The 57,671-nt window shown below is 34.4% G+C and carries 49 protein-coding genes (2 of these 49 running past the window's edge); 12 read left to right on the top strand and 37 right to left on the bottom strand.

The annotated features are described in order from the left end of the window. The 10 genes from moaA to WHC90_RS08825 all read right to left on the bottom strand — a co-directional run. Positions 1–476, bottom strand: partial view of a GTP 3',8-cyclase MoaA gene (gene moaA / locus WHC90_RS08870; RefSeq protein ID WP_188598121.1) — the beginning only. Its footprint begins 517 nt before the window's first position; 476 of the gene's 993 nt are visible here — the first part of the coding sequence; its start codon is at positions 474–476; its stop codon lies off the left edge, out of view. Then, positions 476–886, bottom strand: a complete 411-nt coding sequence (locus tag WHC90_RS08865; protein WP_188598120.1) for a hypothetical protein — start codon at positions 884–886, stop codon at positions 476–478. The genes moaA and WHC90_RS08865 overlap by 1 nt, the downstream gene beginning before the upstream one ends. Then, positions 886–1,299, bottom strand: a complete 414-nt coding sequence (locus tag WHC90_RS08860) for a DUF6691 family protein (protein ID WP_188598119.1) — start codon at positions 1,297–1,299, stop codon at positions 886–888. Before WHC90_RS08860 ends, WHC90_RS08865 begins: the two co-directional genes overlap by 1 nt. Before the next feature lie 2 nt (positions 1,300–1,301). Continuing rightward, positions 1,302–1,859 (bottom strand): YeeE/YedE family protein, encoded by a 558-nt coding sequence (locus WHC90_RS08855; protein WP_188598118.1) that lies wholly within the window; start codon positions 1,857–1,859, stop codon positions 1,302–1,304. A gap of 1 nt (position 1,860) precedes the next feature. Further along, a complete protein-coding gene (locus WHC90_RS08850) occupies positions 1,861–3,102 on the bottom strand; it encodes a 3-deoxy-D-manno-octulosonic acid transferase (RefSeq protein ID WP_188598117.1) in 1,242 nt (413 codons plus the stop codon). Between the two features lie 278 nt (positions 3,103–3,380). After that, positions 3,381–4,103, bottom strand: coding sequence for a LytR/AlgR family response regulator transcription factor (locus tag WHC90_RS08845; protein WP_188598116.1), 723 nt, complete (start codon positions 4,101–4,103; stop codon positions 3,381–3,383). A gap of 79 nt (positions 4,104–4,182) precedes the next feature. Then, entirely contained in the window at positions 4,183–6,120 is a 1,938-nt protein-coding gene (locus WHC90_RS08840; RefSeq protein WP_188598115.1) for a sensor histidine kinase, read from the bottom strand. A 127-nt stretch (positions 6,121–6,247) separates the two neighbouring features. Beyond that, positions 6,248–6,508, bottom strand: coding sequence for a 50S ribosomal protein L27 (gene rpmA / locus WHC90_RS08835; protein ID WP_188598114.1), 261 nt, complete (start codon positions 6,506–6,508; stop codon positions 6,248–6,250). 26 nt (positions 6,509–6,534) lie between these two features. Next, positions 6,535–7,038: a 50S ribosomal protein L21 gene (gene rplU / locus WHC90_RS08830; RefSeq protein WP_188598113.1), complete on the bottom strand. Its 504-nt coding sequence runs from the start codon at positions 7,036–7,038 to the stop codon at positions 6,535–6,537. A gap of 149 nt (positions 7,039–7,187) precedes the next feature. Then, positions 7,188–8,060 (bottom strand): DMT family transporter, encoded by an 873-nt coding sequence (locus WHC90_RS08825; protein WP_188598112.1) that lies wholly within the window; start codon positions 8,058–8,060, stop codon positions 7,188–7,190. A 100-nt stretch (positions 8,061–8,160) separates the two neighbouring features. On the opposite strand from WHC90_RS08825, the gene WHC90_RS08820 reads away from it, so the two are divergent. Further along, on the top strand, positions 8,161–8,529 hold the full coding sequence (locus tag WHC90_RS08820; RefSeq protein ID WP_188598111.1) for a heavy-metal-associated domain-containing protein: 369 nt from the start codon (positions 8,161–8,163) through the stop codon (positions 8,527–8,529). A 13-nt stretch (positions 8,530–8,542) separates the two neighbouring features. After that, entirely contained in the window at positions 8,543–9,586 is a 1,044-nt protein-coding gene (locus tag WHC90_RS08815; protein WP_188598110.1) for a COX15/CtaA family protein, read from the top strand. Here WHC90_RS08815 and WHC90_RS08810 read toward each other — a convergent pair. Genes WHC90_RS08810 through mutY form a run of 3 tightly spaced genes read right to left on the bottom strand, consistent with a single transcriptional unit; the run spans position 9,583 to position 12,454 of the window. Then, positions 9,583–10,923, bottom strand: coding sequence for a gliding motility-associated protein GldE (locus tag WHC90_RS08810; RefSeq protein WP_188598109.1), 1,341 nt, complete (start codon positions 10,921–10,923; stop codon positions 9,583–9,585). The two genes, WHC90_RS08815 and WHC90_RS08810, sit on opposite strands and share 4 nt — an antisense overlap. Positions 10,924–10,941: 18 nt before the next feature. Next, the gene (locus WHC90_RS08805; protein WP_188598108.1) at positions 10,942–11,370 is read right to left on the bottom strand and encodes a single-stranded DNA-binding protein; all 429 of its coding nucleotides are present in this window, start codon (positions 11,368–11,370) and stop codon (positions 10,942–10,944) included. 31 nt (positions 11,371–11,401) lie between these two features. After that, positions 11,402–12,454, bottom strand: coding sequence for an A/G-specific adenine glycosylase (mutY, locus tag WHC90_RS08800; RefSeq protein ID WP_188598107.1), 1,053 nt, complete (start codon positions 12,452–12,454; stop codon positions 11,402–11,404). Positions 12,455–12,583: 129 nt separating this feature from the next. Between mutY and WHC90_RS08795 the strand changes: the two genes are divergently transcribed. Together WHC90_RS08795 and WHC90_RS08790 are read left to right on the top strand one after the other, a co-directional pair. Beyond that, positions 12,584–12,874, top strand: coding sequence for an HU family DNA-binding protein (locus WHC90_RS08795; RefSeq protein ID WP_188598106.1), 291 nt, complete (start codon positions 12,584–12,586; stop codon positions 12,872–12,874). 287 nt (positions 12,875–13,161) lie between these two features. Next, on the top strand, positions 13,162–14,697 hold the full coding sequence (locus WHC90_RS08790) for an Rne/Rng family ribonuclease (protein WP_188598105.1): 1,536 nt from the start codon (positions 13,162–13,164) through the stop codon (positions 14,695–14,697). A 124-nt stretch (positions 14,698–14,821) separates the two neighbouring features. Here WHC90_RS08790 and WHC90_RS08785 read toward each other — a convergent pair whose 3' ends face one another. The 4 genes from WHC90_RS08785 to WHC90_RS08770 form a co-directional block, all read right to left on the bottom strand. Beyond that, positions 14,822–15,175, bottom strand: coding sequence for a toxin-antitoxin system YwqK family antitoxin (locus tag WHC90_RS08785; RefSeq protein WP_188598104.1), 354 nt, complete (start codon positions 15,173–15,175; stop codon positions 14,822–14,824). Positions 15,176–15,264: 89 nt separating this feature from the next. Further along, positions 15,265–17,448: a patatin-like phospholipase family protein gene (locus tag WHC90_RS08780; RefSeq protein WP_188598103.1), complete on the bottom strand. Its 2,184-nt coding sequence runs from the start codon at positions 17,446–17,448 to the stop codon at positions 15,265–15,267. Then, complete coding sequence (gene uvrC / locus WHC90_RS08775; RefSeq protein ID WP_188598102.1) at positions 17,445–19,241, bottom strand: excinuclease ABC subunit UvrC; 1,797 nt, start codon at positions 19,239–19,241, stop codon at positions 17,445–17,447. Before uvrC ends, WHC90_RS08780 begins: the two co-directional genes overlap by 4 nt. 53 nt (positions 19,242–19,294) lie before the next feature. Beyond that, positions 19,295–19,873, bottom strand: coding sequence for a lipoprotein signal peptidase (locus tag WHC90_RS08770; RefSeq protein ID WP_188598101.1), 579 nt, complete (start codon positions 19,871–19,873; stop codon positions 19,295–19,297). A gap of 209 nt (positions 19,874–20,082) precedes the next feature. On the opposite strand from WHC90_RS08770, the gene WHC90_RS08765 reads away from it, so the two are divergent. Together WHC90_RS08765 and WHC90_RS08760 are read left to right on the top strand one after the other, a co-directional pair. Beyond that, positions 20,083–21,381 (top strand): hypothetical protein, encoded by a 1,299-nt coding sequence (locus WHC90_RS08765; protein WP_188598100.1) that lies wholly within the window; start codon positions 20,083–20,085, stop codon positions 21,379–21,381. Between the two features lie 4 nt (positions 21,382–21,385). Then, entirely contained in the window at positions 21,386–21,805 is a 420-nt protein-coding gene (locus WHC90_RS08760; protein WP_188598099.1) for a thiol-disulfide oxidoreductase DCC family protein, read from the top strand. Positions 21,806–21,848: 43 nt separating this feature from the next. Here the strand turns inward: WHC90_RS08760 and WHC90_RS08755 are convergent, their stop codons facing one another. From WHC90_RS08755 to WHC90_RS08745, 3 genes are all read right to left on the bottom strand, one after another. Continuing rightward, complete coding sequence (locus WHC90_RS08755) at positions 21,849–22,226, bottom strand: TraR/DksA family transcriptional regulator (protein ID WP_188598098.1); 378 nt, start codon at positions 22,224–22,226, stop codon at positions 21,849–21,851. A 3-nt stretch (positions 22,227–22,229) separates the two neighbouring features. Then, entirely contained in the window at positions 22,230–25,637 is a 3,408-nt protein-coding gene (gene ileS, locus WHC90_RS08750) for an isoleucine--tRNA ligase (protein ID WP_188598097.1), read from the bottom strand. Positions 25,638–25,818: 181 nt separating this feature from the next. Next, positions 25,819–26,562 carry a TerB family tellurite resistance protein gene (locus WHC90_RS08745; protein ID WP_188598096.1) on the bottom strand — a complete coding sequence of 248 codons (744 nt, stop codon included), beginning with the start codon at positions 26,560–26,562 and terminating at the stop codon, positions 25,819–25,821. Between the two features lie 125 nt (positions 26,563–26,687). Between WHC90_RS08745 and WHC90_RS08740 the strand changes: the two genes are divergently transcribed. Next, a complete protein-coding gene (locus tag WHC90_RS08740) occupies positions 26,688–27,098 on the top strand; it encodes a BrxA/BrxB family bacilliredoxin (RefSeq protein WP_188598095.1) in 411 nt (136 codons plus the stop codon). A gap of 160 nt (positions 27,099–27,258) precedes the next feature. Here the strand turns inward: WHC90_RS08740 and WHC90_RS08735 are convergent, their stop codons facing one another. From WHC90_RS08735 to WHC90_RS08705, 7 genes are all read right to left on the bottom strand, one after another. Next, positions 27,259–29,595, bottom strand: coding sequence for an ABC transporter permease (locus WHC90_RS08735; RefSeq protein WP_188598094.1), 2,337 nt, complete (start codon positions 29,593–29,595; stop codon positions 27,259–27,261). Between the two features lie 85 nt (positions 29,596–29,680). Beyond that, entirely contained in the window at positions 29,681–32,104 is a 2,424-nt protein-coding gene (locus tag WHC90_RS08730) for an ABC transporter permease (RefSeq protein ID WP_188598093.1), read from the bottom strand. Between the two features lie 60 nt (positions 32,105–32,164). Further along, complete coding sequence (locus tag WHC90_RS08725; RefSeq protein ID WP_188598092.1) at positions 32,165–34,558, bottom strand: ABC transporter permease; 2,394 nt, start codon at positions 34,556–34,558, stop codon at positions 32,165–32,167. Between the two features lie 73 nt (positions 34,559–34,631). After that, on the bottom strand, positions 34,632–37,040 hold the full coding sequence (locus tag WHC90_RS08720) for an ABC transporter permease (RefSeq protein WP_188598091.1): 2,409 nt from the start codon (positions 37,038–37,040) through the stop codon (positions 34,632–34,634). 37 nt (positions 37,041–37,077) lie between these two features. Further along, positions 37,078–37,767 (bottom strand): ABC transporter ATP-binding protein, encoded by a 690-nt coding sequence (locus WHC90_RS08715; protein ID WP_188598090.1) that lies wholly within the window; start codon positions 37,765–37,767, stop codon positions 37,078–37,080. Between the two features lie 23 nt (positions 37,768–37,790). Then, a complete protein-coding gene (locus tag WHC90_RS08710) occupies positions 37,791–39,041 on the bottom strand; it encodes an efflux RND transporter periplasmic adaptor subunit (protein WP_188598089.1) in 1,251 nt (416 codons plus the stop codon). Next, positions 39,041–40,372 carry a TolC family protein gene (locus WHC90_RS08705; protein ID WP_188598088.1) on the bottom strand — a complete coding sequence of 444 codons (1,332 nt, stop codon included), beginning with the start codon at positions 40,370–40,372 and terminating at the stop codon, positions 39,041–39,043. Before WHC90_RS08705 ends, WHC90_RS08710 begins: the two co-directional genes overlap by 1 nt. 191 nt (positions 40,373–40,563) lie before the next feature. Here WHC90_RS08705 and WHC90_RS08700 point away from each other — a divergent pair, with 191 nt between their 5' ends. Both WHC90_RS08700 and WHC90_RS08695 read left to right on the top strand, forming a co-directional pair. After that, positions 40,564–41,931, top strand: coding sequence for a sigma-54-dependent transcriptional regulator (locus WHC90_RS08700; protein ID WP_188598087.1), 1,368 nt, complete (start codon positions 40,564–40,566; stop codon positions 41,929–41,931). A gap of 62 nt (positions 41,932–41,993) precedes the next feature. Continuing rightward, entirely contained in the window at positions 41,994–43,265 is a 1,272-nt protein-coding gene (locus WHC90_RS08695) for a sensor histidine kinase (RefSeq protein ID WP_188598086.1), read from the top strand. 4 nt (positions 43,266–43,269) lie between these two features. On the opposite strand, the gene WHC90_RS08690 is transcribed toward WHC90_RS08695, so the two are convergent. Continuing rightward, on the bottom strand, positions 43,270–43,710 hold the full coding sequence (locus WHC90_RS08690; protein ID WP_188598085.1) for a LexA family protein: 441 nt from the start codon (positions 43,708–43,710) through the stop codon (positions 43,270–43,272). Beyond that, positions 43,707–44,966, bottom strand: a complete 1,260-nt coding sequence (locus WHC90_RS08685) for a Y-family DNA polymerase (protein WP_188598084.1) — start codon at positions 44,964–44,966, stop codon at positions 43,707–43,709. Before WHC90_RS08685 ends, WHC90_RS08690 begins: the two co-directional genes overlap by 4 nt. A 65-nt stretch (positions 44,967–45,031) precedes the next feature. Between WHC90_RS08685 and WHC90_RS08680 the strand changes: the two genes are divergently transcribed. Next, complete coding sequence (locus WHC90_RS08680) at positions 45,032–45,691, top strand: HD domain-containing protein (protein WP_188598083.1); 660 nt, start codon at positions 45,032–45,034, stop codon at positions 45,689–45,691. Between the two features lies 1 nt (position 45,692). Here WHC90_RS08680 and WHC90_RS08675 read toward each other — a convergent pair whose 3' ends face one another. The 3 genes from WHC90_RS08675 to WHC90_RS08665 all read right to left on the bottom strand — a co-directional run bounded on the left by WHC90_RS08675 (position 45,693) and on the right by WHC90_RS08665 (position 51,501). Next, positions 45,693–46,475, bottom strand: a complete 783-nt coding sequence (locus WHC90_RS08675; protein WP_188598082.1) for an enoyl-CoA hydratase/isomerase family protein — start codon at positions 46,473–46,475, stop codon at positions 45,693–45,695. Between the two features lie 4 nt (positions 46,476–46,479). Continuing rightward, complete coding sequence (locus tag WHC90_RS08670) at positions 46,480–47,892, bottom strand: sensor histidine kinase (protein ID WP_188598596.1); 1,413 nt, start codon at positions 47,890–47,892, stop codon at positions 46,480–46,482. Positions 47,893–48,063: 171 nt separating this feature from the next. Continuing rightward, complete coding sequence (locus WHC90_RS08665; RefSeq protein ID WP_188598081.1) at positions 48,064–51,501, bottom strand: leucine--tRNA ligase; 3,438 nt, start codon at positions 51,499–51,501, stop codon at positions 48,064–48,066. 143 nt (positions 51,502–51,644) lie between these two features. Here WHC90_RS08665 and WHC90_RS08660 point away from each other — a divergent pair, with 143 nt between their 5' ends. Beyond that, positions 51,645–52,556, top strand: a complete 912-nt coding sequence (locus tag WHC90_RS08660) for a DMT family transporter (protein WP_188598080.1) — start codon at positions 51,645–51,647, stop codon at positions 52,554–52,556. 51 nt (positions 52,557–52,607) lie between these two features. On the opposite strand, the gene WHC90_RS08655 is transcribed toward WHC90_RS08660, so the two are convergent. The 5 genes from WHC90_RS08655 to WHC90_RS08635 all read right to left on the bottom strand — a co-directional run bounded on the left by WHC90_RS08655 (position 52,608) and on the right by WHC90_RS08635 (position 57,022). Further along, complete coding sequence (locus WHC90_RS08655; RefSeq protein WP_188598079.1) at positions 52,608–53,135, bottom strand: DUF2911 domain-containing protein; 528 nt, start codon at positions 53,133–53,135, stop codon at positions 52,608–52,610. 32 nt (positions 53,136–53,167) lie between these two features. Further along, a complete protein-coding gene (locus WHC90_RS08650; RefSeq protein ID WP_188598078.1) occupies positions 53,168–53,698 on the bottom strand; it encodes a DUF2911 domain-containing protein in 531 nt (176 codons plus the stop codon). 223 nt (positions 53,699–53,921) lie between these two features. After that, a complete protein-coding gene (feoB, locus tag WHC90_RS08645) occupies positions 53,922–56,036 on the bottom strand; it encodes a ferrous iron transport protein B (protein ID WP_188598077.1) in 2,115 nt (704 codons plus the stop codon). Continuing rightward, positions 56,037–56,264: a FeoA family protein gene (locus WHC90_RS08640; protein WP_188598076.1), complete on the bottom strand. Its 228-nt coding sequence runs from the start codon at positions 56,262–56,264 to the stop codon at positions 56,037–56,039. A 74-nt stretch (positions 56,265–56,338) separates the two neighbouring features. Next, positions 56,339–57,022, bottom strand: a complete 684-nt coding sequence (locus WHC90_RS08635; protein ID WP_188598075.1) for an SCO family protein — start codon at positions 57,020–57,022, stop codon at positions 56,339–56,341. 171 nt (positions 57,023–57,193) lie between these two features. Here WHC90_RS08635 and rseP point away from each other — a divergent pair, with 171 nt between their 5' ends. After that, positions 57,194–57,671 carry the start of an RIP metalloprotease RseP gene (gene rseP / locus WHC90_RS08630; protein ID WP_188598074.1) on the top strand. It continues 872 nt past the right edge of the window, so the window shows 478 of its 1,350 coding nt (coding positions 1–478); the start codon lies at positions 57,194–57,196; the stop codon falls past the right edge of the window.

Genomic DNA, 57,671 nt, shown 5'->3' with positions numbered 1-57,671 from the left:
AGTTTTAAATTCATGCTGCTCTTTTCTAAAGCCTCCATGGTCTTAAAAACCTCATCAAATACATTTCTGCGTGTTATCTCATTAAATTTATCCGCCTGTAAACTATCAATACTCAAATTGATATTCTTTACTTTTTTAAGCTTTTCTAAGGTTTCTATATGATTGTAAATAAGTGCACCATTTGTAGTGATATTGATATCGTCTAACAAATCATTAAACGATAACATTTCTAAAAAACCGATAAAATCTTTACGCACAAAAGGCTCGCCACCTGTTAAGCGAATCTTATTGACACCCAACTCTGTGAGTACGCGGATTACCCGATACATTTCTTTGTAGCTTAATAACTCTTTACGAGGAACTATCTCTATGCCGTGAGCAGGCATGCAGTATTGGCAACGCAAATTACAGCGATCCGTTACGGCCAAACGCACGTAATTTATTTGTCTTCCAAAACTGTCAATAAGTGTGCTCATCAAAAAGGAACTAGGTCAGGTTCTAAGATTTGTTGCTTGGCAACAGAATCACTAAAAATATTTATAGAATAGTGTGCACTTAAAAGCTCTTTAAAATTGGTTTTGAGTTCTGGAAATTCCTGAAGAAAATCTTTAAAATTGCTTGAATTGGATCGTTCACAATAGCCAGCTACAACTTTAATTGATGCATAGGTTACAGTGAGATTAAATTTGTTTTTTGCCAAATGCTTAACGGCAAAAGCAAGCAATTGACTTTTATACATTTCAAAAGCTTTTTGAACTCCATACTTTGTGATATACATCCAGGCCAATCTCAAATGTGCCTCATGACTAAACCAAAGAGGTTTAAAAGTCCCAAATGTAAATTGGTCCTCAAACTGTGCATCTGATAAAGTCCAATGAGCTTCCATTAATGAGGTAGTTTTTTACTTATCAATCCGTATAAGAAAGCGCCTAAAATAGCCCCTAATAACACCACTAAAATAGGAAGTGAGCCATGACCTAATAAAACAAAGATTGGTCCAGCACAGATTCCAGAAAGCGCCCAGCCCAAACCAAAAATAATCCCGCCTAACAGCGTTCTTACAATTCCTTTTTTCTTTTCTTTTACTGTAATTTGATTTCCATCAACATTCTTTATAGTGCCTTTTTTAAAAAGCTGCATCAAAATAATACTAATAAAAATTGCACTTCCAATAATCCCATACATATGAAACGATTGAAACTTAAACATTTCATAAATTCGATACCAAGAAACCACTTCTGATTTGCTTAATATAATTCCGAAAAGAAGGCCTATGATTAAAAATCTAATGTTTTTCATCGTTAAAAAATTAAAGGAATTAAAAACCAAACCATGAGCAAACCTCCTACAAAAAAACCAATAGTTGCTAACATTGATGGTTTTTGAAAACTACTAATCCCCGTAATCGTATGCCCAGAAGTACAACCTCCAGCATACCGAGAACCAAAACCAACCAAAATTCCTGATACCAATAGAATTAAAAAGCCTTTTACGGTTCCGAGTTGCTCTAGACTAAATATCTCTGCAGGCAAATAGCTTTTCCCTGCCTGTTCAAAACCTAATTGATTTAATTCTTTGATGGTTTCTGGGTTTAAAGCAATAGCCTCTGAAGGCATTAAAAACTGATGAGAAATAAAACCTCCAAGAACAATTCCTGCCACAAAAAACAAACTCCATTTTCGTTCTTTCCAATCGGTTTTAAAGTAGTCAGAAAATTTTCCTGCCCCACCAATTGTACAAAAGGTTTCTAAATTTGTTGACACTCCAAAGTTCTTCCCGTAATAAAATACCAGAAAAAGAATAAATGCAATACTTGGACCCGACACATACCAAGGCCAGGCTTGTGTTATAAACTCCATATTATTTTAATTGTGTATTAATATATTCCATGATCATTTTTGTTGCTCCTAGATTATTTTGGATAAACTCATGATTAGTTTTACCAAGCTGAGACCTATATGTTTCATCTGTCCGCACTTGTGTAAAGGTACTTGAAAAAGTTTCTTTATCAGAAACGACAAGACAACTTTTTAAAGCAACCAAGTCTACTACTTCTTTGTATTTTTCATAAACGGGCCCTATAATTATAGGAATCCCGAATGTGGCTGGTTCTAAAATATTATGAACCCCAGATTTACCGAAACCTCCTCCAACATAAGCAACATCTGCAGCTGAATAGATTTTTGTTAGCAGACCTATCGTATCTATTATTAGAACTTGATAGTCTGCTAAATTTTTTCCTGATTTGGACGAATACAAGACACAGGTTTTTTGTAACGATTTTTTTAAAGCCTCAATGTCTTTAGCGACAATATTATGAGGTGCAATGATAAATTTGGTGTTTTCTGAAGCCTCAGAATTGATATAGTCTACCAATAATTTTTCATCTTCTTTCCAAGTACTTCCAGCAACAACCGTGTAGTGTTTGTTTTTAAAAGCATCGATAAAATCTAAATCGTTTTTTTGATCTAAAATAGCGTGAACCCTATCAAAACGTGTATCGCCAGAAATGGAAGCATTGTTAATATTAAAGGTATTTAAGAGCTCTTTGGATGATTGATCTTGAACAAAAAAGTGATCAAAAGTTTTTAACGCTTTTAGCATAAACCCGCCGTGCTTTTTAAAAAAAATTTGATTGGGTCTAAAAATGCCTGAGATAAGTATGGTAGGAATCTCTCTTAATTTAAGCCCGTTTAAAAAATTTGGCCAAAACTCATACTTAATAAAAATAGCCATTTTAGGCTTCACTAAATCTAAAAATTGCTGGACATTCTTTTCTGAATCTACTGGCAAATAGCAAACGACATCTGCCAGACCATAATCCTTTCTAACTTCATATCCCGAAGGAGAAAAAAAAGTAAGGACAATTTTATATGTTGGATACTGCTCTTTAAAAGCCTCCATCACAGGTCTACCTTGCTCAAACTCTCCCAGTGAAGCAGCGTGAAACCAAATAGTATTTTGAGCATTCTTTACAGCAGTTAGTTTTTCAAAAGTTTGTTTTCTACCAGCTACAAAAAGGTTAATTTTTTTATGAAATAGCGCTACCAACGACAGGAGAATTGTCGTTATAAAAACCAGTGCATTGTAGATATATCTCATACCGTAAAGGTACAAAATTGTAACAAGTAGCATTGTTAAGTTTACTACAAAAAAAAGCCGTCTACCTTAGGCAAACAGCTTTCTTTTCTGAATCTTTCTTTAACAAATTTAAAATAATTATCCCCCAATAACATTTAAACTGTTTAAGACTTTGAAGTAAAGTTAAAAATGTATCTGTTTAAATAATAGAAAATGTTCTAAAACTGCAGTTTTTTGTTCTCAAACGTTTTTTTTAGCTGTTTTATCTGTTTATCAGCCAGTTAAATCTCTTTATTTACTTAAACTAGGTTTATTTTTGTTAAAATATCCTCTCGATACTTCTTCCCAATCGGGATATTCTTATCAGCAACCATCACCACAGTACTACTAATTTGACTTAGGTGATTTGTATTAATTATATAACCCCGATGAACTCTTATAAAATTATCATTTAAGTTATTTAGTATCTCATTTAAACTTGTTCTAACCAATAATTTCTGATTATTCGCCAGGAAGATTTCTACATAAACATGAGAACTTTCTACATATAAAATATCTTCAAACTTCACTTTTTTATAAAAGCCTTTATCCTTTACAAAAAGAGAATCTTTAATGACCAAATTATTGTCTTTAATATCCCCTATTTTTTTAGAGAAATTATGAAGTGCAATCTCAATTGAGGTATACAAATCATCTTTGCTAAATGGCTTAATCAAATAAGCAGGAGGCATCACTTCTTTGGCTAAATTTACAGTTGCAGCATCGGCATTAGACGTTAAAAAGATAAAGGGAAAATTGTATTTCTCTTTGATTGTTTTTGCAAGGTCTATACCTGTCTTAGCACCTGCAAGTTGAACATCTAAAATTGCAATATCAGGTACAGTAGACTCAATAATAGCGATAGCCTCAGTATAATTAATTGCAGGCTCTAAACACTCATATCCTAAATCTTCTAGTGTATCACAGATGTTATCTGCAATAATGATTTCGTCTTCTACTACTAAAATTTTAACTTTTTCCATCTATAAACGAAGATACGTATTAATCAATTTTATTTTATACAAATGCTTTAAAAATCTTAATCAAAAGTTGCAATACTAATTAATCTACTGCATGTCTAATTCTAATATCTTTAAAATGAATGGTAAATTTTGCGCCACCAGAATTGGTCTGCTCAAGAGTTCCTTGAAGCTGCTTTACCAACCTAGAAATTAAACGCAAACCGAGGCTTTTTGATTTTCTTGTTTCAACAGCACTATCAATTCCTGGCCCATTGTCTGATACCGTTAAGGTATAGTCATCATCACCATCCTTTTGTATAGAGATGTCTAGGGTGTTGCTCCTGTCTTTAGAAAAGGCATACTTATAGCTGTTGGTGATAATTTCATTGATGATAAGCCCAAGTGGTATGGCAGTATCAACATCAAAAAACATATGCTTAGATTCAATGTTGGTTTGCACTTCTTTCCCATCTGTATTTAAAGAGGAAAGCTCTTTTACCAAAAGGCGAATGTACTCATCAAAATCGACCAACCCGGTGTTGTTTTGATATAATTTTTGATGAATCAAAGCCATTGATTTGACTCTGTTTTTCCCTTCATTAGCAAGCTCTAAGGCTTTTTTATCTTCGATACCTTTGCTTTGCAGTTCTAATAAACTCGATACTACTTGGAAGTTATTTTTAACGCGATGATGTACCTCTTTAATTAAAAACTCTTTTTCTTTTAAGGCCTTTTTTATAATTCTGTTTTTTTCTGACAATTCTTTAGATTGCTTTCTCATTTTAATAATAACATACAAACTTATCAGTAAAAATAAACCTGCTAAACCTGCAATCACACCATACAGCTTTGTTTTTTCTTTCTCAAAGTCAATTTCTTTTTCTTTAACGGCAACAGCTTGTTCTGTTTTAAAGTTTGCCAAAGAATTGGACAGTTCTTCAGAGTAAATTTTTCTGTTCAGCTCAATAGCTTTGTCTTTATATGCAATAGCCTGTGGATAAAAACCATACACTTCCAATACATTAGAACATTCAGTATACAATCTAAACAAATCGTTTGAATTTAAATTTTTGCCTAAAATATCTAATTTACCAACTAAAGTCGGAATGTCTTTTGCCTCAAATTTTTGTAAAATTTCATTTTTTAATGGAGAGTTCTTTTCGAGTTTGGTAATTAATTTTGCATATAAAATTGAAGTGTACATTGTTGTTTCAAAATCATCATTTAAAATATGAATCAACGAAACTACTCTTTCATTATGACCTCCTTTAAAAATATATGCATCTATTAAATGCTCAACAGTACTGTGGTAGTATGAGCTTACTCTTGGTAATTTCTCTTCTAAAAGAAGACTTTCTTCACTGATTTTTATATACTCATCTAGATTTCTTTCTAAAAGTAAAAAATCTGATAAATGGTATAAAAATCCAATTTCTAACTGTATATCTCCTAGTTGTCTAGCCGTTTCTAAACTCTGTAAGGTAAGTTCTTTTCCTTTTTTTATATCTTTTTGAATCAAATACATCACGATAGGATGTGTGTTCATTTTTATAAGTGTTCTTTGAACATCTTTATCGGATGGATCAAATTTAGACACGTACTGCAATGCCTTCTCTTGTTCTTTAGATGCTTTCTCCAAACTAACATCGTCTCTTAGCTTGGTAATTTGAGTCCATTTAATCTCAACATAATCAAGATTAATTTTTTTTGTGTCTGTAGGTGGTATTAAAAAGCGATTTATAAAATCAGAAACCTTGTCATAATATAAAGAACGTCTATTTCCTAGCCTAGAAACAAAACTGTAAAAATCTTTATATGATATTTGATTCCCTTCAATTAACTCTGTGTAGATCTCTTTATCATAATCGTCTTCTTCTAGTTGTCTTAAATAATAAGAAGCAGAATCAAGTTGACTCTCAATGATAAATTTTTCAATCTTAATTTTAGTCTCTGGTAACTCTGATATTTTTGGCAATACTACTTGAGCAGTTGTATAACTATAAAAAAACAAGAGAAAGAGCCTTAATGTAAATTTCATTTGTAGCTGATTTAGACTTTAAAGTTAACCAAAGATTGTTAGATATAAAACAAAGTTTGCTAGAAAACAAAAACCGCTTAAACAAATAAATGTTTAAGCGGTTTTAATAATTATAAAATCTAGTCTACTAAACCTCAAATGGGTCTACAGAAACATATGATTTATTATCTCTTTTCTTTTGAAATTGTACAACTCCATCAACTTTAGCATGTAAAGTATGGTCTTTCCCCATATATACATTCTCTCCTGGGTTGTGCGTGGTTCCTCTTTGACGAACAATGATATTTCCTGCAATTGCAGCTTGTCCTCCAAAAATTTTAACTCCTAGTCGTTTCGATTCTGATTCTCTACCATTCTTCGAACTACCTACTCCTTTTTTATGTGCCATGATTCTATGGTTTTAAAATTGGTTTCTTATTTAGTTAACGCTTCAATTAATTCTGCTTTCTTTAAAGAAGTATATCCAGAGATACCTTGTTCTTTAGCGGCAGCTTTTAATTCTGCAACAGTCATTGAGCTATAATCAACAGTAGCTGATTCTTTTACCTCAGCTTTAGGAGCTGCTTTTTTAGGAGCTGCTTCTTTTTTTGCTGTTTTTTTAGCACCAGTTGAAGCGATAGATTCAATTTGAATCTCGCTCAAATACTGACGATGTCCGTTTTTCTTTTTGTAACCTTTTCTACGTTTTTTCTTAAAAACGATTACTTTATCACCTTTAAGGTGACCTAAAATCTTAGCCGTTACTGCGGCTCCTTCTATAGCTGGGGCGCCAATAGTTACCGTTCCATTATCTGCTACTAAAAGAACATTATCAAAAGTTACTTTTGATCCTTCTTCTCCTTGTAAACGATGAACGTATACCTTTTGGTCTTTTGCTACTTTAAACTGCTGCCCTGCTATCTCTACGATTGCGTACATACTATTAGTTTTGCGTATTAATACTTTATGAATGCATCTTCTTAATGAAAATGCGGGTGCAAATATACATTTTTATTGTGAATTTACAATTTTTATAAAAAGTAATTTTTTCTGCCTCAAGCTTTTATAAAACTCAGAGAACAAATACCTTACTTAGCGGTATTGCTCAAATACACCCCAAACAATATAATACCTCCTGCTAAGAGCTGAGTCAAACTTAATTGCTCACCATCTAACATGCCCCACATCACAGCGACTATTGGAATAAGATAGGTAACAGAAGAAGCAAAAAGAGGATTGGCTAAGTGCACCATTTTATTGTATATCACCTTTGCGATACCGGTACCAAAAATCGCCAATATGGTAATATACCCTAACGAGTGTAACTGAGGAGTTTTCAATTCAAAGTCTGTAAAAAACCCTGTAGAAGCAAGTACGATTAACGCTGGTATAAATAAGATTAAAAAATTTCCAACCACAATGCTTAATGCACTTAAATCACTCAAATACTTCTTAACAATGTTTACATTAAAAGCATAGCCCACAGAGGCGATTACAATTAAAAAAGCAGAAGCATAATTTTGGTTTGGATGCAAATCAGCGCCGTTTAAAATTAGAAGAACAGTTCCTATCAATCCGATAAACACTCCAATTAATTGCCCCTTTTTAAAATGGAATCCAAAGACCCAAGCACCAAAGAGCAATGTATTAAATGGCGTTAGTGAATTAAGTATTGAAACGATAGAACTATCAATACCTTTAACCGCATAAGCGAATAAAAAAACAGGAAAAAAAGTACCAAATAGCGCAGTGGCAAGAATGTACTTCCAATGTTTTTTTTGAATCTTCTTTAGACTCTTAAATCCGATAAGAAATAAAAAAAGTGCTGCTATTACGATTCGCAAAGCACCTAACTGAATTGGACTTAGGCTTATAAGCGCTTTTTTCATCAAAATAAAAGAGCTACCCCACACCAATGCTAGGATACTTAAATATAACCATTTTTGATAGGCTACTTTCATACTATATGCTATTTAAGACAGTGCAAAAATCGCTCAAAAATACCGTTTTAAAGCAATTTATTAATAACTTTGTACTATCTTAAAATAACTTCTTTCAATTATGAAAATTCACAAACTAGTTTTTGCTGTTTTACTTGCAACTAGCACACTTATTTCTTGTAAATCAGAAACACAAAATACCAACGAAGTCCTTGTTCAAAAAGAACCTAATCCAAAAAAAATAGCTTTAGCTATTTCTGGAATGACCTGTGAAATTGGCTGCGCAAAAACCATCCAATCAAAACTTTCAAAAATGGCGGGAATTACCAATGCTAAAGTAATCTTTACAGACAGTTTAGGTCTTGTAGAATATGATGCAAACCAAATATCTGCCAAAGAAATTGAAACCTTTGTCAATGGAATCGCTGGTGGTGATTTGTACACTGTAAAAGAGGTTAAAGAAGTTCTAGAAGAAACTCCGGGTAAATAAAAATCAGCTGATTTTGAAAAAACGCTTCCCTTTATTTGTTAAGATTGCTCTTATATCAGTCTATGTTATTTTTTTAGCAGGCTCTGTTGTTCGTATGACTGGCTCTGGGATGGGCTGCCCTGATTGGCCAAAGTGTTTTGGCTATTATATTCCACCCACCTCTGAAGATCAGATTACCTGGAAACCAGATGCAGCATACAACAAAGGCATGATTATCATTAAGGATAAGGCACTTTTTGTCGCTCAAAAAAGATTGACTTCTGGTGCCAATTTTAATTTAAATAACTGGGAAAAATACACCAAACACAATTACGCAAGCTTTAACAAATATCACACCTGGACAGAATACATTAACCGATTAACTTCTGTACTTGCTGGGTTTGCTTTTGTTTTTTTACTTATTAGCGCTTGGGCTTACAGAAAAGAAAACAAAGAAATAGTCGCGCTTTCTTTCTTGGCCTTTTTCTTAATGCTCGTGCAAGCATGGCTAGGAAAAACAGTCGTAGATTCGAATCTAAAACCTACCATTATTACCATACACATGGTCGGTGGATTAGTAATTATTGGAATCTTACTGCGTTTGATGTATATCTCCGCAACAACGTTGAGTTCAAAACCTAAAAAAGCACATCCTTACCATTCTTTATTTAATAAATTACTTATTATCTCTGTCGTTTTCTCTTTGATACAGATTGCGTTGGGAACTCAGGTACGTCAATTTATAGATGAGCAGGTTAAATTATTTGGTTTTGAGAATAAAAATTACAGCCTGTTAAATCCAAACTTTAAGTTTTACTTTCACCGATCATTTACCATCGCCATAATAGCAGTAAATCTTGGATTGTTTTATATCAATCAGGTTAAAAATCTAGGCTACTCTTTAGTTAATTGGATTCTAGGCTTACTCTTCTTAGAAACTTTAACTGGGATCTTAATGTATTATGCTTCCTTCCCTTTAGGAACACAAGCAACTCATTTACTAGCAGGAGCTGTTTTATTTGGATTGCAATGTTATTTGTGGCTACAAAGCAGAAAGGCAAAAGAGATTGGCGCCTAAACTTTAGTAGGTGTTCGAGTGACTTTTACCTGCTTGATGCGTTTTCTATCTAGAACCTCTATGGTAAATAAAAAGTTAAGAAAGCTAATTTTCTCTCCCTTTTTAGGGAACCTTCCGTAAACTTCTAAGATAAAACCAGCCAAGGTTTCTGACTCTCCTTTTTCTTCTTCAAAAACAGATTCATCCTTAACATGCATCACCTTACAAAAATCTTTGATGGTGGTTTTCCCTTCAAAAACATAATTGTTTTCATCCAATTTAGAGTACGATAGATCTTCATCATCAAACTCATCGTTAATATCCCCAACAATCTCCTCTATAACATCTTCTAAGGTAACAATTCCACTAGTACCACCATACTCATCAACAACAATTGCTAAGTGATTTTTCTTGTCTTGAAACTCGCTGAGCAAATCATCTAATTTTTTGTTTTCAGGGACAAAAAATGGATCTCTTTGCAGGTCTTGCCATTTAAGTTTTGTTTTATCTAAATGAGCTAACAAATCTTTGGCGTACAAAACCCCTGTAATATTATCAATAGAATTCTTGTATACTGGGTTTCTTGAATACCCATTTTTTAAAATTTTAGCCAAGACTTCTTCATAGGGTTCTTCATCAGAAATGGCAAAAATATCAATCCGAGGCTTCATTATTTGCACCGTTTCTGTATTTCCAAAAGAGACAATTCCTTTTAATATTTTTTGCTCATCTTTACTAGAACCATTGTCTGAGGTAAGCTCTAGTGCCTGTGATAATTTCTCTACAGAAAAATCATGACTTCGATCTCCCAATCTGTTTTCTACAATCTTTGTAAGCCTTATTAGAGGCAAGCTTAAAGGACTTAAAACAACATTAAGTGCCTTAATTGGTTTTGACATTAGTAGCGCAAACTTCAAGGAGTTTCTGGTGGCATAGACCTTTGGCAAGACCTCTCCAAACAAAAGAATTAAAAAGGTAACCAGAACAACTTCTATTAAAAAGCGAACTGAAACCTCAAAGAAATAGAGGTTTAGATTGTAATTAATCTCAGAGAAGAGAATTCCTCCAAGATTTGCAAATAACAAAACAATTAAGATATTAATAAAGTTATTTGTAATTAAAATGGTTGCTAATAGTTTCTTAGGTCTTTGCAACAATCGAATAACAAGACTCTCGCCTTTTGTTTCTTCGGCATGCTTGTCTAAAACAGTTTGTGAAAGAGAGAAAAAAGCAACTTCGGTCCCCGAAATTAAAGCAGAACAAATTAATAAAAGTACCAATCCGATACTGTCAAAAGTTAGCAACCAATCAATGCTAAATGCAATCGTTAAAAATATACTCGCGGGTTCTGGGTCCAATTCTAAAGGTTTTTAAATCTAAAATGGCAGGTCGTCATTTTCTTGGCTATCGGATGGATTGCTAGAAGAATTCGGCTGCTGTTGGTTCTGTGATTCTGGTTTTGTTGTTTCTTTTTTAGTGCTTAAAAAAGTCATATCGACAACATGAATTTCTGTGGTGTATTTTTTCTGGCCATCTTGCTCCCATTGTCTTGTTTTGATCCGGCCTTCACAATAAACTTTATCGCCTTTGCTAAGGTATTTTTCACAAATCTCGGCCAACTTATTTCTAACGACCACATTGTGCCATTCTGTGTTGGTTACTTTTTCTCCAGTTTGTTTGTTAGTAAAACTTTCATTGGTCGCTATTGGAAACCGACCAATCGAATTTCCACCTTCAAAATAGTGCATCTTAACTTCATCTCCTAAATGCCCTATAAGCATCACTTTGTTCAATGTTCCAGCCATAACTTATCTGTTTTTCAACCTATCAAATGTACTAAAAATATCCATTTAAAGTATCCAACTCTTCTAAAAAATTAGCAATCAATACAGGTACAGGATACTTTTGAAGTGTATCCCATGAGATTTCTGCATCCTTATGCTCATCTAATTTTACCAGCCAAAATTTGGTATGCAAATGTTGGTGTGAAAGTTTGTGTACAGTATCTTCTTTGTTAAACAACACAATTTTTGCTTCTTCTTTAATGTATTTTTTAAATTCAGCAGCATAAACCAGCTCTGATTCTTCTACAGAATTCGTAGTTTCTACAAGTGGAAACTCATAGAGTCCTTGCCAAATTCCCTTGCCTTTTCTTTCTGTAAATACGGTCTTATTTTCTTTGGTAAGCAGCACCAAATAATTAAAATAACGCTGCTTAACTTTGGTCTTTTTTTCTTTAACTGGTAACTCTTTTACCGTATTGGTTGTAAAAGCTACACAGCTGTTTTGGAGCGGACAACTAGTGCACAAAGGGTTTTGTGGCTTGCAGTGTAAGGCTCCAAAATCCATAATTGCCTGGTTAAACGTTCCTGGTTGTTTAGGGTCTATTAACTCTTGCGCTAGCGCTTTAAATTCTTTAATCCCCAAGCTCGAGTTTATGGCCGTTTGCCTTCCAAAATGTCGCGCTAAAACTCTGTATACATTACCATCAACTACTGCCTCTGGATGTTCGTAACAAATGGAGGCAATTGCAGAAGCTGTATAATCACCAACTCCTTTTAGTTTTTTTAAATCTGTATAGTTATCTGGAAAAATGCCATTTAAATCAGAAGCAATGTATTGGGCGGTTGCATGTAAATTTCTTGCTCTTGAATAATATCCCAATCCTTGCCATAATTTGAGTACCTTTGACTCGGATGCATTTGCCAAATCGAAAACAGTTGGAAATTCTTTGGTAAAAACCAAATAGTATGACAAGCCTTGTTGAACTCTAGTTTGCTGTAACATGATTTCAGAAAGCCAAATAAAATATGGATTTCGTGTTTTTCGCCAAGGTAAATCTCGATCGTTTTGTAAATACCAGAATATTAATTTATTAGAAAAAGTCATGTAAATGATTATTCTCGCAAAATTACATCATAATATTCACATAATTTTAGGTGTTTAACTTTTTGAAATAGATTAATTATCATATATTTGCACCCGCAATTTTGAAAATAAACAAACAAATATAGTAACATGACGAAAGCAGATATCGTATCAAAAATTTCGGATAAATCTGGAATAGAAAAGACAGATGTTTTGGCGACAGTTGAAGCATTTATGAATGAGGTTAAAGATGCATTGGAAAATGGAGATAATGTATACCTAAGAGGTTTTGGTAGTTTTATTATCAAAACAAGAGCAGAAAAAACAGGTAGAAATATTTCTAAAAACACAACGATCAAGATTCCTGCTCACAACATTCCTGCTTTTAAACCAGCAAAAACTTTTACTGAAGGAGTAAAAAATAACGTATTAGTAAAATAATATAACATTATTAATCAAAACCTTAATTGGTTTTTAAAACACTTTAATTATGCCAAGTGGTAAAAAAAGAAAGAGAGCAAAAATCTCTACGCACAAACGTAAGAAAAGAGCAAGAGCAAACAGACATAAGAAAAAGTAAGCATCCGCTTACTTTTTCTTATTTGCTTTAAAAAAAGCTCACAAGTTCATTGACAAGAAGTTTAAACACTTCATACAGGCAAAACCCTGTACATTATTTTAACCATCTACACTGGCATTTCGCCGTGTAGTTTAAAACCAACTTCAGAATGAAAACAGAATTAATTATTCGTTCAAATTCTTCTGATATTGATTTTGCCTTACTAAGAGATGGTAAACTTATTGAATTAAATAAAGAGACAAACGATAACAAGTTTTCTGTAGGCGATATTTTTCTCGCCAAAGTAGGAAAAGTGTTGTCGGGCTTAAATGCTGCTTTTGTAAATGTAGGCTATCCTAAAGATGGCTTTTTGCACTATCATGATTTAGGTGCACAGGTAAACTCTTTAAACACATTCCTTAAGAAAGTAAGCACAGGTAATTACAAAGAATTCACACTCAAAAATTTCCGTTTTGAAAACGACATTGACAAAAACGGAAGCATAAATGATGTCATTAAAACAGGACAGAATTTATTAGTACAAATTGTAAAAGAACCCATATCTACTAAAGGACCACGTTTGAGTTCTGAGCTTTCAATAGCTGGTAGGTATTTAGTTTTAGTTCCTTTTTCTAATCGAGTTTCTGTCTCACAAAAAATAGAAGATTCCAAAGAAAAAGAACGTTTAAAAAGATTAGCTCAAAGCATCAAGCCTAAAGGTTTTGGTGTTATTTTAAGAACTGTTGCTGAAGGAAAAAAGGTAGCAGAACTTGATAGAGATTTACAAAACTCATTAGAACGTTGGAAGAGTATGTGCAAAAGCATTACTAATAAAAACACACCAACCAAAATTTTAAGTGAGTTAAACAGAGCATCTTCTATTTTAAGAGATGTTATGAATGATTCTTTTACAAATATTGTTACCAACGATGAAACGTTGTATGTAGAAATTAAAGAATATTTACAAGAAATCAATCCTGAAAAGGAGAAAATTGTAAAATTACACGATTCTAGTACTCCCATTTTCGAAAAATATGGGATAGAGCGTCAAATTAAAACTTCTTTCGGTAAAACAACCTCAATGAGCAAAGGAGCTTATTTAGTGATTGAACACACCGAAGCATTACATGTTATAGACGTAAATAGTGGTAACAGATCAAACAAAGCTAATTCACAAGAGGATACAGCCCTAGAGGTTAACTTAATTGCTGCAAAAGAGATTGCCAGACAATTACAGTTACGAGATATGGGTGGAATTATCGTAGTGGATTTCATCGATATGCAAAGTGCAGAAAATAGACAAAAGCTGTACCAATGCTTAAAAGATGAAATGTCTTATGATAGGACCAAGCACAAGATCCTACCTCCAAGTAAATTTGGACTGGTTCAGATAACCAGACAAAGAGTGAGGCCAGAATTAGAAATTAAAACACGTGAGCCCAACCCCAATAAAAATGGAGAAGTTGAAGCCCCTATTGTTTTAATTGATAAAATTGAAGCTGATCTAGAAAAATTAATTTCTAGTGGTAAAGACTTAAAGGATATAACGATAAACGCACATCCTTTTATTGCATCATACCTTAAACAAGGTGTAACATCTATTCGTTTTAGATGGTTTTTAAAATACAAAAAGTGGATTCGAGTATTACCAAGAGATGCTTATCAGTACTTACAATTTAAATTTGAATATAAGAAAAGTAAGTAAGGCAATAAATATCAAAAACTAGAAACCGCATCCAATAGATGCGGTTTTTTTTATGCAAAATTTTGAGCATAAAAAACCCCGACCAAAAGGTCGAGGTTTATAAATCTTTATTTTAGTGTATCCCTTAATCGTTATTTAGGGCCAATACAGTTTCTCTATCAATGCTCTTAACACTTACAATCACATTCTTTTGAAAGTTAATTTCTTTAATAAGATTTCCCTTTAAAGAAAACCATCTTCCAACTTTATTTCCTTCTTTGTATTGAGCGATCATGGTTTTGTTTCCTTGTTGATCAAACTGAACCCATTGACCAGTAAGCTTTTTATCTTTAAAGAAGCCTTGCTCTTTTACAGAACCATCTTCATAAAAATAGGTTGCCTTGACCAAATCTCCTGCTTTTTCAAATACTGGACTTTTTTCTTGAGCGTATGTAAATGCAACTGCAAATACTAAAATTAAGGTGGCTATTTTTTTCATGTTCTGTATATTTAATGTTAACAACTGACACAAATATAGCATTTTTTTACAATAAAAAAACATTTTGGTAACATTAAATTAACATTGGGCTAAAACCAGAAACCCAAATTAAAATACCAATAATGGTTTTTTGTATCTGGAGACCAAGAGTATTTTAAGTCTATCGGGCCTAAAAAAGTTTTTAAACTATACCCTACTGCATAACCTGATTTTGTGTCTTGAAAGAAATCTCCATTTTTAAAAACACTGCTTGCAACCCGTGCGTAATTAGCTAAAAAACTGACATAGTGGTTTTTTAATAATTGATATCTAAAATTAAATGTAGACTTAACAAAAGCCTGATCTGATAAACTTTTAATATCATATCCGTAGAGTGGAGTAAAGTTGTTAATGAAATTTTGATTGTATCCACCCAAAGAAAAATCAAAAACCTCTGAAGCAACCTTACCTAAGGTAAACCCAGCATCAGAAACATACTCAAAACTAAATTTAGGTGATAAGCTCTTAACAAAACCTAGCTTTCCTTTAATTTGGGAAAACTGAACAAAGTTATTAAGGTAGTCAGAAGACCAAAAGTACCAGGTGTATTTTGCGTCTAGATAAAACCCTTTGGTTGGGAAATTTTTATCGTCATAGGTATCTAAATTTAGATACGAAATTGCATTAAAGTAATGACTGTTGTCAAAAATTATTGGTTGATTGTTGGCGCCGGTAACATTTTTTGAACTGTATTTTAGTTTTTTATATTCAAGGCCAATTCCTATAGCAAACTTCCTATCAAAAGTTGTTTGCATATAGGCATTACTAGTAAAATCAGTAAATTGAACATTCATAGAATTAAGTAGAGGGTCATCTATAGCAATATTGGTATTAAAGCTATTGTATCTACTAGAAAACCCATAACTGTAATAAAAACCATTATCCACAAAAAAGTCTAGGTTAAACCTAGGAGAATCACCTATGATAAAATCAAGTGTTAACTCATCATTTTTAACCAATAGGTTTTTATGGGTATAATTAACTAGTACAGCAGATTCATAAAGCAAATCATAATGGATTCCGAGTTTGATATTGGCTTTTTGGGTGCTCTCTTTTACTTTTAGCTCTAACTTTTTTCCTCGATCCGTATTTTGCAAATTAAAATCGATTCGCTGAAAATTATTGGTCGATGACAAATAGTTGATTTTATCTGAAATTGCTTTTGCGGTAATAGAATCACCTTCAGAAATTTTCATCGCTCCTAAAACAAAAGCTCTTGTATAATTTTCATTCCCTGATATCTCTATTTTATCTAAAAGAAATTTAACGCGTTTGGTTTTTATTTGAGGGATGGGCTTCCTAACTTTTTGCAAAGCAGCAATACTATCAAAAGTTTTGGAGTGTAAATCGGCGGCTAATCTTCCTTGTTCTAAAATACTTTTAGAGTCTTCAAAAGACACCACAGAATAATCAGTTACTTGAGGCCTAACGTATACATCTACTTCTTTAGATTGCTCTGAAGATTTTTTGTACATCTGATAACTGGTTACCTGATTGAGCACATCTAATACAGAGTTTATATCTTCTTTGTTGTATAATTTTCCTTGAACATCTACACCAATAATAATATCAACTCCTTTGCTTTTAAGAATATCCACAGGGAAATTATTTGAAACACCTCCATCGATCAACAACTTGCCATCAATTTCAACGGGGTTTAATAAAGTAGGGAAAGATCCACTGGCTCTTAACGCCAAGGCTAGTGACCCCTTATTAATAACCACCTCTTCTCCAGTTTCAACATCAGTTGCAATACAGAAAAAAGGAATAGGTAATTTAGAAAAATCTGTGATAGAATCTACAGGAGATAAAAGATAGGAAAGGAAATTTAATACATTTTGTCCTTTTGAAACTCCTTTTGGCAGTCCAATTTTACCTTTGTTTACTGGTAAAACTACTGCGTGTTTTTCTCCGTGTTGTTTTTCGAAAAGTGTTTTTGTTCTTCGTGGGTTTTTATCTTGCAACAAGGCATAAAAATCAGTGTCCAGAATAATTTTCTCTATTTGACTAGCAGAATAACCCGCTGAATACAAACCTCCGATAATAGCACCCATACTAGTACCTCCAATATAATCGATCTGAATTCCGGCTTTTTCAATGGCTTTTAAAACACCAATATGAGCAAAGCCTTTAGCTCCACCTCCACTAAGAACCAAGCCTACTTTTGGCTGTCTTTCTTGACTAAAAACGGAAAGAGTTCCTATTAAAAAAAAGAGGATGCATTTCTTAATCATATTGAAGCTGCTTTAAAATAATCGATAATTTTCTGAGCCCTAGCGGCTCCGATTTCTGCCTTAAGTTCTTCAAATGTAGCGCTTTTAACTCTTTTTGCTGATTTAAATTTTCGCAATAAAACTGTTATGGTTTGGTTACCAATGCTTGGAATCTGCTCTAACTCTGATTGGATAGCGCTTTTACTTCTTTTATTTCTATGAAAAGTAATTCCAAATCTGTGGGCCTCATTTCTCAAAAACTGAATGATCTTAAGACTCTCTGATTTTTTATCCAAATACAATGGAATTGGATCTTCTGGATAGTAAATTTCTTCGAGCCTTTTGGCAATTCCGATAATGGCAATCCTACCTCGTAAACCCAATAAATCTAAGCTTTTTAATGCCGACGATAGCTGTCCTTTTCCGCCATCAATAACAACTAACTGAGGCAATGGCTCATTCTCTGCCAATAAGCGCTTATATCGCCTAAAAACAACCTCTTCCATCGAGGCAAAATCATCTGGACCTTCTACTGTTTTTATATTGTAGTGCCTGTAGTCTTTCTTGCTGGGTTTCCCATCTTTAAAAACCACACAGGCAGCCACAGGATGTGTTCCTTGAATGTTTGAATTGTCAAAACACTCAATATGTCTAGGGGGTGAAGAAAGGCGCAAATCTTTTTGCATCTGAGCCATTATTCTCTTAACATGCCTATCTGGATCCACAATTTTTATTTGCTTAAATCGATCTTGTCTGTAATACCGAGCATTTCTGATAGAAAGCTCTACAATTCTTTTTTTATCTCCCAGTTTAGGAACTGTTACTTTAATATCACCGCCAAGGTCTACCTTAAAAGGGGTGTAAATTTCTTTGGATTGAGAGTGAAATCGCTGACGGATCTCTACAATTGCCAGTTCTAAAAGTTCTTTATCTGTTTCGTCTAATTTCTTTTTTATTTCTGAAGTATGCGATTGTATGATAGCCCCATTGGCTATTTTAAAAAAATTGACATAGGCATAGCTTTCATCAGAAATTACAGAAAACACATCTACATTGGTAATGCTCGGATTTACCACCGTAGATTTTGATTGATAATTGGCCAAGAGATCTATCTTCTCTTTAATTTTATGTGCCTCTTCAAACTCCATTCGCCCAGCAAAGGTTTGCATCAACTCAGAAAACTTCTCTAGGGATTCTTTAAAATTCCCTTTGATAATATTCCGAATGGCTTCTATGTCTGTTAAATAGTTCTCCTCGGTTTGTAAGTTTTCACAGGGCGCCTTGCAGTTGCCTAAATGATATTCTAAACAAACCTTGTATTTGTGATTGCTAATATTGGTTTTGCTTAGATCATAGGCACAAGTTCTTAAGGTATAGAGCTCTTTGATAAGATCAAGCAGGGCCTTTACCGTTCTAACAGAAGTGTATGGTCCAAAATATTCAGACCCATCTTTAATGACGTTTCTGGTAAGAAAAATTCTGGGAAACCGCTCTTTTTTTATGCAAATCCAAGGATAGGTTTTATCATCCTTGAGCATGACATTGTACTTTGGCTGGTACTTTTTAATAAGATTGTTTTCTAATAAAAGTGCATCGGTCTCCGTGTTGACAACTATGTGCTTGATAGATGCAATTTTTTTAACCAAAACCCTAGTTTTACCATTGTCTTGTTGTTTGTTAAAATAAGAAGCTACGCGTTTTTTTAAATTTTTGGCTTTACCAACATACAAAATAAGCCCTTCTTTATCATAATACTGATAAACTCCAGGAGAGTCTGGCAGGGTTTTTACTTGAATTTCTAAAGCTGTTGGCATCTTACGAAAATACCATTTTTTTGCCAGTAAATTTGAAACCTAAGGCTGATTTTCTATTTTTCAGTTTCTTTTGGGAACGCTTGTTTGTTAAATAAAAACAACAGAATAACACCTATGGTAATAAACGAGTCTGCTCCATTAAAAATAGCGTTAAAAAAGGTAAAGTTTTCACCTTCATAGATAGGGAAATACAACATATCAACAACCCTTCCGTGCATAAGTTCTCCATAAGGATTCTCTGCAAATAAGGTGGCTACCCCATAAGCTGGCGCGTCAAAAATAACTCCGTAAAATACAGAATCAATGATGTTTCCTACAGCGCCAGAAAACACCAATGCAATAGCGATAATGACAGCGGTATGGGTATTTTTTTTGATACTGCTAATCAGCCAGTACAGAATTCCAAAAACAGCGAATATTCTAAAAATTGTCAAAAATAACTTGCCTGATTTTCCTCCAAACTCAAAGCCCCAGGCCATTCCGTTGTTTTCTGTAAAATGAAGTAAAAACCAATTAGAAAACACAGTCACTTCTTCACCGATAGAAAAATGAGTTTTTACATAAATTTTAGACGCTTGATCTATAAGTAGTGCTAAAAAAATGGTGAGGATGGCTATATTTCTTTTTGACATGTATCTGCTTAATTATTTTGTCAAAAATAAGAATATTATTAAGATTCTTCTTTCTTTTTATGGCGAGTGTTTTTTCTGGGCATTAAAACCAATAAAATTAACAACTACTTTACAACAAAGTATAAAATAAAGTTAATGTCTCTACTATTCTCAATTATTTAATAAATCTATAGTACTTTAGTTTTACCAAACTCAATAACCCACTAACTATGAACACTATAAGCCCGTCAGAAAACACCCATTGGTCTTTTTTAAAAAAAATAAGTTTCCGTTTTTTCTTTAGTTATTTCTCATTGTTTATCCTATTACAAAACAATGGTGCTTATCCATATTTTGGGTTTATTGGTAATTTTTTTAAAAACCTGTTCTACAATTTTGTTCCCGGGATTGGAAAAACCTTCTTTGGAATTGAGGTTAAAATTCCAACAGGACCTTCTGGAAGTGGAGATACTACCTATGATTATGTGTTGGTATTTAGCATTGCTTTGATAGCAATTTTTAGCACGCTTATTTGGAGTTTGATTGACAAAAAATCAAAGAATTACCTTAAAATGTACTATTGGTTGAGCCTTTCATTGCGATTGTATGTTGGATTAATGCTTATCAATTACGGACTGGTCAAAGTAATTCAATTGCAATTTTCACCACCGAGTTTCTCGCGATTAACGCAAACTTTTGGAGAAGCCTCTCCAATGGGTCTGGCATGGACTTTTTTAGGATTTTCAAAAGGCTATAACCTCTTTATGGGACTTGCAGAAGTGGCAGCCGTTTTGTTATTATTTAGAAGAACACTCACTTTTGGTCTAATCATTACACTTATGACGACTGCCAATGTAATGGCTGTAAATTATTTTTACGATGTACCTGTAAAGTTATTATCCACCCATTTATTTTTGATGGCTGCCTTTTTGTTTGCACGTGATTTTAATAAAGCATGGCAATTTTTCTTTTTTAGAAAACCTGTTTCTTTAACCAGCATCTACCAGCCTCCATTTAAAAAAGGCTTTAAGATTTTCTTAATCGCTGCTAAAATTTTGCTTCTCAGCTATGTATTGGGTTATGGAACCATAAATGCAATGGCCTCTAAAGAACGCTCTATACAAGCAAAGGCCGCACTTCCTTTAAGAGGTTTGTATGAAATAGAAGAAGTGAGCATTCAAAAAGGTAAGGAAATATCAGATTCACCGACAGAAATTAACGGGTGGAAAAACTTGCTCATAGATCATAAAGAATATGCGCTAATCCAATATAAAAATGGAGAAAAACTTTGGTTTACTGTAAAAATTGACAGTCTTGCGAAAAGTTTACAGCTAAAAAGTACCTCTGCAGATTTAAAAGAATATACTTTTACCTATCATGAAGGGGTGGACGGTGATTTTTACCTCAACGGTCTCTATAATAAAGATACAATTTCAATTAAAACGAAACGAACCCTAGATTATAGAGAGAAATTTTTACTAACTAACCGAGGTTTTCATTGGATCAATGAAGTCCCATTTAACAGATAAGCAAATGCTACCAATACTACCAGAGGGAACACAATTAATTCTTTTTGATGGAGTTTGCAATCTTTGTAACAGCTCTGTACAATACGTGCTTGGCAAGGACACAAAGCAACGCTTTCTCTTTACCTCATTACAGGGAGAAACTGGACAAGCCATTTTAGCACATTTTAAAGTAGATGTGGCAAAAATGGACTCTATTATTCTGTATACCTCAGACAAAAAAATATTTTACAAATCAACAGCAGCACTTAAAATAGCCTCAAGACTGGGTTTTCCTACCAATCTTTTGACGCCTTTTTTAATTTTGCCTGCAGGACTCAGAAACATCGTCTATGATTATATTGCAAGAAACAGGTATGCTTGGTACGGCAAAAAAGAAGCCTGTTATATTCCGACACCTCAACTAAAGGCACGATTTTTACCTTAAAAATAACCCATAAAAAAAGCAGCGAAACTCGCTGCTTTTTTATTTATTGTTTTCTTTTGGCTTCGATGCTTAAGGTAGCATGCGGAACCAATTTTAAACGTTCTTTTTGGATCAAGTTTCCGGTAACTCTACAAACTCCATAAGTTTTGTTTTCTATACGTAACAAAGCATTCTTTAAATCACGGATAAACTTTTCTTGACGAATAGCCAATTGCACATTGGCTTCTTTGCTCATAGTGTCTGAACCTTCTTCAAACGACTTAAAGGTAGGAGAAGTGTCATCGGTGTCATTATTAGCTCCGTTTTTATAAGAACTTTCCAAGAGCGCTAGATCTTCTTCTGCTCTAGCGATTTTTTTTAAGATGATTTCTTTAAACTCTTGTAAGTCTGCATCTGAGTATCTAATTTTATTCTCTGTCATTGCTTACATTTTTTGGATTATAATTTTACTTTTTATATCATCAAACTCAATATCTGTACCATTCTCTAAAGTACTAACAAAATTGAGTTCTTTGGTAAGTGTTTCACTCATGATATAGTCTTTATTTTCCAGCACTGCTGCCTCTAAGTTTTCAAACTTTAAAACAGTCAATTGTATTTTGTCTGTAACCTCAAGACCAGAATCTTTACGCAAATTTTGAATTCTATTGACCAATTCTCTAGCAATTCCTTCTTTTCGTAAATCTTCAGAAATATGCACATCCAAAGCGACTGTTAATCCAGCAGCATTTGCTACCAACCAACCTTCAATGTCTTTTGATGAGATTTCTACATCTGAGGTTTCCAAATTTATACTTTTTCCGGCAATTTGTATCATCAAATTTCCATCTTTTTCTATTTTGATGATGTCATCCTGCGAAAATTGTTGAATTGCTTTAGAAATTAGGCCCATGTCTTTTCCAAATTTTGGTCCTAAAGTTTTAAAGTTCGGTTTAATTTGCTTGACCAAGATGCCAGAAGCATCATCTAACAATTCTATTTCTTTAACGTTTACCTCGTGTTTAATTAACTGAGAAACGGCTAAAATTTCTTCTTTTTGTTGAGCGTCCAATACAGGAATCATTATTTTCTGTAATGGCTGACGAACTTTGATTTTTTCTTTGGCTCTTAATGACAAGACCAATGAAGAGATAATCTGGGCGTTCTCCATTTTTCTCTCTAAAGATGCATCTACAAAAGCAGCATCATACACTGGGAAATCTGCTAAGTGCACACTCTCAAAAGTTTCTTTGCCCGTTACGCTGGTTAAATCTTTATACAAACGATCCATAAAGAATGGCGCAACCGGTGCCGATAATTTGGCTACCGTTAACATACACGTGTAGAGTGTTTGATATGCAGAAATTTTATCTTGCTCATACTCTCCTTTCCAAAAACGTCTTCTACACAAACGAACATACCAGTTACTCAATAATTCTTGAACAAAATCAGAAATAGCTCTCGTGGCTTTTGTTGGCTCGTAGTCTCCATAAAATCCATCAACACGCGCAATCAAAGAGTGCAATTCTGATAAAATCCAACGATCAATTTCTGGACGTTCTTCTAATGGAATATCTGCTTCTTTATAAGAGAACTTATCGATATTGGCATAAAGCGTAAAAAACGAATAAGTATTGTAAAGCGTCCCGAAAAATTTTCGAGAGACCTCTGCAATCCCATCCACATCAAACTTTAAATTATCCCAAGGATTGGCATTGCTAATCATATACCAACGTGTGGCATCCGCGCCATAGGTTTTTAAGGTTTCAAAAGGATCTGTGGCGTTGCCTAAGCGCTTCGACATTTTTTGACCATTTTTATCTAAAACCAAACCGTTTGAAACTACATTTTTATAGGCTACAGAATCAAAAACCATGGTTCCGATTGCATGCAATGTATAAAACCAGCCTCTTGTCTGATCTACACCTTCGGCGATAAAATCAGCTGGATAAAATTCTTTATTGTCTATTAATTCTTTATTTTCAAATGGATAATGCCATTGTGCGTAAGGCATCGACCCAGAATCAAACCAGACATCAATTAAATCACTTTCGCGTTTCATCGGTTTACCTGATTTAGAAACCAAAACGATCTGATCTACAATGTTTTTGTGTAAATCAATGGTATCATAGTTTTCTTCAGACATGTTTCCTACCTCAAAATCAGCAAAAATATCTTCTTTTAACAGGCCTGCACTAATGGCTTTTGCCATTTCAGATTTCAATTCTGCTACAGAACCGATCATGATTTCTTCTTTGCCATCTTCGGTTCTCCAAATTGGCAATGGGATTCCCCAGTAACGAGAACGTGAAAGATTCCAATCATTGGCATTTTTTAACCAATTTCCAAAGCGTCCTGTCCCTGTAGATTCTGGTTTCCAATTAATGGTTTCATTTAATTCATGCATTCGATCTTTTACATCGGTCACTTTGATAAACCAAGAATCTAATGGGTAGTATAAGATTGGCTTATCAGTTCTCCAACAATTTGGATAACTGTGCACATACTTCTCAACCTTAAAGGCTTTATTTTCTGTTTTTAATTTGATGGCTAATTCTACATCTACAGATTTCTCTGGTGCTTCACCATCAGCATAATATTCATTTTTTACATATTTCCCGGCAAACTCACCCAACTCTGGTCTAAATTTTCCTTGTAGATCTACCAATGGAACTGGATTTCCGTTGTCATCTAAAACCAATAAAGGTGGGATTTCTGGACTCGCTTGTTTGGCAACCAAGGCATCATCAGCACCAAATGTGGGTGCAGTATGTACGATACCGGTTCCGTCTTCTGTGGTTACAAAATCTCCTGAAATTACTCGAAAAGCATTTTCTGGATTTTCATAAGGCAAGGCGTATTTTAATAACTGCTCGTATTTTATTCCGACTAAATCTTTCCCTTTAAATTCGTTTAAAATCAAATATGGAATTTGTTTGTCTGCTTCTGTGTAGCTTTTTAAATCGGCTACATCTTTAACTTGATTAAACTTTTTTCCAGCAAATTGTTTTGCAACTAAGCTTTTAGCCAACACCACTTTTATCGGCTCAAAAGTATACTGATTAAAAGTTTCAACTAGCACATAGTCAATTTTTGGCCCAACGGTTAATGCAGTATTGCTGGGCAGGGTCCAAGGTGTTGTTGTCCATGCTAAAAAGTGTACATCGCCATCAACTTGTAAAAATTCTGGCAGGCTGTCTTTTATCGTTTTAAATTGCGCGACAACAGTCGTATCTGTAACATCTTGATAGGTTCCAGGCTGGTTTAACTCATGTGAACTTAAACCTGTTCCTGCTTTTGGAGAATAGGGCTGAATGGTATAGCCCTTGTACAATAAATTCTTATTGTAAATCTGCTTTAACAACCACCAAACACTCTCCATATACTTAGATTTGTAAGTAATATATGGATCTTCCATATCTACCCAATATCCAATTTTATTGGTCATATCATTCCAGATATCCGTATAGCGCATCACCGCTTTTTTACAAGCTTCATTATAGGCTTCTACAGATATTTTGGTTCCGATATCTTCTTTGGTGATTCCCAATTCTTTTTCTACACCCAACTCAATTGGAAGACCGTGAGTATCCCATCCTGCTTTACGCTTTACCTGAAAACCTTTCATGGTTTTATAGCGTGGAAAAATATCTTTAATAGAACGAGCTAATACGTGATGAACTCCTGGCAACCCATTGGCTGATGGAGGCCCTTCAAAAAACACAAACGGTTTGTTTCCTTCTCGAGAGCTAATGCTCTTTTCAAAGATGTTTTCTGTGTTCCAATAATCTAAGATTTCTTCGGCAACTTTTGGTAGGTCAAGTCCTTTATACTCAGTAAATTTCGTGCTCATTTTTTCCTGCTCTTTAATCAATGTGCGAAATTACATATTTTCTTGTAATTTTTGATAAATGAAGGGCTAAAGTTGCAAAGGTTCAAAAGGACAAAGTTGCCAAGGGAGAATGGCGCAGCCTTACAGCGGTTCTAACCTATAAAGTATACGATTGAGAACTTGCAATACAGACGATGCTTTTCTAATTCATTCCTCGCTCTTTCTTTAATTTTTCGTAGGCATTTTGAATCTGTAAAAATTTATCCTGTGCGCCTTTTAAATGCTCTTCTCCTAAATCTTGCAGCTTGTCTGGATGGTATTTTTTAGCCATTTTTCGGTAGGCTTTTTTAAGCTCATCATTGGTGGCATCTTTGGTGATTTCTAAAATCTTATAGGCATTGTCAGAGCTGTCAAAAAACATGGCCTTGATCGATTCAAAATCATGTGGATTGATGTTTAAATACCCTGCTATTTTTTTAATTTCTATAACCTCAACTTCTGTAACGTGCTCATCTGATTTGGCTATCCCAAACAAAAAGTGAAGCAATTGCAATCGAGAAGCATGTGGCATATGCTGTCTTATTTGCATACAAACTTGGTAAGAAGACACTTGTTCTTTGATGATGCCTTTAAACAAACGAAATGCATTGTTTGCACGATCCTTGCCGTACATGCCTACAAACTGAGTTCTTACATAATCGAGTTCTCGTTGATCTACCTTTCCATCAGCCTTTATCACAACAGAGGCCAAAACCAATAAACTTATTTCAAAATCTCCCGATTGCGTTCCTGCAGAACGACCTCTGGCAGACTGTGCTTCTTTAAGTATGTCTTCTTTGCTAAATCCATCTACAAAACTTCCTACTGCAAACCCAATGATGCTCCCGATTGGCCCACCTAAGGTAAAACCCAATCCTGCTCCTAACCATTTGGTAAAATTTCCCATTTTTATCTTTTTAAGGTGTCAAATATAGGCATAAAAACCTGATCTAAAAGTTAACGCTTTGTTAGATTCTTAGACTTTTAAATCCTAATTTTTATCTGTACCTTTGTAGCTTAAAATTTTAAATTATGTATCCAGAAGAATTAGTAAAACCAATGCGTGATGAATTGATCAACGCTGGTTTTGAAGCTTTATATACTGCTGAAGATGTAGACAATGCATTGGCAAAAGAAGGAACAACCTTAGTTATGGTAAATTCTGTTTGTGGTTGTGCAGCAGGTACTGCTAGACCTGGAGCGATTGCTTCATTAGGCGCAGACAAAAGACCTACAAATTTAACAACTGTTTTTGCAGGTGTAGAAAAAGAATCGACTCAAAAAGCAAGAGAACATATGATTCCTTTTCCTCCATCATCACCAGCCATTGCCTTGTTTAAGGATGGGAACTTGGTTCACATGCTAGAGCGTCACCATATTGAAGGACGTTCTGCACAGATGATTGCGCAAAACTTAGCACAAGCTTACGACGAATTTTGTTAAACTTCCTATCCTAAATCTTTTCCTTTGGAAAGTGTTTTTAAGTAGAAATAATAAGATCTAAAAACCACGCAACCTGCGTGGTTTTTTTTTGGAATATTACACCTACCTGCGATAGGCAGATCGAGAACTTCTCTCTTCTCTTTTCTCTTCTCTCACCAAACTAATCGTCTCGCAAAGCCTTCACCGGATTCTGCGTAGCTGCCTTATAGGTTTGCCAACTTACCGCAAGCAATGAAATCACTAAAACAATCAAACCAGACAGTGCAAAAACCCACCAACTCAATACCGTTTTAAAAGCAAAATTTTGAAGCCATTTTTGCATGATGATATAGCTAACGGGAACTGCAAATACAAAAGCAATACCCACCCAAAACACAAAACTTTTATTGAGCATTTTTAGAATTTGTAAGGTGGTTGCTCCATTTATTTTACGAATACCTATTTCTTTGGTGCGGTTTTGGGTTACGTAGACACTTGTAGCAATTAAGCCTAGAACTGAAATCGTTATAACAATAAACGCAAAGAATATCAAAAGGTTTTTAAAGTTTGTCTCCTTTTCATAAATTTTTGCATAATCTACACTCAAAACATCTGAAGAAATATCCTTGAATTCAACAAGTAAATTCTTTTGAAAAATGTCATACTCCTTTTTAAACGCATCAATATTTATTTTGTCAATATTTAATATAAAACCATTAACTTTAATGTTAAATGTGCCGACAACAATAGGCTCCATTGGGTTATAGAGTGGCATGTTATGAACGTCTTTAAACACTCCTATGATTTCTGCTTTGTGATTATTAAAGTAAGAATTTTGAATTATAGTACCTATCGGGTTTTTTAAGTTTGCCTGTTTTATAAACTTTTCATTTACGACAACCTCACCTATACTCTCACTATCAATGATTCCTGGTAATTTTCTTAGCACGGAGCCTTGTAGTATAGTTAGCTGATGTGTTTTTTCATATTTGGGATACCCCAATTTAATATTTGCTTTTATTGTTGTATTTGTGTTTACTATTTTTATATCCTTAAGGTCAGGCACCTCGTAAAACAACCTCTTACCCCTAGTAAACTCATTTACTTTTGCATTCTTCTCTAAGAAATCTTCTATTTCTTTATCCTTACGCATTGTATTATTAATAGTGTAAATATCTTCATTATCAAAACCAAGATCTTTGGCTTGGATAAAGTTGATTTGCTTATTAACAAATAATGCTACACAGATTATAGAAACAAACAAAACCAATTGAAATCCAATTAACATTGGTACATTCGTATTTGTCTTTTTTGTAGCTCCTTTTGTGAATTTAGTTATATTCCTTTTCAATACTAAAAACTCAATACTCGAGGTTAGTGTAGCAATGAAAACTAAAAAGAGAAAATAATTAACTAGAATAGAAATATCGTTGGCGTAAGAAAATTTATGAGTGAAGCCTAAAAGGGATTTTATAAAATCACTAAACAAAGGATATGTTAGTAAGGTAAATACAAAACAGATAAAAATGTTTAACAATGATTCTACTAAAAGCTGATAAAACAGAATTAATCTTGTTGCGCCTAAATATCGTTTTGCTTTAAACTCCTTTATTCGACTAAGGTTGAGTCCTAAGCTCATTACTACATAATTAATGGATGCTAAAAACAAAAGCAGCAGGGAAACTATAAATAAAATATCTGCAAATTGCTTAGATCCTTTAATCTTCTGGTATGCAACTTCTTCTGAATTTAAATAAACATTCTTTAGTTTTTGAAGCTCAAAACTATTGTCTTTAAAAGACAAGATTTTATCTAGCTTGGCTATAGCCTTTTCAATAAATTCTTTTTGACTTATTAAATTAGGCATAAATAAGTAGGCGGTAACCTCAGGACCTCCTTCCCAAATGGATTTACGTTTTGCAAAAGGCAAGAAAAAATCACCAACTATTGTAGACTCCTTAGGAATATTTTGCATTACGGCAATAACAATAAAAGATTGAGGAATCTTTTGATTAAACTGAGTAGCTTCTATAGTTTGACCAACAGGATTTTCATTGCCAAAAAGCTTGGTGGCTATTTTTTTTGAAATAACAATATGGTTAACTTTATTGTCAAAAGAAGCAGTACTTCCGTTAATTATGGGAAAATTGAGCAACTCAAAAAACGATTTGTCTACTTTATTAAAAACTTGCCATTCCTCTTCAGAAATATTTTTTACTTTAAAACTATTACCTGTAATTCTAATATAATCGACTACTTCTGGAAACTCTTCTTTTAAAAATTCAGCCATTCCAATAAAAACCATCTCAGACTTAAATGTCTGTTCGGTATTTAAAACCCGGTACAAATCTTCTTTATTTTCCTGAAAAGCATCAACACTGTACTCTTTTTGTACAAAAAAATAGATATGAAAACTCGCAATAATAGCAATGCTCATCCCCAAAATGGTAATTGCATAAATCTTGTAGTTTCGTACAATTCTTCTTAAGTATTCTTTTATGATTTTAAATAGATACATCTAAATTTTGTTTTTTTAATACCATATTATTTTTGTCAGTTCTCTTTTCTATTTTCTATTCTCTCTTTTCTCTTCTCTCACCAAACTAATCATCCCGCAAAGCCTTCACCGGATTCTGCGTAGCTGCCTTGTAGGTTTGCCAACTCACTGCTAGCAATGAAATTAATAAAACCAACAAACCAGACAGTGCAAAAACCCACCAACTCAATGCCGTTTTAAAAGCAAAATTTTGCAGCCATTTTTGCATGATGATATAGCTAATAGGCACGGCAAATACAAAGGCAATAGCGACCCAAAACACAAAAGTCTTGTTGAGCATTTTTAAAACCTCTAAAATAGTTGCTCCGTTGATCTTGCGAACCCCAATTTCTTTGGTGCGGTTTTGAGTGATGAATAAACTAATGGCAAAAAGACCTAGTACAGCTATAACCAATACAATACCTGTAAACAATTGCAAGAGGTTTTTTAATTGCACCTCTTTTTTATAGACCTCTTTATAATCAAATTCATGGATGTAATTTTGATACACTGCTTTGCTAAGCTCAAATTTTTCAAAAAAGGCATACAAATCATTTAACAATTCTTTTTTAAATGTCGGATTGTATGCTATTTGATATTTGTTTGAGCTAAAGGAAAAATCAAAGCCTAAAATTGTTGGTTGAATTGGATTGTACAACGGCGTATTATAGGTGTTCTTAAAAACACCTACTATTTTGTAATCCCTATTCGAAATTAGAGTCCCTATTGGGTTTTTTAAGTTGGCTTTTCTAACAAATTCTTCATTGACAATCACCTCAACTATGTCCATTTTTTTACGCTCATCCCAATCAAAAAGAGTTTTATATGTTAAAAAGGGTTGAAAATTTCTTCCTTGTACAAGCTCTATTCCGTGTGTTTTAACATAATTTCCATCTCCTTGAATAATAGTTGCACTTATTTTTTGCTTTTCTGTCCCTACTTCGTATTCATCCAATCGAAATTCTGTCCGAAACAATTCTTCGCCTTGTGAAAATGAAGCGACATAACTTTTACTCGCTAATAAATCTCTAATGGCTTCATTCTCTCTGTTTGGGTAGATAGAAATGATGTTTTCTGGATTAAACCCTAAATCTTTGTTTTGTAAAAACGTGTTTTGCTTTTGCACTATAATGGCACAACAGATAATTGTAATAAATAAAAATAATTGAAGTCCAATAAGCCCTTTGATGATAGCGCTAATCGAAAAATTTATTTTTTTAGCACCTTTCGTACTCGCAAAAATTGCACTGTATAAAATAAGGTATTGTAATAATCCCGTCATAAAAGCAATACATACAAGAATGGCAAAAAAGGATAAGACGATACCTATATCTGTTATATAGTTTAATTGGTAAGTGAAATCTAGCAGGCTTGCAACACTATCACTAAACAACGGATAGGTAAGTAAGGCAATCACAAAACAGAGGCTTACATTGATTATTGACTCAAGACTTAATTGCCCTAATATATTCAACTTACTAGCCCCTAAGTAACGCCTTGATTGAAACTCTTTTGCTCGGTTTAGGTTCAATCCTAAATTCATAATTATATAATTGGTTGTTGCTAAGAGTAGGGTTAAGAACCCAATTAACCACAACACGTTTACAAATTGTCTTGATCCTTTTAAAACTTGACGATCTACATCTTCAGAATCAAAATAAATAGCATCTAGTCGTTGGATCGAAAATTTCTGATCACCTTCTTTTTGGTGAAATTTAACAGGATTGTTTAAATTATAATTTTCAAGGAACAACTTTGAAATTTGGGTTTCAAAAGCTGCCTTATTTTGTAAATCTGGGACCTGTAGATACAATTCAGGGAAAGAAGAGTTCCATCCAACCTCAAAATCATCTTTATACACCTGTGTAAAAAAAGCGATATTAATAAAAGAATCACCTTGGATGGTGGAGGTCTTTGGGATGTCTTTTAGCACCCCAACAACCTCTAATTGCCAACTTTCAATGGCCTTTGTTCTAAAATTTTCTTTAGAAATATTTAAAACCTTTCCTATCGGGTTTTGATTTAAAAACAATTCGTTTGCTTTCTTTTCGGATAAAACAACCCCATTCGGTTTATTTTTAAAATCCAAAACATTTCCTTGTTTTAAAGGGAAGCTAAAAAGTTCAAAAAAAGCAGGATCAGTCATTTGAAAAAGTGTCTCTGTTTTTTGGCCATCTTGAGAAAGTACAAATCGATCGGTCAATACTCTTACATAGTTCTTTACCCCTGGGATTTTTTCTTTGATTTTTTGACCAAAAGGCATTACGTTGCTTTTTTGGCGAAGATTACTGTACTTACCAGTACTAAGAACCCGATACACATCTTTTTTATGTTCATGAAAAGCATCAACACTGTACTCTTTGGCTACAAAAAAATAGATATGAAAACTCGCAATAATAGCAATGCTCATTCCTAAAATGGTGATTGCATAGATTTTGTAGTTTCGTACAATTCTTCGCAGGTATTCTTTTATGATTTTAAATAGATACATCTAATTTTATTTTTGTCAGTTCTCTCTTTTCTCTTCTCTCTTTTCTCTTCTCTCTCTTAACTATTCATCCCGCAAAGCTTCCACTGGATTCTGCGTAGCTGCCTTATAGGTTTGCCAACTCACTGCTAGCAATGAAATTAATAAAACCAACAAACCAGACAGTGCAAAAACCCACCAACTCAATGCCGTTTTAAAAGCAAAATTTTGCAGCCATTTTTGCATGGCCAAATAACTTACTGGCACCGCTACCACAAAGGCAATGCCTACCCAGATTACAAAACTCTTGTTGAGCATTTTTAAAATCTCTAAAATCGTTGCTCCGTTGATCTTGCGGACCCCTATTTCTTTGGTGCGGTTTTGTGTAATAAAAAGACTAATAGCAACAAGCCCTAATGAGGCAATTATCATTACAATTACAGAGAAAAACTGTAAGATTCTTTTTAAGTGAATCTCTTTTTCATACACCTCATCGTAATTGACTTGTGAAACATTTCTATCAAATCCATTTTTTGTTTTTGTTCTAGACTCAAAAAACTGGTTATACTCTTGTTTAAATTGCTCTCTATTTTTTGGATGGATGTTTACCTGAAAAATATGCACATACAACCCACTGTAATTGTACCCAACAACTATTGGATGGGCTGCATTGTATAGAGGTGTGTTGTATACATTCTTAAAAACACCGACAATTTTTGCATCATCTCTTTTGTCTAAATAGGACTTGTATTTTAAAATCGTTCCTATAGGGTTTTCTAAGCCTGCATTTTTTACAAACTCTTCATTGACTATGACCTCTATGATTTCTTTTCCTCTGGTTTTGTTTTTTTCTTTATCGTCAAAATCCCTCACTAGGTTTGGATTAAAATCATTTCCTGCTACAATTTCTAAGCCATGCGTTTTAACATAATTTGGATCACCTATTAAAAGACTTGCTTTTATGCTTGTATTGGTTTTTAGTACGTTAACGTCATATAAATTAAAGGTTCTATAAAACAATGAGTTTCCTCTAGTAAAAGAATTGACATAGGGTCTTGATTGTAGAAAATCTTTCACTTGGTTTGCCCCTGGATAGGTGCTCACAGAAAATATGTTGTCCTTTTGAAAACCCACCTCTGTTTGTTGGATAAAATTTAGCTGTTTGTTTACAAAAAATGCCATCATCAAAGTCACCAAAAACAACACTAGTTGGCTGGTGATAAGAAACTTTTTTCCAAATCCTGAGGCCTTTGTTTTTAAAGAGAATGAATTAAAAACGGGTTTATACAATAACAAAAACTGAGCGAACGAGGTTACAAAGGCGATCCCTAATAAAAACAGGTAATAACTAAGTAAAATAAATACATCTTTTTGAAACGATAATTTATAGTCAAAATCTAAAATACTGGAAACAAAATCACTCAGAAAAGAATACGAAACTAAGGTTAGTAAAAAACAGATGCTTACGTTTACAATAGATTCTGTAAGTAGTTGTAAGTATAAATTATTTTTGGTGGCTCCTAAATATCTACGAGATTGAAACTCTTTTATTCTATTTAAATTTAAACCAAGATTCATAACCACATAGTTAACAGAGGCTAGGAGCAACAGCAGTAAAGAAACTATAAATAATATCATTACATATTGATACGAGCCTTTTACTTCTTGATTTCTCACATCTTCTGAATGCAGGTATACCTCATCCAATCGCTGTAAATCATAACTTAAAAAATCCTTTTTTAATTTTTTGTTGGCTTCCAATAAAACAGCATATGCTTTTTCTAGAAAGGCATCCTCATCTGCTAAATTTGGTATATAAAGATATGTTTCTGCTAGTTCAGACCACTCACTTCCTTCTGACATAATGGATTCTAAAAACCGAAAGGGTACAAAAAAATCACCCTGTATGGTGGATTCTCTTGGGATATCATCAATAACTCCTAGAACCCGAAAAGAACTATTGGCTCTTCCAACATCTTGGATTACTTTATTAATTGGGTCTTCATTTCCAAAGAGCATTTTTGCCATCTTTTGAGAAATAATCATCCCATTAGTTGAGTTATTAAACTGTGTAATATCTCCCTGAATCAACTTAAAATCAAACAGGTTAAAAAAAGACTTGTCAATGACTGTAAAACGTTTGTCTACATCATTCCCACCTATGTTTATTTTAAAATTAAAAGAATCTTCTATTCGTACATAATCGACCACTTCTGGTAATTGCTCTTTTAAAATTTTAGCCACAGGAACAGAACAGCCATTGTACCTATAATTACTATTAGTGTTTTTTAAAACAACCCGATAAATATCTTTTTTATGTTCATGAAAAGCATTAACACTGTACTCTTTGGCTACAAAAAAGTAAATATGAAAACTAGCAATAATAGCAATGCTCATCCCCAAAATGGTAATTGCATAAATTTTGTAATTCCGAAGGATTCTTCGCAGGTATTCTTTTATGATTTTAAGTAGATACATCTTATTTTGCTTTTTCTAATACCATATTATTTTTGTCAGTTTTCTCTTTTCTCTTCTCTATTTTCTCTCTAAACTAATCATCTCGTAAAGCCGTTACTGGATTTTTCTTGGCGGCAAAATAACTTTGCCAACTCACCGTAAACAAGGCAATAATCAATGTAAACAACCCAGCCACAATAAATATCCACCAACTCAAGGCTGTTTTATAGGCAAAATTCATCAGCCAACTATTCATCGCATAATAAGCAATTGGGGTGGCAATGATAAACGCGATAAATACCCATTTCATAAAATCTTTGTTAAGCATAGTGACAATTTCTGTGCTCGTTGCTCCGTTTACTTTGCGAATGCCTATTTCCTTTATTCTTCGTCTTGTATCATACAAGGCGATGGTAAACAACCCAATGGCTGAGATGAGTAAGGCAATGATGGTAAAGAAAATATAAATGGTGCTCAAGCGTCTTTCTTTTATATATAAGGCATCCAATTCATTACTTAAAAAAGAGTAGCTAAACGTTTGATTAGGATTTATTTCTTTAAATAATTTTTCTAGCTGTTGTAATCCTTCTTGTGTACTGTTCTTAGTAAATTTTATAAAATAATCAGCGTCTGGGTCTGCCCAATAAAGCATCATTAATGGTTTTGGTTTTGCTGATAGGTGTTGAAAATTAAAATCCTTTACCACTCCAACAATTTGATAACCTTCTGCTCCTCCCCAAGATCTTCCCAATATTCGGGTGCTATTGATGTCTGTAATATTCCAATATTTTACAGCAGCCTCATTTAGCATTATAATATTATTTCTTGGTTTGTCTTTCGTCTTATCAAAAAATCGACCTTGCGTAACCTGTAAATTAAACATGTCTAAGTAACCTGGTGTAATAATTAAGGTATGAAAAGGTTCAAGTTGCTCATTGTTTTCTTTGTTCTTCCAATCAATTGTAAAAGGATCTAAAGGAGAATAGCCCTGAGCAACTTTTTCTACCGAAGAAAAAGAAGCCAATTGATCATTTATATATTGAGGTATTTTTTGAAGCATTTCAGTCTCTTGCTTTTTTCGCTCATCACTCCAAAATCTAATCTCTGGATTATAGGGTGTTTCATAAAAAAGTTTGACTCTAACAATATCCTCGCTACTAAAACCCAAATCTTTATTAAGCATTAGTTGCAATTGCCGATGAACTATAACAGAAGAAATAAGCAATACAAAAGCCAAGGCAAATTGTCCAATGACAATAAATTGTTTGCCATTAATTTTTTGCGAACTGTTATTTTGTTTTAGGTTTTTAACATCAGAAAAACGATGAATGATGATCATTGGATACACCAAACCTAAAAAGGCGATGGCCGCTAAAATAATACTGTTCACTAAAAGTATTTTCCAAAGAGGTGGTGCCAAATTTACCTTTACAAATGCATTAAAAGAAGGTGAAATGAGGTTGTAAAAGAAGGTAATTATCAATGCGGAGAGGCCAACAATTATTAGGGTTTCAACGATTTTTTGAATGTAAATGTGTTTTTTTAGTGCGCCATTTATCTTAGAAATAATAATATTTTTAGTCACAGAATGTGTATTCACAATCTGCAAACTAGTATAGTTTAGCATGGAAACTAAAAAAACAACTAAAATGATTATTTTTAAAATATTGTTGTTGTTTTTATCTCCAGTGTTAAGATGGGTGCGATTAACTATGGTTTTGTATTGACTGTCCAAATACAAGTCTTTAAAAGGCACCACTTTGGTAATGCTTTTTGTGTATTGAGGGTAAAACCTTGGCACATTGTTATTTATGTGCTTAATTTTTTCATTAAATGCTTCTGGGTTAAATTGATCATTTACACGGATAAAATCAATACCCATTCTGTTAAACTCATTGCTTCCAAAATTGCTTCTTCCTGCTGGTAATAAATAGTCAAACGATAATGAACTGTTTGGGGGTATTTTGACAATACCTTTTACAATGCGAACTCCTTCATAATACTCCATCACGACCTTCAAGCTCTTCCCAATTGGATTTTTATCCCCAAATATTTTTTTGCTATACGTTTCACTTAAAACAATAGCTTCTCTATCTTCTGCCAATCCGTCTAATTGTCCGAGCTTTAAAGAAAAGGTAAACACTTTAAAAAAACTACTATCGATTACGATACCTTTCGGAGTAAAAGTGTTGTTATTATAACTAAGCTTTAACTCATCTTCTTTATAATTTTTTAAAGTCGTTGCATTTTTAACCTCTGGATATTCTTTGGCTTCAAATCTACGAATTGACGTCCATCCTCCTTTAGGAGAACTCTTCAAGGTTAACAAATACATGTCTTCCTTATTCTTATAAAAATTATCCATGCTAACCTCATTGTTTACATAAGAAAACAACAATGAGATGCACAAGGCCCCCAAACAAAGTGTTAGCAAGCTACCCCAAAAGATAATTGCATTCGAGCGAAAATTTCTAAGACTAAGTTTTATATAATGTATAAGCATGGTGTAAGCGTATTTGTTAAATGTATCCTGAGGTTGATTACACCAAAGCTTTGTCTTTTATATTTTCTGCCACAATTTGCCCATCAAACAATTGAATGGTTCTATGTGCATATGCAGCATCTCTGTCTGAGTGCGTAACCATAATAATAGTGGTTCCTTCACGGTTTAATTTGGTTAGTAGGTTCATTACCTCAATTCCGTTTTTTGAGTCTAGGTTTCCTGTAGGCTCATCTGCTAAAATCAATTTTGGATTTGCCACCACAGCTCTAGCAATGGCCACACGCTGTTGCTGCCCTCCAGAAAGTTGTTTTGGAAAATGCTTAATTCTATGTCCCATATCCATCTGCTCTAGCACCTCAACAATCATTCTTTTACGCTCTTTTGCCTTGATGTTTAAATAAATTAATGGCAGTTCAACATTTTCATAAACTGTTAATTCATCAATTAAATTAAAGCTCTGAAAGACAAAACCCACATTGCCTTTTCTGTATTTGGTTCGTTTGTTTTCTTTTAATTTACCAACCTCAACGCCGTTAAAATGATAGGTTCCAGAGCTTGGATTGTCTAACAAACCAATAATGTTTAACAGGGTTGATTTTCCACAACCTGATGGGCCCATAATGGCTACAAACTCACCATCTTTTACTTCTAAATTTACTTCGTTTAGCGCCCGAGTTTGAATCTCTTCGGTTCTAAAAATCTTGGATAAACTGCTTGTTTTAATCATAATTATTCTATTTAATTTGTTCTTTATTTTAAGATTATTTTTTCGTTTTCGCCAAAGGAATCATAGCTAGAGATGATTACTTTTTCTCCCTGCTCCAAACCTTCAATGACCTCGTAAAAGTCTGGGTTTTGTTTTCCTAGTTTGATGTTTCTTTTAACAGCAACCTCTCCAGAAGCGTCTAATACATAGACCCATTGGCCTGAGGTATTCTGAAAAAAGACTCCTTTTGGCAATAAGATTGCTTTGGTGGGATTGCCCAATTGCAATTTAATATAATAGCTTTGCCCAGTAGTAATATTATCTGGTCGTTCTCCATCAAAAATTAAATCAACCTTAAAGGTGTTGTTCCGTACTTCTGGATAGATTTTTTTAAGTTTTAAGCCATAGCTTTTTCCATTTCTCTCAAAAGTTCCGGTCAATCCTCTTTTTACACGATCCAAATAAAACTCACTAACTTCTGATTCTATTTTATAGCTAGACAGTACATTTATCTGACCAATTTGCTTCCCTCTGCTAATTTGCTGACCTATCTGAACATCTAAAAAGCCCAACTGACCATCAATCGGCGATTTTACTTTTAATTGGTTGATTCTGTCATAGACCAAATTCAAGGTTTTTTTCATTCGCAGTAAATCGTTGTCTAAATCTTTGATTCCTGTTAGTTGTAAAATGGAATCTTGTTGGTTCTGAAACAGCGTAATGTCTAATTGATTTTTGGTAAGCTCAAAACTTTCTTTGGCTTGTAAATACTCTTCTTTGGCAATCAACTCTTCTGTATACAACTTTGTATACTGCTCAAACTTTCGCTTTGCTTGGACAAACCTAAAACGTGCCTCCAAGGTGTTTTTTTGTCCCAAAATTCTATTGGATTCAAATTTTAATTTGGTGTCTCGTAAGTTGTTCTGTTTGGTTGCCAAATTGTTTTCACTGCTTAAAATTTCTTCGTAAAGAGATTGGTTTTCTAGGGTTAGAATCACATCACCCTTTTTTAGCATGGCGCCTTCTTCTATGTTAATCTCCTGAACTCTCCCACCTTCATAAGCATCTAAAAAAACCGTCGTTATGGGCTTTACAGTACCGCCAATACTAATATAATCATTAAAACTACCATGACTAACACTGGCTATCGTTACCTGGTCTTTATCGGTTTTATACGTTGAGCTATTCGCGCTAAAAATACTGTAAGATATTAGCGAGATTACCGCCAATACAGCAATAAAAATCCCAATCCTTTTGGGTGTAAATTTAGATTTGTTTTCTAGTACGGTATCCATTAGTTTAAGGTGTTATTTTGATAATAATGTAAAAGCCATTTGTTGCTAATAAGCTGTATAGAAACTTGCAAGAGTGCTACCTTGGCTTGTATAAACTCTTTTTTAATTTGACTTAACTCAAAAAAGTTAATCAGTCCATTAGAAAATTTTTTCTGAGCAATGGTAAATGCCAATTCTTTTGCGTCGATGCTTTTTTCTGACATCGCTCGCTCTACACTTAAGGCATTTGCTTTTTGAACAGCAGCTTCTATTTCTTGTGCTAACAACTGCTTTTTTTGTCTGAGGTTGTTTTCGGCTTTCAACAGCTGAATTTTAGAAAGCTTTAGTTGATGTCTTTTTTGCAGTCCAGAAAATATCGGAATGTTTAAAGAGGCAGCAATGTATTTTGAGGCATTGTCTTGTATTTGAGTGGTAAAACTAACTGTTTGCCCCAAAGCATTGGTTCTGGCCTCATAAAAACCTGTACTGTATCCAGCTCTTAGCGATATAGAAGGAAGCAAATAGCTTCGGGTAATACGCACTTGTTTTTTTGCAGCACTAAGCAAAAACTCTTGTTCTATAATTTCTGGAACATGCTGTACCGCTTGGTCTATGATAAATTGTGAGTTTGCAATAGCAACTGCCTGCTGCTTTTGAAGCTCCAACGGGTGCTGTAACGAGATTTCTTTCTCTGGCAGATTCATAACTTGGAGCAAGGTTAGCTTGTTGGCTCGCACCGAATTCTGCGCCTTTAAAACGGCTAAACTATCAGAAAGCAATAAAGAATTTGCTTCGTGCAAATCAGATTTTGCTTTTAGACCTAAAGAAATTTTAGTGTCAATTATTTTTACATTTGTTTTTGAAATGTCCAATTGCTCTTTGGTGATGTTTAACAATTCTTGGCTGTATAAAACTTCATGAAAACTTTCTAAGATTTTAATTTTTAGCGCTTGTTTTGCTTTTAATACAGATTGCTCGGTTGCTTTTTTCTGATAGTCTTCATAAAAAATAGCATTCCATTTTCTAAAACCTGCAAACAAATCTAAGGAAGCAGATACAGAATAACTATTCGAAAAGAAACTTGTGTTGGTATAGCCATTGGTGTTGGGATCAATAGAACGCCCATAATTAATGGAGTAGCCAGAGCTGGCACTGATACTTGGTAGTAAATTGCGTTTACTTTGATTGTAGCTTGCTTCTTTAATTTCTAAATCATACTTGTTGTTCTGAAAGCTTAAGTTGTTTTGAAATGCATAGGCAATGCATTCATCCAAACTCCATTTTTTCTGAGCAGTGTGATTTTGAATCCCTAAAAAGAAAACAACGATACAAAAAATAATTTTTATTTTCATCTGTTACATACTAATTGGCTATTCTTGATACCACTACCATGCCATAAAAACAACAAGCTAATTATCAGTATTTTAACTAAATTTAAAAGCGTTGAATTGTTAATTTATTTTACACAAACTGTAAAAATTTTTTACACTTTAATCAAATCAAAAAAAGCTTTTTGTAGTTTTGAGTTCTCAAGATAAAAAAGATGAAAAAAGGAACTGTTTTGATCGTAGATGACAATACAACCATTTTGGTTGCCCTAAAATTGTTATTGCAACCCCACTTTAAATCGGTCAAAACCATAGAGAATCCTAACCTGCTGCTTTCTTTTCCCAACCTAAAAGAGGTAGATGTACTATTGCTCGATATGAACTTTACCAAAGGAACCAACACCGGTAATGAGGGCTTGTATTGGTTTCAAAGAATTCATGAACTGGCTCCAAACACCTCTGTAGTTATGATGACTGCTTATGGTGATGTAGAGCTGGTTGTAAAAACGCTTAAAAAAGGTGCTACCGATTTTGTGTTAAAGCCTTGGGACAATAAAAAATTACTTGCCACTGTGCAGAGTGCCTATCAGCTAAGCAGGTCTAACAAAGAGGTAAATAGCTTAAAAGAAAATGAAAAAAATCTAAAAAGCCTAATCAACGCGCCCAACACAGATGCCATCATTGGTCAATCGAGTGCTTTTAAGGCGGTAATGAGCATGGTAGAAAAGGTGGCCAAGACCGATGCCAATATTTTAATTACTGGCGAAAACGGTACCGGAAAAGAAATCATCGCCAAAAAAATACAGGCACTTTCTACTCGTAAAAATAACCTCTTAATCTCTGTTGATTTAGGAGCTATTCCAGAGAGTTTGTTTGAAAGCGAACTGTTTGGTCATAAAAAAGGAGCCTATACAGATGCCATAGAAGATCGGGTGGGGAAGTTTGAAATTGCCAACAAAGGAACTCTTTTTTTAGATGAAATTGGCAATACGCCCATCCAATTACAATCCAAGCTTTTGCAGGTTTTGCAAAACAGAACCATTACCAAAGTGGGTGAAAACAAGCAGATTCCTATAGACATTCGTTTAATTTGTGCTACCAATTGCAACTTAGAGCAAATGGTTGCTGATGGCAGTTTTAGAGAAGATTTATTATACCGTATCAACACCATTCATATTGAATTGCCCGCACTGCGAGACAGAAAAGAAGACATTGCGCTGCTTACAAAGCACTACCTAGCTCTTTTTGCTAAAAAGTACAACAAGCCAAACATTAAAATACATGCTTCTGCCTTGCAGAAATTAGAAAAACACACTTGGCCCGGAAATATTAGAGAATTAAAACACACTGTCGAAAGAATTGTTATCTTAACAGAAAGTATGCAAATAACCTCTAATGATATTTTCTTTAAAAACAGTAAAAACACTCGCTTTAAAGAAGATGTTACCTTAGATGAAATGGAAAAAAACATGATCATAAATGCCTTAGAAAAGCACGATGGAAACATGAGTACTGCTGCAAAACAATTGGGGATCACCCGACAAACCTTGTACAATAAAACGAAGAAACATCTGCCAAAATAATGTTTAGTAAAAAGCTGTATTATCTCCTTCTTTTAAAAGTGCTATTGCTCTGTATTATATCTATGCTATTTGCCTATAGCCTTTTTAAATTCAGTACAGAAATTTCATTTTTTTTAGGAATTTTATTGCTTATCCTCATAGCTCAGTTTGTCTTTAGCTTTAACAAAACCAATAAAAAAATTGCCTATTTTTTTGACGCCATTAAAAACAACGACTCTACCTTGTATTTTACTGAGGCAGCCTCAAAAACGCCAACCAAAGAGCTCAATGCTCACCTAAACAAGGTAAACACCATCATTCAAAAAATAAAATTAAAGAACAAAGCACAAGATCAATATTACAAATCAATCATAGAAAGTGCAGAGATTGGCGTCTTAACCGTCAATGCACAGCACCATATTTTATTTGCCAACCAAAGTGTTAAAAAGTTACTCAATTACGACTCTCTAACGCATATTCAGCAGTTAAAAAAGGTTGATACTCCTTTGTTTGAACTGCTTAAAACATTAAAGCCTTTTTCAAATAAAATCATCGAGCTCACCAATGAGCGAGAAACAAAACTACTAACGCTTAATGCCACCCATATAAAGCTAAACAATGAATCGCTGTTGTTGGTGGTTGCCACAAATATTAAAAATGAACTAGACAATAAAGAAATTGATTCTTGGGTAAAATTAACCAAGGTGTTAACCCATGAAATCATGAATTCTATTGCGCCAATTAGCTCAATTACAGATACGTTGTACCATCGTCTTAAAGAGCAGCAAACTGCGCCAAGCCAAGAGTTGTTTAAGGACACTCTTATGGGGCTACAAGTAATCAAGGAACAATCCAAAAGTCTACAAGATTTTGTTATTTCTTATCGCTCGTTTTCTGGAGTTTCAAGCCCAGAAAAACAAGTGATTAACGTGACAGAATTATTGCAAAAAATCCACGCACTCTTTAGCAGTGAACAAGCATCAAAAAAGAGCCTATTTACAGTGGATTGTAAAGACGCATCCCTGCAAATTTTTGCTGATGAAAATCAAATCTCACAGGTGCTTTTTAATTTGGTCAAAAATGCTGTAGAAAGCCCAATGGGCGTAGAAGCAAAAAAAATACAACTAAGCGCTTTTAGCACTGGTCAAAACTCAGTTGCTATTAAAATAACTGACAATGGTGCTGGAATTTCAAAAGATCAAATTGAGCAAGTTTTTGTGCCTTTTTTCTCTACAAAAAAAGAAGGATCTGGAGTTGGTTTAAGCCTGTCTAAGCACATTATGAAAATGCACAACGGAAGCTTAACCGTACATTCTACCCCTAACAAAAGCACTTCTTTTACCTTGATTTTTTAAGGCTTTAGACCTTTTTAATCACGTTGGTAACGATGCCCCAAATAATAAAATTATTGTCTTCTGTTATTTTTATACTCTTATAGTTCTCGTTTTCTGGCTGTAACCAAACCTCGCCGTTCCCCACTTTTAAACGCTTAACTGTAAACTCGCCATCTAAAAAACACACGGCAATTTTATTGTCTGCTGGTGCAATGCTTCTGTCAATTACCAATAAATCATTATCATCCAAACCCGCACCAATCATTGATTGACCGCTTACTCTTGCAAAAAAAGTGGCTTCTTTGTTCTGAATAAGTTCTTCATCTAATGAGATTCGCGTTTCTCTAAAATCATCTGCTGGCGAAGGAAAACCTGCCGAAATTCCAGTATCGATTAAGATGGTACTACTGCCCTTGCTAAATTTTGGGCTTAAAAACTCTAAACTATGTTGGCTTCTTTTTCTCATTTTACAACAATAATATCTTTAAAATTGGTGGTAAATTTTGGCGATAATCTTTCTTGACGCATTTTCCAGGTACGCTGTAAATCTTGACGTCCTAACTTAATAACATCTGTCTTATACCTGCCGTTTAACGAGTCAATGGCATTCATTAATGATTTGTGCTTTGGATTTTCACATTCAAAGAAATTAAGCTGATGGTTGGCCGTTGGAACCAGTCCTGTTACAAGGACCCCGGCGCGTTTGTACTCAACGCCTTCTCTAAAAATGGATTCAACTGCCTGTACAGCGGCATGGCTAATAGACAAGCTAGAATCTGTTGGATACGGAAAAACAACTGTGGTGCTTGCCTGGTGCTGCACTTCTTCTTTTTGATGGCGATTGCTGCTTAAAAAAACCAAAACCATATGGCAACTTGAGTGCTGTTTTCGCAGTTTTTCTGAGCAGGAAACTGCAAACGTAGCAATGCGTTCTTTAATATTTTCGAGGTCAGAAAAGGTGTGTTCAAAACTTCGTGTAGTAGCAATGGTCTTTTTAGTACTTTGAGCAAGCTCCATTTCAATCTTAGGAATGCCGGCTAATTCTTTTTGTAATTTCCATTCTGTAATCGAAAAGTTTTTACGCAGCCAATGCTCATCCAACTGCGCAAAATCAAAAGCAGTTTTGCAACCTTTACTGGCCAAGCGTTTTTCTAGGCGTCTTCCGATGCCCCATACATCTTTTAACAGAATCCATTTTAAGGCTTTAACTCGTTTTTCTTCGGAATCTATAACATAAACACCTTGGGTTTGTTTTGGAAACTTTCTGGCAATTTTATTCGCCACTTTGCTAAGTGCCTTGGTAGGCCCTATTCCTACACAGGTCGGAATGCCTGTCCATTGCAAAATACGGGTCCGCATTTCTAAAGCGTACTTGGTGAGTGCGGCTTGATCAAAACCCTTGAGGTCTAAAAAAGCTTCATCAATAGAATAGACTTCAATATCTTTAGAAAACTGCTCGAGAATTTTCATAACCCGTGCACTCATATCTCCGTACAATGGATAGTTGGATGACAAGATTTCTATCCCGTGCATTTTACAAAAAGACTCCCACTTAAAAATTGGAGCTCCAAAGGGCAATTGTAACGCCTTGGCTTCATCACTCATCGCGATAACACAACCGTCATTATTGCTTAAAACAGCCACGGGTTTTCCCTGTAAACTAGGGTTAAAAACCCGTTCACAAGAGGCGTAAAAATTATTGCAATCTACCAATGCATACATGCAAGTAAAGGTAGCATATTTTGCCTATTTTTGTGAGGCTTACTTTTGTTAAAAAACAGAATTTTATGAACCAAGATACACTTATCAACCAAACCATCGCCTTTGTAAAAGAAACCTTAAAAGGCGCCGAAGGAGGACATGATTGGTTTCATATAGAGCGGGTTTATAAGAACGCATTGCTCATCGCAAAAGAAGAACAGGTAGACCTTTTAATTGTTTCTTTAGGGGCCTTATTGCACGATATTGCCGACGCAAAATTTTATGACGGCGATGAAGAAGTTGGCCCTGCAAAGGCTAGAACTTTCTTAGAAAAACAAGGGGTTGACTCTTTAATTATAGACCATATAACAAACATCATCAAACACATTTCTTATAAAAATAGCTTGGAAAAAAATGGAGTTGCTTTTAGCTCTCCAGAGCTTGCCGTTGTTCAAGATGCCGATCGCCTAGATGCTATTGGAGCTGTTGGAATTGCGCGCTGTTTTAATTATGGAGGATTTAAAAACAGAGCCTTATACGACCCTCAGATTAAACCAAATTTAACCATGACCAAAGAGGCGTATAAAAAATCTGACTCGCCAACAATCAATCATTTTTACGAAAAATTGTTATTGCTAAAAGATCAAATGAATACAGCGACGGCAAAAAAAATTGCTGAAGAACGCCATGCATTTATGGAAACATTTCTTCAACAATTTTATGATGAGTGGAATGGCGTAAAATAATTTACGCTCCAGGAAAATCAGCTTTTCTTTTTTCTAAAAAAGCAGTAGTTCCTTCTTTAAAATCTTCTGTTCCAAAACAGTTTCCGAATTCAGAAATTTCTGTTTCAAATCCATTAACCCCTTCTTTAAAATTAGCATTAACTGCTCTGATTGCTGCTCCAATAGCAACCGATGAATTTCTAAGCATTTTACTAGCGATTTTCTCTGCCAAAGGCAACAGATCTTCTTGACTAGTTACATGGTTTACCAAGCCATAAGCTTTGGCTTCTTCTGCGCTTATCATTCCTGCAGTCATAATCAATTCCATAGCGCGTCCTTTTCCTATAAGTTGAGGCAAACGTTGAGTACCACCATAGCCTGGAATAACACCCAAAGAAACCTCTGGAAGCCCCATTTTTGCATTGTCTGAAGCGATTCTAAAATGACAGGCCATTGCCAATTCTAAACCTCCCCCTAAAGCAAATCCGTTGATTGCCGCAATAACAGGCGTTCCTAGATTTTCTATAAAATCAAATAAAATTTCTTGTCCTTTGGCGGCTAAACTTCCTCCTTGACTAACATCAAAATGAGCAAACTCAGAAATGTCTGCACCAGCAACAAAGGCTTTTTCTCCGCTTCCTGTAATTAAAATTACCTTGACTTCTTTGTCTGCATCTAACGCAGAGAAGGCCTCGTGCAATTCTTCTATAGTTTGCTTGTTTAAGGCATTTAGTTTTGTGGGTCTGTTAATGATAATGATGGCTATTTTATTTTCAATAGCGATCCGTAAATTTTCAAATGTCATTTTTTTAAGTTTTTGGTATGGTTACAGTAAATATGGTTCCTTTATTTTCTTCTGAGGTAAAACTGATACTTCCGTTATAGGCCTCAATAATTTTTTTAATCATCCCTAATCCCAAGCCCATTCCACTTGATTTTGTGGTAAACTTTGGTTCAAAAATTAAATCTTTTACCGCTTCAGAAATTCCTTTTCCATTGTCTTCTACAGAAATGATTACATTGTGTTCATCTTGAGTAACCGTTACCTTTATCTCAGGGTTTTCTTTGCTTTCTACAGCTTGTTGTGCATTGGTTACCAAGTTTGTAACGATGCGTATTAGCTGGGTCTTGTCTAAATTGGCTACAATATCAGAGGCAGTAGATTCGTAATTAATATTGCTGTCATTAAAAATCTCTAAGGCTAGTTTTACCACAGCGACCACATCAACAGGTTCTTTGTTTTGTTTGGGCATCTTTGCAAAATCAGAAAAGGCAGATGCAATAGAGGTCATTACATCTATTTGCTGAATCAAGGTTTGACTATACTCTTTAATTTTGTCTTTAATTTTTGGATCTGTTGGATCAAATTTTCGCTCAAAACTTTGCACGGTTAAACGCATCGGTGTCAGCGGGTTTTTAATTTCGTGGGCCACCTGTTTTGCCATCTCTCTCCAAGCTTGTTCACGTTCGCTTTTAGCCAATCTTGCTGCACTCTCTTCTAGTTGGTCAATCATGCTGTTGTAGGCATTGACCAAAGTGGCAATTTCTTCACTGGCGGATGAAAACTCAATTTTTTCATTCCGTTTGTGCAAGGTCGTTCTGTTAATCTTATCAGAGATGGTTTTTAAAGACTTGGTAATATATCTCGATAAAAAATAAGCCAAAACGATGGCAATCATAAACATAAACGCATAAACATAAGCCAACCTAGAAATAAATTCTTTTAGCTCTCTTTTTTGATCAGAATTGTCTTGCGAAAACTTTAATTCTATAACCGCTATTGATTTAAATTTTAAGTCTGTAATATAGTTGTATGAGGTTTCATTACTAATGTTTCCCATCTCTACACTGCTAAAAACTCTGTGAGATGGAAAGGTCTCTAGATCGTCTAAAATTTGTTGAGATAAAACCGTTTTTGGCGCGTTGCTAAAAGAGTTAAGAGTATTTGACGTTTTTAAAAGATTCCCATCCAAATCAAAGATGGTAATGTCTAAATTATGGACACTAGAAATTTCATAAATCCGCTCTTGAAAAACCTCAACAAGCTTTGGAGTTGTAATGGAATCGAGCCCTTGTCTTTTTAATTCAAAATCAAAATTTGAGATGACCGCCTCTTCTTTTCTGCTAAAACGCTCTTTGTTATATTCTTTTCTTTCTTCATCGTATTGATAGATGGTTACACCAACAATAAGTATCGATGCCAACAACACCAACAAAATCATTGCTAAAAAAATACGATTCCGTAAAGACATTTTTTTAAACATGGTATGCGCTCTTTAAAGCCACAAGATAGTTAAATAAAAAAGTCGTTACAAACTGTGTAACGACTTTAATTTATAGGTTCTTATTATGTTCCTCATTTAAGAATGACAACTAAAAACAGGCAGAAAATCTTAACCAACGATGTTGACAATCTTTCCGGGAACTATGATCACTTTTTTAGGAGTTCTTCCGTCTAATTGCGCAATCGTTTTTTCATGTGCCATAACTGCTTTTTCTATATCTTCTTTGCTTAAATCTAAAGGCAACTCTAGCGTAAAGCGCATTTTTCCGTTAAATGAAATTGGATATTCCTTACTGCTTTCTACCAGATGACTTGCATCAAAAACAGGGAAATTTGCAGTGGCAATAGACTCTTTATGTCCTAATAAACTCCACAATTCTTCTGCAATATGCGGAGCATAAGGCGATACCAAAATTGCTAAAGGCTCTAAAATTGCACGCTTGTTGCATTTTAAGGCTGTTAGCTCATTAACTGCAATCATAAAGGTAGAAACCGAGGTGTTGAAAGAGAAATTCTCTATATCTTCTTCTACTTTTTTAATAGTTTTATGTAAGGTTTTTAATTCCTCCCCCGACCCCTCCGAAGGAGGGGAGTTGTCCACATAAAACGTTCCATTTTCTCCCGAATGGTACAACTTCCACAATTTCTTTAAGAAGGATGACACTCCAGAAATACCAGAATTTTTCCAAGGTTTTGTTTGCTCTAAAGGCCCTAAAAACATCTCAAACAATCGCAAACTATCTGCGCCGTATTCTTCACAAATAAGATCTGGGTTTACCACATTGTATTTGGATTTTGACATTTTTTCTACCTCACGAGAAACAGTGAATTTTTCTTCATCACTAAATTCTTTATCAAATCTAACTTTACTATCATTGAACCATTTTAAAAACCCTTCAGTATCTATTTCATTTTGAAGATTAACATAATCTACTAAAATGTGTCTTTTGTTTACTGTAAAGTTAATTTTATCATATTCAAAACCAAGTTTTTCAAACTTCTCTCTTAAGTTAGGTAAATCAACTATATCTGATAATTTATACAATTCTCCATTAATCGCTTGATGCACTAACTTTCCTTCTAATTTTGACCAAGAAATAACTTGACCTAGAAATAAATCATTAAATAGATTATCAAAAACATTATCTCTTTCTTCTAATTCATCAGAAGATATTCCTTCTTTATAACCATAATAACCACGATTAATAATTCTGACAAAAGCACTTTCCCCCAAAATCATCCCTTGGTTGATTAGTTTTTTTGCAAACTCATCTACCGGAACTATGCCCTTATCAAACAAGAATTTTTGCCAAAAACGCGCGTACAATAAATGTCCGGTTGCGTGCTCTGATCCTCCAATGTACAAATCAACTTCTTTCCAATAGTCTAAAGATTCTTTGCTTGCAAATTCTTCTGTATTTGTAGCATCCATATAGCGGTTAAAATACCAAGAACTTCCTGCCCAACCTGGCATGGTGTTTAGTTCTAAAGGATATACCGTTTTGTTTTTAAGCTTTTCATTAGACACGACTTTCTTAGCACGTGAATCCCAAGCCCAAGCTGTTGCGTTTCCTAAAGGTGGTTTCCCATCTTCGGTTGGCAAATACTTCTCTACCTCTGGCAAGACAATTGGCAAGTGTTTCTCATCAATCATTTGCGGCATTCCGTCTTTGTAATAGACTGGGAAAGGCTCTCCCCAATAACGTTGTCTGCTAAACACAGCATCGCGCAAACGGTAGTTTATTTTTCCTTGACCAAAACCTTGTTTTTCTAGTTCGTAAATGGCTAATTTCATCGCTTTTTTATACGATAGGCCATTTAAGAAATCAGAATTTGCAATTTTAGTACCTTCTTTGTCTGCATGTGCAGCTTCTGAGATATCTACATTTTCAAAAATATTCGGAATCTCAAGTCCAAAGTGTTTTGCAAAATCATAATCGCGTTGATCTCCACAAGGAACTGCCATTACTGCACCTGTTCCGTAGTTTGCCAATACATAATCTCCAATCCAAACAGGAATCTGTTTTCCTGTAAATGGATGAACTGCATAGGCACCTGTAAACACACCAGAAATGGTTTTTACATCGGCCATACGATCGCGTTCAGAGCGTTTTGCTGTTGCTTTTACATAGGCCTCAACAGACTTTCTTTGTTCTGAAGTGGTAATTTTAGAAACCAACTCATGTTCTGGAGCAAGGGTCATAAACGACACTCCAAAGATGGTATCTGGACGTGTTGTAAACACACTAATCCTATAAGAATTCTCGCTTTCGCTTGGAGTAATAACTGCTTTTTTAGCTGTTTTTTCTATTGGTTTTGCAAATTGAATTGCATTGTTAATCTTAGAAACAACACTCAATACATTTTCTACAACCTCTTCATTTGTAAAACGGATAACATTAAATCCTTCGTTTGCAAATAAAAGATCTCTTTCTGCTTGGTCTTCTTTACCAGAAAACTCTACAATTATATTTTTAGCCAAACACACATAATCTACTAAAAACGTACCGATGGTGTATTTTTTTCTAAATTTTGCTGCGCCTTTTTTGTTTTTTAATTCATCCCAGAGAAGCGTTTCTGCTTTTGATAAATTTAAACGAAGCTCTTTTAAAGCTTCTAACTCTTTATAGTTAAGTTTAACTCCTGCATCTTCTTTTAAAGTATCTCCAGCAACCTTAAAAGTAACCATCGCTCCTTCGCTTCGGCCTATCCAATTGGTTTGAGAATCTTTTAGTGGTTGTGGCCAATCTATTGTTGATAATCCATCTAACAAACGTTGCGCATAGGCAGAAATTCTCATTGACCACTGAGTCATTTTTTTTCTGACTACAGGATGACCTCCACGTTCTGAAACACCGTTTACAATCTCGTCATTGGCCAAGACTGTTCCCAAAGCTGGACACCAGTTTACTTCGGTATCTGACAAATATGTCAATCTGTATTGTAATAAAATTTCTTCTTGAGCTTCTTTGGTCATTGCCTTCCACTCATCCGCAGTAAAAGATTTGATATCTTCATCACAAACAGCATTTACCGTAGTATTACCTGATTTTTTAAAGATCTTAATCAAGCTAGCAACATCCTCTGCTTTGTCTGTGTCTTTATTGTACCAAGAGTTAAACAGTTGAATAAAAATCCACTGAGTCCACTTGTAATAATCTGGGTTTGATGTGCGTACTTCTCTACTCCAATCAAAAGAAAAACCGATTCTATCTAACTGTCTTCTGTAGGTAGTAATATTTTCTTCTGTAGTCGTTGCTGGATGCTGTCCTGTTTGTATAGCGTACTGTTCTGCTGGCAAACCAAAAGAATCATAGCCTTGTGGGTGCAATACATTAAATCCTTTATGACGCTTATAACGCGCATAAATATCACTGGCAATATATCCTAAGGGATGCCCAACATGCAATCCTGCTCCAGATGGATACGGGAACATGTCTAACACATAATATTTAGGTTTCTCTGATTCATTAGAGGCTTTAAAAGTTTGGTTTTTATCCCAAAATTCTTGCCATTTCTTTTCGATCTCAATATGATTGTATTGCATGTGATTTTCTGCTTTTTAGAAGGCCCAAAGTTACAGCTTATTCCTAAAAGATTAAAGGAATTTTAATAGCCATTTTTTATTGCTATTACAGGGTAAAAATTCAATAAAAAAGTCAGTTCTTTGCAGAATAAATTTTAAGTAGAGTGAAAAATAATCTTGTAAAAGCGCATTTAGCCTTATTGGGCGCCAACCTAATTTACGGAGCAAATTATATTATTGCCAAAGGGATAATGCCTACTAAAATTGGTCCTTCTGGATTTATTTTTTTACGGATTGTTGGTGCTGGAATTTTATTCTGGATTATCAAGTCATTTATCAAAGAACGCATAGAAAAAAAGCATTTTCCTCGATTAATTTTATGTGGATTGTTAGGAGTAGCTGCCAATCAATTGCTGTTTTTTCACGGATTAAATTTAACCTCACCAATTGATGCTTCTATCATTATTACCGCAATCCCGATTGTTGTTTTAGTTTTTAGCGCCTTGCTTTTAAAAGAAAAAATTACCAGAAACAAACTGCTAGGGATTTCTATTGGAGGGGTCGGAGCTGTTTTGTTGGTTTGGTTTGGAAACAATACAGAGGGCACTAGTTCTTTGCTTGGAAACATCTTGGTCTTTTTAAACGCCTGCTCGTATGGACTGTACCTTGTGCTGGTAAAACCTTTGATGAAAAGCTACAATTCACTTACTGTAATTAGCTGGGTATTTCTCTTTGGTTTCTTGTTTATGCTTCCTTTTGGGATTCCAGACATACTACAAACAAATTTTGAGGCCTTTACTGCTCAAACTTATGCAGCCATCCTTTTTGTAGTGGTCGGAACCACCTTTTTAGCCTACTTGTTTAATATTTATGCCTTAAATTATGTGTCGCCTTCTGTCAATGGAAGCTATGTGTATTTACAGCCTGTAGTTAGCTTTCTTATGGTAAGCTTGTATGCATTTGTCTTGGGTAAAACAGAATACGCACAAGACATACATCCCATAAAAATTGTCTGCTGTCTGCTGGTGGTTTTAGGGGTCTATTTAATTAGCAAAAAACCAAAACATCAGGCATAAAAAAATCCGAAAAATGCAGTTTTCGGATTCTTAAATTGATGTGATTTAGACTTATTTTACTGGAACAGTTACTACTGTATTTGCCCATCCAATATACATATCTCCTGAATTAGAAAATACGATCTCTAATGCTTCAAGAGTCTTGCTGTTGTTAGAAACTTTTGCAATTACTCTTACAACATCTTGACTTTGTTTATAAGAAAAAGCACCCCAAACATTGGTAGCTTTATTTAAGATGATGGTCCATTGATTTGCTCCAGGAATTGCAAACATTGTATACGTACCTGCTTTTACTGATTTTCCACCAAAAGTAACGTCTTTAAAAAATTGGATTTCAGTCGCCTCATTGGCTCCTAATCTCCATACTTTTCCTGCAGGCGCCAACTTAGAAAGACTTCTCCCTTTTAATTGTGGTCTTCCATAGATTACTTTTGCAATTACTCCATCTGCTTTTGTTTTGTACAAGGCAATATCTGCTGGACTCTTATCAAGTTTATTTTCAAATTTCTGTGCGGTTGCTTCTGTAGAAAACAAGCCTGCGATTGCTAAAAAAGCAATGATTAAAACATTTTTTTTCATGATGTATCTCTTTTTATTTATTAGTTAAATTCTTATTTAATTGTAACTTTTACAACTGTATACTCCCAGCCCATGTATAGGTTCATATTATCGTCAAAGGTCATAGAGAAAGCCTCTATTGGTGCAATACTAGAAGATACTTTTGCTTTTACCTTAACAACATCTTCACTTTCTTTATAAAAGTACGCTCCCCAAACATTCTCAGCAGTGCTTAAAATAATCGTCCATTCATTATCATTAGGAATCGTAAACATGGTATATCTTCCTGCTTTAACTGATTTACCACCAAAGGTTACATCCTTATAAAAAACAACTTCTGCAGCTTCATTGGCTCCAGTTCTCCATAGTTTTCCTTTTGGTGCTAAAGCCTCTAAAGACCTTCCGCTTAACTGTGGTCGGCTATAGGTGATTTTTACAATTTTATCAGAAATTTTATAGCTCGTTGGGAAAGAAGCTACATCCATTGGGCTCTTGTCCAATGTTGAAAATTTTTGAGCAGTAGTTTCATTAGAAAACAAGGCTGCAATTGCAAAAAGAGCAATGACTAAAACATTTTTTTTCATGATTTGTGTATTTGATTAGTTTAGGGATTAGGTCTTAAAAAAAAGACTTCCTTACACTGTAATGATACTATTTTTTTATCAAATGTGTAATTTAGGATGCTTACTTAGCATTTTCCACAGCCAGATCCACAGCTATCTGAGCTTGTTTTCTTTTTAAAAAGAAATTTTTTTGCCAGAAAATATAGGGCAAATATAAGGATGCTATAGGCGATGATTTCTTGCATTAGCTAAAGATTGTATAGGTTATAAAAGCAGCTACATAGGCCAAAGCTCCCATTCCGAATAACTGAAAAAGAGGCCACTTCCAAGATTTTGTTTCTCTTTTTACAACGGCCAAGGTTCCCATACATTGCATGGCAAAGGCATAAAAGATAAGCAAGGACATTCCTACGGCCAAATTAAATCGTTTTTCTCCTGTATCAGGATTGACCTCAGCGCGCATACGTTCTTTAATAGTACTTGTGTCTTCATCTCCACTTTCTACACTGTATATGGTTGCCAGTGTGCCCACAAAGACCTCACGTGCAGCAAAAGAACTGATTAATGCGATCCCAATTTTCCAATCATAACCCAATGGTTTGATTGCTGGTTCTATGGCTTTACCCATAATACCGATATAAGAGTTTTGCAACTTAGCCGAAGCTATTTTATGCTGCATTTCATCTGCACTTAGCGCATTGTTTTGAGTGTTTTCTACAATGTTTTTTTCTACGGTATCAAAAGAACTTGGTCCGTTAGAAGCCAAGAACCACAAAACAATAGAGATGGCTAAGATTATTTTTCCGGCTCCAAAAACAAAGGCCTTGGTTTTTTCTAATACATCAAAAAAGACATTTTTAAGAGATGGTAATTTGTAGTTTGGCATTTCGGCTACAAAAAACGAAGTGTTTTTTACCTTGAGTGTTTTGTGCAATAGGTAGGCAGAAATAATTGCCGTCGCAAAACCTAAAACATAAAGACATAGCAATACAAAACCTTGAAGACTAAAAAAGCCAAATAATTTTTTATTCGGGATGACCAAAGAAATTAAAATAGCATACACAGGCAAACGCGCAGAACAGGTGGTAAACGGGGTTACCAAAATAGTAATAAGGCGTTCTTTCCAACCTGCTATTGTTCTGGTTGCCATCACAGCAGGAATAGCACAAGCGGTTCCAGAAATTAATGGAATGACACTTTTACCGCTCATTCCAAACTTTCGCATAATTTTATCCATTAAAAAAACCACACGACTCATATAGCCTGTTTCTTCTAAAATGGCAACAAACAAAAATAGGATGGCAATTTGTGGAATAAAAATAACCACACCTCCAATACCTGGAATAATTCCGTCTGTGATTAAATCTGTCAATACTCCTGGACTCATTTGCTCTTTTACAAAATCACTAAGGCTAGCAAAAGCTCCATCAATAAAATCCATTGGGGCAGAAGACCAATCAAAAATAGATTGAAAAATCAACAGTAAAATCCCAAAGAAAATTACATAGCCAAATATTTTATGTGTAAACACACGATCCAATCTACCGCGTAGGTTTTTAGCCTTCGCTTGATCTACTCGATAGGTTCTTTTTAAGATATCGTTAATCTGCTGATAGCGATGGATAGTTTCTTTATGCTGATAGCGTTTTAACTTAGACAGGTCTTGTCTAAATTCTTGTAGTTTAATTTTTTCTTCTTCTGTAAGCTGATTGGGGTAATTGTTTTGAGTAATCATTAACCACAACTCATACAAGGTATGATTTGGGCTTACCTCTTTTAGCAATTTAAAATAATCAGCGTCAATTTTGTGATTTATAGAACACAGTGGATGCCCTTTTTCTACTTGAGCTGCTCGCTCAATTGCTTCTTTTACCTCTGTAATACCTTCGTGCTTTCTGGCACTCATCAGTACAACCTCTGTTTGCAATTCTTTTTCTAAGGTTTTTAGATCAATAAAAATTCCTTTTCTCTCCTGTTGATCTGCCATGTTAATGGCCAAAACGATGGGAATCTCTAAGTCTTTGACTTGAGAAAACAGCAGTAAGTTTCTTTTTAAATTTTCTATATCAGCCACCAAAACAATAACATCTGGATGGTTATTATCATCAGTATTTAACAGCGATTTTAAAACGATGCTTTCATCAATAGATGTAGGGTTGATGCTATAGGTACCGGGTAAATCAATGATGGTAGCAGCTGTTCCGTTTGGTAATTTGCAAGTACCCTCTTTTTTGTCTACAGTTACCCCTGGGTAGTTTCCAACTTTCTGAGTTAACCCTGTTAGTTGATTAAATAAAGAGGTCTTCCCTGTATTGGGATTTCCTATCAATGCTACTTTAATGGGCCTTGCTTTTTCCATTTATTCACTTTTTACCACTCTTATTTGTGCTGCCATTTCTTTACGAATGGCTAAGTGACTTCCGTTTACACAAATATATAAGGGATCTTTAAGCGGAGCTATTTGCAAAATAACAACCTCTGCTCCTGGCAAACATCCCATTTCTAATAGTTTTAGAGGAATATTATCCAAAGCATCTTCTGTGATGATTCCTACCTCTCCAATTAATAAGCTTGCAATTGTGTCCAAAAAGCCAAAATTTTAGAAAGCAAAGATACAAATTTAGAATGATTCTAAACAAGTTAATTGACTCTTATTAAATATTATTTCTTTTTTTGATATTCTTCTTTTAACAAAGCGACGTCTGAAATAAGTTTTTTCATTTCTTCTTTGTCTGTACCGTCATAATATCCTCGAATCCTGCGTTCTTTATCTACTAAAATAAATTGCTCGGTATGAATAAAATCATCTTCGTCTCCATTGCCTTCATCTAAAACAGCAAAGTAGCTTTTTCTAGCCAGCTCATAAATATGCTTTTTAGAACCCGTGGTTACGTTCCACTTGCCATCAATAACACCTTTGTTTTCTGCATAGGCTTTTAACACAGGTACGCTGTCCATTACTGGAGTTACGGAATGTGATAAAAACATAATGTCATCATCATTTTTATAGTAAGATTGAAGCTCACTCATATTGTATGCCATCGCAATACAGATGGTCTGACAACGGGTAAAGAAAAAATCAGCGATGTAAATTTTACCATCGTAATCTTTTTGGGTAATCTGCTCTCCATTTTGATTGGTCAAGTTAAATGCTGCGATCTCATGATTTACTCGAATATGCTTTACAGAGGCATCAACCAACTTCGGGTTTACATCAGAAGGGCTGTAAATAGGCAGTCGTTTATCAACAGACAATAAATTGTAAAAAACAATCAGTGAAATTACCGATAGAACCACCGCTATGATGATAAATGGTAGTGATTTCTTAAAAGAAAACGATTTCATAAAATAAAGCTTTGAAGAGCTACAAAATTACTACATAATTCTTGTAAAGACGAAGATAATCAAAGAAATGACCGATAAAAGTTTGTTAAAACAAGCAATAGATTTAAAATGCTATTTTACAACTCTTATTAAAAACGTACATTTGCGGGATTATAAAAAGAAAACAGCTCAATGGAAATACTGATAAAGGCATCTCAATTTATTTTAAGTTTATCGCTCTTAATCGTTCTGCATGAATTGGGGCATTTTATCCCAGCAAAACTCTTTAAAACAAGAGTAGAAAAATTCTACTTATTTTTTGATTATAAGTTTTCTTTGGTAAAAAAGAAAGTTGGAGATACGGTATACGGTATTGGTTGGATTCCTTTAGGTGGTTATGTTAAGATCTCTGGAATGATCGATGAAAGCATGGACACCGAGCAAATGAAACAACCTGCACAACCCTGGGAGTTTAGATCTAAACCAGCTTGGCAACGATTGATTATCATGTTGGGTGGTGTGATCGTTAATTTTATCTTGGGTATTTTTATCTATATCATGTTAATGTACACCTATGGCGAAAACTTTTTACCTAATGATAATGTAAAAGGTGGTGTTTGGGTACAAGATCAATTAGGTACCGATTTGGGCCTTAAAAACGGAGATAAGA

The organism is Polaribacter pacificus, from assembly GCF_038024035.1.
In the GTDB taxonomy this organism is placed as follows: domain Bacteria; phylum Bacteroidota; class Bacteroidia; order Flavobacteriales; family Flavobacteriaceae; genus Polaribacter; species Polaribacter pacificus.
Note: the sequence above shows the minus strand (reverse complement) of the source record. Positions and strands in the feature narration are given on the sequence as shown.

Excerpts from the sequence above, each read along its gene's own strand:
- WHC90_RS08855 (WP_188598118.1), bottom strand. The coding sequence starts at position 1,859 with ATGGAGTTTATAACACAAGCCTGGCCTTGGTATGTGTCGGGTCCAAGT.
- WHC90_RS08860 (WP_188598119.1), bottom strand. The coding sequence starts at position 1,299 with ATGAAAAACATTAGATTTTTAATCATAGGCCTTCTTTTCGGAATTATA.
- WHC90_RS08820 (WP_188598111.1), top strand. The coding sequence starts at position 8,161 with ATGAAAATTCACAAACTAGTTTTTGCTGTTTTACTTGCAACTAGCACA.
- WHC90_RS08760 (WP_188598099.1), top strand. The coding sequence starts at position 21,386 with ATGCTACCAATACTACCAGAGGGAACACAATTAATTCTTTTTGATGGA.
- rplU (WP_188598113.1), bottom strand. The coding sequence starts at position 7,038 with ATGTACGCAATCGTAGAGATAGCAGGGCAGCAGTTTAAAGTAGCAAAA.
- WHC90_RS08805 (WP_188598108.1), bottom strand. The coding sequence starts at position 11,370 with ATGGCTGGAACATTGAACAAAGTGATGCTTATAGGGCATTTAGGAGAT.
- WHC90_RS08850 (WP_188598117.1), bottom strand. The coding sequence starts at position 3,102 with ATGAGATATATCTACAATGCACTGGTTTTTATAACGACAATTCTCCTG.
- WHC90_RS08755 (WP_188598098.1), bottom strand. The coding sequence starts at position 22,226 with ATGACAGAGAATAAAATTAGATACTCAGATGCAGACTTACAAGAGTTT.
- WHC90_RS08740 (WP_188598095.1), top strand. The coding sequence starts at position 26,688 with ATGTATCCAGAAGAATTAGTAAAACCAATGCGTGATGAATTGATCAAC.
- uvrC (WP_188598102.1), bottom strand. The coding sequence starts at position 19,241 with ATGCCAACAGCTTTAGAAATTCAAGTAAAAACCCTGCCAGACTCTCCT.
- feoB (WP_188598077.1), bottom strand. The coding sequence starts at position 56,036 with ATGGAAAAAGCAAGGCCCATTAAAGTAGCATTGATAGGAAATCCCAAT.
- WHC90_RS08710 (WP_188598089.1), bottom strand. The coding sequence starts at position 39,041 with ATGGATACCGTACTAGAAAACAAATCTAAATTTACACCCAAAAGGATT.
- WHC90_RS08790 (WP_188598105.1), top strand. The coding sequence starts at position 13,162 with ATGAAAACAGAATTAATTATTCGTTCAAATTCTTCTGATATTGATTTT.
- WHC90_RS08635 (WP_188598075.1), bottom strand. The coding sequence starts at position 57,022 with ATGAAATCGTTTTCTTTTAAGAAATCACTACCATTTATCATCATAGCG.
- WHC90_RS08655 (WP_188598079.1), bottom strand. The coding sequence starts at position 53,135 with ATGAAAAAAAATGTTTTAATCATTGCTTTTTTAGCAATCGCAGGCTTG.
- WHC90_RS08700 (WP_188598087.1), top strand. The coding sequence starts at position 40,564 with ATGAAAAAAGGAACTGTTTTGATCGTAGATGACAATACAACCATTTTG.
- WHC90_RS08770 (WP_188598101.1), bottom strand. The coding sequence starts at position 19,873 with ATGTCAAAAAGAAATATAGCCATCCTCACCATTTTTTTAGCACTACTT.
- WHC90_RS08785 (WP_188598104.1), bottom strand. The coding sequence starts at position 15,175 with ATGAAAAAAATAGCCACCTTAATTTTAGTATTTGCAGTTGCATTTACA.
- WHC90_RS08665 (WP_188598081.1), bottom strand. The coding sequence starts at position 51,501 with ATGCAATACAATCATATTGAGATCGAAAAGAAATGGCAAGAATTTTGG.
- WHC90_RS08845 (WP_188598116.1), bottom strand. The coding sequence starts at position 4,103 with ATGGAAAAAGTTAAAATTTTAGTAGTAGAAGACGAAATCATTATTGCA.
- WHC90_RS08690 (WP_188598085.1), bottom strand. The coding sequence starts at position 43,710 with ATGAGAAAAAGAAGCCAACATAGTTTAGAGTTTTTAAGCCCAAAATTT.
- WHC90_RS08730 (WP_188598093.1), bottom strand. The coding sequence starts at position 32,104 with ATGTATCTATTTAAAATCATAAAAGAATACCTGCGAAGAATTGTACGA.
- WHC90_RS08685 (WP_188598084.1), bottom strand. The coding sequence starts at position 44,966 with ATGTATGCATTGGTAGATTGCAATAATTTTTACGCCTCTTGTGAACGG.
- WHC90_RS08715 (WP_188598090.1), bottom strand. The coding sequence starts at position 37,767 with ATGATTAAAACAAGCAGTTTATCCAAGATTTTTAGAACCGAAGAGATT.
- WHC90_RS08680 (WP_188598083.1), top strand. The coding sequence starts at position 45,032 with ATGAACCAAGATACACTTATCAACCAAACCATCGCCTTTGTAAAAGAA.
- ileS (WP_188598097.1), bottom strand. The coding sequence starts at position 25,637 with ATGAGCACGAAATTTACTGAGTATAAAGGACTTGACCTACCAAAAGTT.
- WHC90_RS08720 (WP_188598091.1), bottom strand. The coding sequence starts at position 37,040 with ATGCTTATACATTATATAAAACTTAGTCTTAGAAATTTTCGCTCGAAT.
- WHC90_RS08670 (WP_188598596.1), bottom strand. The coding sequence starts at position 47,892 with ATGATTTTGTTGGTGTTGTTGGCATCGATACTTATTGTTGGTGTAACC.
- WHC90_RS08675 (WP_188598082.1), bottom strand. The coding sequence starts at position 46,475 with ATGACATTTGAAAATTTACGGATCGCTATTGAAAATAAAATAGCCATC.
- WHC90_RS08650 (WP_188598078.1), bottom strand. The coding sequence starts at position 53,698 with ATGAAAAAAAATGTTTTAGTCATTGCTCTTTTTGCAATTGCAGCCTTG.
- WHC90_RS08705 (WP_188598088.1), bottom strand. The coding sequence starts at position 40,372 with ATGAAAATAAAAATTATTTTTTGTATCGTTGTTTTCTTTTTAGGGATT.
- WHC90_RS08765 (WP_188598100.1), top strand. The coding sequence starts at position 20,083 with ATGAACACTATAAGCCCGTCAGAAAACACCCATTGGTCTTTTTTAAAA.
- WHC90_RS08840 (WP_188598115.1), bottom strand. The coding sequence starts at position 6,120 with ATGAAATTTACATTAAGGCTCTTTCTCTTGTTTTTTTATAGTTATACA.
- mutY (WP_188598107.1), bottom strand. The coding sequence starts at position 12,454 with ATGACTTTTTCTAATAAATTAATATTCTGGTATTTACAAAACGATCGA.
- WHC90_RS08865 (WP_188598120.1), bottom strand. The coding sequence starts at position 886 with ATGGAAGCTCATTGGACTTTATCAGATGCACAGTTTGAGGACCAATTT.
- WHC90_RS08695 (WP_188598086.1), top strand. The coding sequence starts at position 41,994 with ATGCTATTTGCCTATAGCCTTTTTAAATTCAGTACAGAAATTTCATTT.
- WHC90_RS08745 (WP_188598096.1), bottom strand. The coding sequence starts at position 26,562 with ATGGGAAATTTTACCAAATGGTTAGGAGCAGGATTGGGTTTTACCTTA.
- WHC90_RS08825 (WP_188598112.1), bottom strand. The coding sequence starts at position 8,060 with ATGAAAGTAGCCTATCAAAAATGGTTATATTTAAGTATCCTAGCATTG.
- WHC90_RS08725 (WP_188598092.1), bottom strand. The coding sequence starts at position 34,558 with ATGTATCTACTTAAAATCATAAAAGAATACCTGCGAAGAATCCTTCGG.
- WHC90_RS08795 (WP_188598106.1), top strand. The coding sequence starts at position 12,584 with ATGACGAAAGCAGATATCGTATCAAAAATTTCGGATAAATCTGGAATA.
- rpmA (WP_188598114.1), bottom strand. The coding sequence starts at position 6,508 with ATGGCACATAAAAAAGGAGTAGGTAGTTCGAAGAATGGTAGAGAATCA.
- WHC90_RS08735 (WP_188598094.1), bottom strand. The coding sequence starts at position 29,595 with ATGTATCTATTTAAAATCATAAAAGAATACTTAAGAAGAATTGTACGA.
- WHC90_RS08780 (WP_188598103.1), bottom strand. The coding sequence starts at position 17,448 with ATGATTAAGAAATGCATCCTCTTTTTTTTAATAGGAACTCTTTCCGTT.